Source organism: Nonomuraea sp. NPDC003709, from assembly GCF_040610775.1.
Taxonomy (GTDB): Bacteria; Actinomycetota; Actinomycetes; order Streptosporangiales; family Streptosporangiaceae; genus Nonomuraea; species Nonomuraea angiospora_A.
The window spans coordinates 57,672-99,194 of the sequence record NZ_JBEXMW010000038.1; the positions used below are offsets into that span (position 1 = coordinate 57,672).

The following is a 41,523-nucleotide window of genomic DNA, read 5'->3' on the forward strand; positions in this document are numbered from 1 at the left end:
GACGCGGCCGAGCCGATCGTGCGGCGCGCGGTCGAGGCCGGTGTGACGTTCTTCGACACCGCCGACATGTACTCCGACGGCGTGAGCGAGGAGATCACCGGGCGGCTGCTCGGCAAGCTCTTCGCCCGCCGCGACGACTACGTTCTCGCCACGAAGGTCTACTTCCCGACGGGGCCGGGCCCGAACGACCGAGGGCTGTCCCGCAAGCACGTGCTGTCCGCCATCGACGCCTCGCTGACCAGGCTCGGAACCGACTATGTCGATCTGTACCAGATCCACCGCTGGGACGACGAGACGCCGATCGAGGAGACCATGGAGGCCCTGCACGACGTGGTGCGGGCCGGCAAGGCGCGTTACATCGGCGCCTCCAGCATGTACGCCTGGCAGTTCGCCAAGGCACAACACACCGCTCAGGCGGCCGGCTGGACCAAATTCGCGTCGATGCAGAACCACTACAACCTCGTGTACCGGGAGGAGGAGCGAGAGATGCTCCCGCTCTGCCTGGACCAGGGAGTGGGCGCCATCCCGTGGAGCCCGCTGGCACGCGGACTGCTCACCGGCAGCCGCCACCGCGACGGCCGGCGGCGCACGGTCCGATCCGGCAGCGACCCGCTGGCCGACAGCATGTACGAGGACGCGGACTTCGACGTCGTCGACGTGTTGCGCGCGGTCGCTGACGAACGAGGACTGCCTCCGGCGCAGCTTGCGCTCGCATGGCTGCTCGGGAGACCTGGTGTGAGCGCGCCGATCGTCGGGGCGAGCAAGGTGGGCCATCTGGACGACGCGATCGCGGCGGTGGAGGTGTCCCTGAGCGAAGAGGAGGCGGCCCGCCTGGAGGCCCCGTACCGGCCACATCGAATCATCGGGCACTCCTGAAAGCCGGTCGCCGCCACTCCGCCTGCCTCGAGGGATCTGCGGCACTCGCTCCGCCCCCGGCGCGGCAGTGTTGATCTGGCGGGGCCGGCGCGGTCCTCTAGTTCCCTCTCCCGTTCTGCGCTGCCCGGTCCGATTCGGGCAGCTGCCAGTCGGCCGTCCACAGCCGCGTTCCCGAGCGGCGGTCGAGGCGGCGCAGGAACGACAGGACGCCCGCGGTGCCGGTGCTCCAGGTGTAGGCCGCCTTGTCGAGGTCGTTGCCGGGGAAGACCGGCTGCGCCGGCTCGCCGCCGGCCCGTACCAGCATCTGCTCGGCGATGTTCTCGGCGTGGCGCCAGTAGTCGTCATCGCCCGTGACCATCGCCAGGTCGATCAGCGCTTCGCCGATGCCGGCCAGGCCGCAGCACTGAGAGACCACCCAGGCTTGCGGGGCGACGACCAGGCACGCCCGCGCGCCCCGCTCGGCCAGCTCCAGGTAGCGGTCCTCGCCGTACGCGCGGGCCGCGCGGGCCAGCGTGCCGGTGATGCCCGACATGCCCTGGCACCAGGAGGCCCCCATGGCTCGGGCATCCGGGCCGTGCAATTCGCCGATCAGCGCATCGGCCTGGACGGCCAGCGCCGCCAGCCGCTCCCGGGCCGCCTCGCCCGCCGCTCGGTCGCCAGTGGCCGCGTGGTAGGAGAGCAGGAAGTCCGCGCAGCCCGCGTCGCCGTGGGCGTACGCCGTGTCGACCGACACGCCGGAGCCGGGCTGGGCGGGTGCCACGGCGTCCTGCGACCGCGTGACCTCACCGGCGATCAGCAGCCGGGCGCACTCGGCGGCGATCCGCAGATGCCGGGCATCGCCGGGATCGATGGCGGCCAGGGCCAAATGGCCCGAGCCGATGCCTGCCACGCCGTGTGCCTGGTCGGCCCGCTGCGGGCCGTCGATGGTGACGGGGGCCGGCGCCGCCAGATCCGGCGCGGCGCTCAGACGGGCCGCGGTCAGGAACAGCGCGGTTCCGGTACGGCCGAAGTACAGCGAGGGCGGGAGCTTGGCGGGCGGCATCACGCGGGCCGTCCACCGGGCCAGGTCGGCGGCCACGGCCTTGGCCTCCGGGTGGTGCAGCAGTTCCATGCCGACTCCGGCACTGCCGCCGTACACGTTGGTCACCGGCGGGCTCTCCCGGCGGGCGTCCTCGGGCGCGGCCATCAGCTGCTCGGCGAAGGCCGCGCACTCGCGCACGGTGTGGTCGAGCGCCTTGGTCAGCAGTTCTCCGGTGAGCCTGGGCGGGGAGGGCGGCTTCCACCGTCCCGCCTGCGCCTGTTCGGTGGCGGGCCGCCTTTCGCCGAAGCCGGTCACGGCCGGTACGGGGCGTGGCCGGTCGGCAGGAGCCGGTCCGTGGGCGGGTCTGAGCTCGGCGGCGGCGGCGGTGCGGTCGGCGGGGTCGAGGCTCAGCAGGCCGGGCAGCAGGCCGAGGACGCCCGTCGTGACGTCCGGGAACATCCCCGCCAGGCACATGAGCGTGCGCTCGACGTTGCGGACCGGGTCCGGGCCGATCATGATCGGGTTCATCCCGGTGGCCGCGAAGAACAGGGTGGCGCCCAGCGAGAAGTAGTCGTCGGCGGGCACGGAGGCACGGTCGGTGTGCTGGTCGGGAACGCTGTAGCCGCGGCTCCAGCCGGGCAGCTGCAGCCCGTCGTACCTGCTGTTGCCGAAGTCGATCAGGGTGCAGCGGCCGTCCTCGCCGAGCACGACGTTCTTGGGCGACAGGTCGCGAATGACGACGCCGTGCGCGTGCACCGCGTCGATCACCTCCAGCAGCCGGACGGCGAGTGTGCCGAGGCCGCGCTCGCCGGTGGCGGGCTCCTCGGTGAACAGGCCGTTCTCCGCGACGAATCGGTTGAGGTCGCGGCTGCCCGCGTCGGTCATGACGAGGAACTCGTCCTCGCCGTGCCGGAAGTGGTCGATCGGCTCCGGAACGCCTGCCAGGCCCGTGAGCGCCTGGAGGACGCGCAGCTCGTTGCGGAGGTACATCCGCAGGTCCCAGCCCTCGACGTTCTCCCCGACGTACGCGCGGGCCTCCTTGACCACGACCCGCCGCCCGGCGGCGTCGGTGGCGCGGTAGACGTTTCCGCGCGGGCCACGCACGACGCCGGACGTCACGCGGTACCGGCCGCCGATGAGCCGCCCGCTGCCTCCGTCGGCGGCCTGCCCGGTTGTCTGCGCGGGCGGCAGTGTTCCCAGCGTTCCCAGCGTTCCCGGCGTTCCCGGCGACGGCCGTTCGTCAGGCTCCGACGGGCCGGCCCCGGCAGGCTCCGTGGGACGGAACGGGTCGGTGGCCCAGGGCGGGCAGGTGAACTCGGGGCCGGCCGCGCCCGGCAGTTGCTCGCCGTCCGGCCCGATCACGATCAGCTCGAAGTCGCCGTTCTCGTCCACGCGGTACTGCGGGGCGAACGGGGCATACCTGTAGTACACCGGAGCGTCGGGGCGGACCCGCCGATCGCTGACGATGCGCGGGGCCGACAGCCCGGACAGGGCGTCGGCGAGGGCGTGGCCCAGTTCGACCACCGCATCCTGCTCCGGGTAGACCGTCATGGCCTTGCCCACGGCTCCCGGGTCGACGTCGCCGGAGTTGAGCTCCATGAGCCTGTGGGTGGACCGGGCGACCTTGAAGGCGCAGCCGGTGCCGGCCAGGATCGGCAACGCGCGGTCAAGGGTGTCGTTGAGGGTGCCGGGACGTGCGGAAATGTGGATTTTCCAGCCCTGCAACGGAATGTCGTGGTGAGGGTCGTGAACGCTGATCCACGTGTCGTCCTCGTATATTTCCCTACCATTCGACTCTGCAAATTGGGTAAGGCGGTCGAGCACATTAAAGTCCACGGTCATCCCTCGATAACGGAGCGCATCGGCCTGATATGAGAAAAAGGCCATCAGAGCACCGCCGACGGCCTTTCCCCAGCACCTCACGTCACCACGCTTGACCGCGTGGGATCAGGTGCTTCACACGATGGACGGGCAGCACGGGAAGCTGCTGCAGACCGTACGCTTGCAGGTGTTGACGCAGGCCTGGGGGCCGTGGAGCAGCTTGTTCAGCTCGCCTTCGAAGTCGACGGCGAGGTCTTCGTACTCCAGGACTCCGGCGTCGCGGGGCTCCAGGGCGAGGACCGACATAAGGGCTCCTTCCTTGGCCACCTTTGGGCGGCCGACGTAGGGATCCGAGCCTCGGGATGGCGCCGGTAGGCACCTTTCCCGCGCTCCGCCTGCGACCAGGAACCGGCTAGATGTTCCCGCGTCGCAAGCAAACGGACGCATTATGTGCATATATCCGGAAGCATGTCCAGAGGTAGCCGTAACAGCCAAAAATGTGTTTACATGCGCCTTTACAGTGGGAGTTGGATCTTCTAGATTGACGTGCGTGATGGGGGGATCTCTGGCGCGCCGGTTTCCGAACGGCGCCCTCGCGTGAGGCTCTGGCGTCGCCGACGCAGGACGAGCGTCCCGGACGACCGTTCGGGGCTCGTGGTCGCGTACTGGGAGAGCCACGACGAGCACCTGCTGACCGCCACCCTCGGTACGATCGCCCGCAGGCTGCCGTCCTTGGTGGCCGCCGCGTTGCGGATGGCGTGGGAGGCCAGTCCCCGCGACACGGTCGTGGCCCTGGCGGGCAACCTCGCGGCCGGCGTCTTCACGGTCTTCGGCCTGGTGGCCACCTCCGACGTGCTGGCCTCGCTGCTGGCCGGCGGTCCCACACCCGATCGGGTATGGACCGCGCTGCCCTCGCTGCTGCTCGTGGCCGCCGCCACCGGGTTGCGCGGAGCGCTGCTGGCCGGTGCCGGATGGGCGCAGGCCAGGCTCAAACCGCTGGTCGAACGGCTGGCCGAGACCCGCCTGTTCGAGCTGACCACCCGGGTGGAGCTGGCCGCGTTCGACGACCACGACTTCCACAACGCGATGCGCCGGGCCCGCGACAGCGGCGTGCCCGACACCGCCACCGTGGTGGAGACGACGATCGCCGCGGTCACCGGCGCGGTGGGCGTGCTGGCCTCGGCCGTGGCGCTCGGCCTGCTGCACCCGGTCCTCATGCCGTTGCTGCTGGTCGCCGCCGTGCCGGCGGGATGGGCCGCGGTACGCATGGCGCGGCTGGGCTACCAGGCGTTCTACCGGCTGTCCGCCGCGCGGCGGCGCAAGTTCATGCTGTCGGACCTGATGGCCGAACGGCAGCCCGCCGCCGAAGTGCGGGCGTTCACGCTCCGGGACTTCCTGCTCGGCCAGTACGCCAAGGTCGCCGACCTGGAACAGGACGTTCAACTCGACGTGGCACGGCGGCGGGCCGCGACCAAGGCGGGCGGCGACCTGCTGAGCGGCCTGGCCACAGCCGGCGTGTACGTGGTGCTCGGCGCGCTGCTGGCCATCGGCGTGATCCCGCTGTCAGTGGCCGGCGCGGCCGTGCTGGCGATCAGGACTGGGCAGGTGTCGCTCACCGCCCTGATCCAGACCATGAACCGGCTCTACGAGGCAGGCCTCTACTTCGGCGACTACCTGGCCTTCTGCGAGATCGCCCGGGAGCGCGTCCCCCCGCGGCCGGCAACCCCTGCCGAGCCGGCGCCGTTCAGCCTGCTGACGGCCGAGAACGTCACGTTCACCTACCCCGGAGCCGACCGGCCCGCACTGTCGGGCGTCAGCGTGACGGTCGGCCAGGGCGAGGTCATCGCCCTGGTCGGCGAGAACGGCTCCGGCAAGACGACCTTGGCCAAGCTGCTGGCCGGGCTGTACCAGCCGCAGGAGGGCACGATCCGCTGGGACGGCGTGGACCTCGACGCGTTCGACGGTGACGCGTTGCGGCGGCGGATCTCCGTGATCGCCCAGGATCACACGCGCTGGCCGCTCACCGTCCGCGAGAACATCGTCATGGGGCACCCCCTGGAGGAGGATCGGCTTGCCGCCGCCTCCGCCGCGGCGGGTGCCGACGAGGTGGTGGCACGGCTGTCCGACGGCTACGACGCGCTGCTCGACCGCCGCTTCCGGGGTGGCCACGACCTGTCGGGCGGCCAGTGGCAGCGCATCGCCGTGGCACGCGGTTTCTACCGCGACGATGCCGCGCTGGTCATCTTCGACGAGCCGACCTCGGCCCTGGACGCCCGTGCCGAGCACGCCCTGTTCGAGCGGATCCGCGGCCACGCCGCCGGCCGCACCGTCGTGCTCATCACCCACCGGCTGGCCAACGTCCGCTACGCCGACCGCATCTACGTGCTGAACGGCGGTGCGATCGCCGAGCAGGGCACGCACGCCGAGCTGATGGAACGCGACGGCCAGTACGCCGGCCTGTACGAGCTGCAGGCCTCGGCCTACCACCAGACGGTGCCATGATCGTCGCCGAGTCGGCGTACCTCGCCGTGACCGCGGTGCTGCTGGTCGCGGCGCTGGTCAAGCTGCGGGACGTGCCCGGCTTCGCCCGGTCGGTGGCCGGCTACCAGGTGCTGCCGGGCAGCCTGGCCAGGCCGGCCGCGGTGGGCGTGCTCGTGGCCGAGCTGGCCGCCGGCGGGCTGCTGCTCGCTCCAGGCGGCCGGCGGTGGGGCGCCGTGGTGGCGGCAGTCCTGTTCGCCGCGTTCCTGGCGGCCATGGCCTCCGTGATGCGGCGCCGGATGGCCGTGGACTGCGGGTGCTTCGGCGGCCGCGACCTCGTCGGGGCCGGCACGCTGGTGCGTACCGGTCTGCTGCTGGTCCTCGCGGTGACGGCGGCTCTGACCGGGCCGGTCGCGTTCGCGCCCGTTCAGCTTCCGGTGGCGGCGGTCCTGCTCGGGCTGTCCTTCCTGCCCGCGCGGCTGCTACGTGCGGAGAGAGCCTCGTACGGGCCGCGTCCCGGCACGCACTTCGCGCTCAACGGCAGGCCGGAGCCGGCAGGCGACCGGACGATGTACGCGTTGGTCTCGCCGGCGTGCGGGTTGTGCAAGGCGATGCTGCCGGAGTTCGTCGCGACAGCCGACCGCCTGGATGTCGCGCTGGTCAGCGCGGTGGAGGGATACGGTGGCGCCGGGCTGCCCGTGATCGTGGACCCGGATGTCTTCGACCGCAACGACATCCCGTGGCCGCCGTATGTGGTGGTGACCGACCGCACCGGCACCGTCCTGTCGGCGGGCGGCGCGGCCGATCCAGCACAACTGGAGCAGGTACTGTCTCGCGCCGAAGCGGTCGCTCTCCGAGACGGGCGATGACACCCGGGACGCCTGTTCGTGCGCCGGGTGTCGATCTCGCGGCGTCCCGGGTATCGTGATCGACCGGCTGATCGCCCGTCGGCCTCAGGCTTTGAGGGCTCGGTCGATGAGATCTCGCATCCGGTGTTCCTCCTCCGAATCGTCGCGGGGCTCGGGCTTGAGCCGGAGCTTGTCCTTGAGCACTTGGGCGAAGGGCTTCATCGACCAGCTGGGGAGGACCTCCACCGCGCGACGCAGCGCCGCCAGGGCGACGGTCGCGTCGGGCTCTTCCATGCCGGGGGTCGTGAAATCCGCTATCGCCTGCCCACACAGGACCCTGAGGGCGTCGGGATCGAGGGATTTCACGCCTGTCAGATTCGTCATCGCGATCAGCTCGCCGGCGAGATAGCGCCGGGTCTCGATCGAGACGCCGGTCGTCGGCGTCGCGAAGAACGCGATGAGCATCGGCAGCACGTCCGGCTTGTACAGCACGTTCTGGCACGCGAACGCGCAGTACGAGGCCATGATGCTGTCCCGGTACCGCGCGATGTCGGCATCGTCCTCGTCTTTGACGCGGCCCAGCGCTTTCCAGTGGTCCTTCACGCCCTTCAGGGTCAGGCTGGCCTCCGTCGTCGGCTTCTTCTCGCCAGGGGGCATACCGGTCGCCAGGTGGCCGAGCGCGTAGAAGTACTCGACCATCGCCTGCTTCGACTCGTGGCCGGTGTTGATGCGCGTGTACCAGTCCTCTTGCTGACCTTCTGTCGGTTTTCCCCACGGCCCCGGGATCAGGTCGACGAAGGACGTCCGCAGGAACGAGAAGCTGCCGCGCCAGTCGACCAGGGCGAGCTTCTGGAACAGCGCGGCGATCTCGCCCTCGGGCTTCGAGCGCAGGAGCAGGGGGATGCCGTCCACGTACGGAGACCCCAGGTCCGTATGCGTGACCGGCCAGCAGAACCTGTTCACGAACTCGGCGTTACCGGAGGCGCTGCGCATCAGCGCCTGCTCGTCCTGGTTGCCGTGCTTGAGCATGTGTATCACGAGCTGTCCCTCGTCATGCCGGGCGAGATCGAGGTCGAGCTCCTGCAGCCGCGCCTCTGCCTGCGTGCGCTGGGATGCGTAGCCGTCCTGCTTCGACAACACCGTGAGGTCGCCGGCGGCGACCTTGCCGGTGCCGAAGGAGGCGTACTTCTGGAAGCTCTTGCACAGGAAGACCTCGAGGCTGCCGTCGGCGATGGCGTCCTTCAGGCCGTTGAGCACCTCGTCGAGCCGGGTCCGGCCGGTGGACGGGTCGAGCCCGTCCTCGACGGTGGTGTCGAGTATCAGCGCGAACGGCGGGTCATCCCGCTTGCGTGTCTTCAGGCTCTTGAACACGCCATCCACGAGGGTCTTCGCCGGTGACGACTCGAAGGGCGTGCTCGGGTTCAGCGCCGCGACCATGACATCCTCGCGCGGCTTCGCTATCTCCCCCTTCTTGAGGTTGCCGAGCAGCATCCCGGTCTCGAAGTAGTCGATGCCCTCGGTGGGCCGCGAGACCTGGTCGGTGCGCCGCCCCGACAGCGCGATGTACAGCGCCGTCCCGAGCGCGTCCATGCCGCTGGTCATGAGGTGGCTGCTGAGCTCGATCTCCCTGCCGACGTACGGCGCGATGCTCGGCGCCCGCTTCAGCAGGACGTCCTGCATCGTCTTCCAATAGTCGACACGTCCGTAGTTCTTGGCAGCGGCGAGCACGACGGCGATCTCGTCCATCATGAGGTCGACCGCGCGCAACGCCGTCGACGGGTTCGGCTCCTCGACGACGATGTCGAGGAGCCGGCCCAGCGAGCGCAGGGCGTCGGCGGTCAGCGCGTCGCGGCGGTCCGGGCCGAGCTTGTCGGTGAGGCCGAGCAGGAGGTGCTCGACCATGGCGCACACCGGCGCCAGCTCGCCCTTGCCGCGCGCGGTGTCCTGCAGACGGGAGAACGCGCTGGAAGTGATGAGCTGCGCGAGGTCGGCGTGCGTGTCGACGGTGAAGTTCGGCGGAAGCGAGGGTTTGCCCGCGTCCATGAGCTCGTAGAGCTGGTACGCCGACGGCGTCGCGCCGATCCCCTCCAGGATCTCCTTCCACTTCAAGGAGGGGTCGCTGGCGCCCCTCAGCACGCTGATGCCCGTATCCCCCTTGAGCGGCCGGATCTCGAGCTTGGCCAGCACCTTCGGGTCCAGCACCATCTCGAGCTTGCGCAGCACGCGCGGGCTGTTGACCAGGATGTCGCCCTCTTGCAGCTTGTGGTCCACCTGCAGCTTCTCCGCGAAGTCGTCCAGGGCTTCGCCGAAGGACGTGCGCCAGTAGCTGGACTCGACGTCGTGCTGGGTCGTCAGGTTACTCTGGCCGGTGCGCTTGCTGCCCGCCGTACGGAAGCCCACCTGCTTGACGATGTGCTCCTGCGCGGGGGCCGCCACCTTCCTGAGTGCCGTGCGGCGCAGCTCCGAGTACGGCTCCTCGCCGCTGCTGATCAAGGTGATGTCAGCCAACGCCTTTTTGAGGTAGGCGATCGACGAGGCGTCGTCCGCGTCGTCGGTCCGCTTCGCGAGCTCGACCAGGTCGACGGTGCTCTTGACCGGCGTGGCGAGGTCGAGCGCCTCGAACGATTCGTTGCGGCCCGGCGCGCGATCGCCCTCAGGCTGCTTCTGCGGCGTCTTGGGCTTGACGAGACGAACCCCGGCGGTCGCCTTCAGGAAGTCGAGGGCGAGGTTGCCTCTGAGTTGCGTCGCGATGAGCCGCGACATCGTGCTGCGCTCATGCGCCGAGCGCTGGGCCAGCATCTCGGCCATGCGCTGCGCGGAGAACGTTTTGTCCTGCAGCGCCTTCGCCACCACCTTGGCGGTGGCCGGGTCGGGCTTCTCGGTGAACTTCTGCCAGCCCGGCGGCGTCGATGTGGAGATCGGTGCGGAGGCGACGGACACGTCACGCTTCGTGATAGGCAAGTCAGACATGTCGGATATGCCAGGCGTGATCTTTTCTGGTCCGCCGATCGTACGCCTGCGCTGACGCTTGTTCTTGGTCGCGCCGATGGTCGGTTTCTTTTTCATGACCCCCCAGCCATTCTGCTCAAGGCTCCCCCCGCCTGATGACCGATCGATCGTCCACCTTCTGGCCGAGCGTGCAAAGGTTCCCTGTCCGCCACATTCGTGGCGCGCTTGTCTGAGTTGCGGCTCCCTGATGCTCAGAGCGCCTACGACACCGGCTCCTGAAGTGCCCGGTCGACGATCGCGCGCAGCCTCATCGCGTCCGGTGACTTGTCGGCGCTCGCGAGCTTGGCCTTGAGCTTGCCGGCGATGGCCTTGAACTCCCAGGCCGGGAGCACCGCGGCCGCGCGAACCAGCGACGGGAGGAGACGCGCGTCGAGGATCGTTCCCGTCATCGAGAGCAGTTCGCCGGCGAGATAGCGCTGGGTCTCGATCGTGACGTCTGGCGCCGGGCTCGCGAAGAAGTCTCTGAGCAGCGGCAGCGCACTGGCCTTGGGCCGCAGGTTCTGGGCCGCGAACGCGCAGTACGAGGCCCTGATGCTGTTCCGGTACTGCGCGGTGTCGGTACCGTCCGGAGCGAGGGCCAGCGCCTCCAGGTGCTTGTGCACCATCTTGATGTCCAGCTGGTCGAGGTCGACCTTGCCGTCTGACCTCTTCTCGCCAGGGAGCGTGTCGCTCTCCAGATGGCCGAACGCGTAGAAGTTCTCGACCATGGCCTGCTTCGACTCGTGGCCGGTGTTGATGCGCACGTACCACCTCTCCTCAGCCTTGTCCGCACCGTACGGCCCGGGGATGCCGCCGACGTACGACGTCCGCAGGAACGAGAAGCTGTCGCGCTGATCGATCGTGACGAGCTTCTTGAACAGGTCGTCGGCCTTGATCGGCGCGCGCAGGAGCAGGGGGATGCCGTCCACGTACGTGGACCCGCGCGTGCGGTCCTGCCCGTTGATCGGCCAGCAGAACTCGTCCACGAACTTGGCGTTGTCGGCGGCGGTGCGGATCAGCTCCAGCTCGTCTCGATGTCCGTGCTTGAACATGTGCACCACGAGCTGCGTCTCGTCGCTGCGGGCGAGATCGAGGGCGCGGTCCTGCAGCAGCGTCTCGGCCCGCGCGGACGCGGAGTCGAGGTTGCCCCTCTTGGACAGCATCGTGAGATCGCCGGCGGCGACCTTGCCGGTGCCGAACGAGGCGTACTTCTGGAAGCTCTTGCACAGGAAGACCTCCAGCGTGCCGTCGGCGATGGCGCCCTTGAGGCCGTCGAGCACGACGTCGAGCTGGGTCCTGCCGCCGGGCGACTTGGGCGCGACCTCGATGGTGCTGTCGAGTATCAGCGCGAACGGCGGGTCACCCTTCTTGCGCGCCTTCAGAGCATCGCGCACGTCGGCCACGAGTTTGTCCGCTGATGGAGCGTCGAAGGGCGTGCTCGGATTCAGCGCCGCGACCAGGACGTCGTTGCGCGGACGCACCGCCTCGCCCTTCTTGAGCTTGGTGAGCAGCAGATCGGTCTCGAAGTAGTCGATGTCCTTGGTGGAACGCGTGACCTGATCGTGGTCCCGCGACGACAGCGCGATCGACAGCGCCGTCCCGAGCGCGTCCATGCCGCTCGTCATGAGGTGGCTGTCGAGCTGGACCTCCTGCCTGTCCACCAGCGGTGCGATGCCCGGCGCCCGCTCCAGCAGGACCTGGCGCATCGTGTCCTGATAGTCGACCCGCGTGTAGTTCTTGGCCACGGCGACCACGATGCCGATCTCGTCCATCATGAGGTCGACCGCGCGCATCGCCACCGACGGGTTGCGCTCGTTCTGCACGACGATGCCGAGGAGCCGGCTCAGCGAGTTCAGGGCGTTGGCGGTCAGCCCGTCGTAGCGAGAGGGGCCGAGCTCGTCGGTGAGGCCCAGCACGAGGTGCTCGATCATGGCGCACACCGGCGCCAGCTCGCTCTTGCCGCGCGCGATCTCCTGCAGGCGGGAGAACGGGCCGGAGGTGATGAGCTCCGCGAGGTCGGCCCGCGTGTCGACCTTGAAGTCGGTCGGGGGCGACTCCTTGCCCGCGTCCATGAGCTCGTAGAGCTGGTACGCCGACGGCGTCGCGCCGAGCTCCTGCAGGATGCTGTTCCAGTCGATGGCGTACTTGCCGGTGCCGCTCAGCACGCTGATGCCCGACGCCCCGGCGAGCGGCTCGATCTTGAGCCCGGCCACCACGTCGGGGCCCACCATCATCTCGAGCTTGCGCAGCACGCGCGGGCTGTTGACCAGGAGGTCGCCCGGACCCAGCTTCCCCTTCTCCTGCAGATCCTTCAGCAGGCCCTGCAGGTTATCGCGGAAGTTCGTGCGCCAGTAGGAGGCCGCCAGCTGGTTCTGGGGCGACAGGCCGCTCTTGTCGGTGCGCTGGGTCTTGGCCGCGCGGAAGCCGATCTGCTCGACGAGGTGCGCCTGTGTCGTGTCCGTCAGATCGAGCTTTTTCTTGATCTCGGCGCGGCGCCTGTCCGAGTAGCCCGTCGTGCCGCCGAGGGAGTTGACGAGCTTCAACGCCTCCGTGAGGTTGCCCATGGCCGAGATGTCGCGCACCTCGTCGATACGCTGCTCGAACCCGGCCAGGTCGGCGGTGATCTTGTCCGACGCGAGGTCGAGCGCCTCGATCTGCTGCCGGTCGCGGCCGTGCGAGGTCTTGACGGGCAGTTCCCCGAGCGTCTTCGGCGGCAGGAGGTCGAGGCCGTGGAGCAGGTTCTCGTGCTGCGGCGCCGGCTGCTCCTCGGGCGGCTGCGGCGTTTTCGGCGTCTCCATCGCCGGGCGGGTGAGACGTACGGCGGCGGTCGCCTTCAGGAAGCCGCGGAGGGCGTCGCCGTCGAGCCGGGAGGCGATGAGCCGGGACATGGCGCTGCGCTCGAGCGCAGGGCGATCGGCCAGCGTCTCGGCGATGGACTGCACGGACGCGAGCGCGAGGCGCGGGCTCATCTTCTCCAGCGCCTTCGCCACCGCTTTGGCGGTGGCGTCGTCGGGTTTCGCGGCGAACGCCTGCCAGTCCTTCCGCAGCGGCTCGGACGCGACGGACACGTCATGCTTGGTCAAGGTGAACGTGGAAGTATCCGTGCCGCCGGCCCGGAAGCGCTTCTTCGCGGTGGTCGCGCGCCTGCTGTTGCGTGCGCCTTGACGGTGATTCCGCATGATCGTGATCCCCCACCCGTCCTCCGGAGACTGCCCCCGTCCGAGGAACGATGGTCCACCGCTGAGCCGGGTGAGCACAGGTGGCTTTGCCGCCATATTCGTGGCGCGGTTTCTGCGCTTGTATCTGTGAGGGCGCGGGCCGCTCTGTGGAGTCGGTCCGGACTACACAGGCTTCTCTGAGGGGGGACGCATGGCGGGCAACGAGCCGATCCCGAGCTACGAGGAACTGTTCGACGACACGAATCTCGATCATCGGCAGGAGGACGAGGCCAGGACGGTCTACTCGCCGGGGGCCTATCTCGCGGATCTCCTGGGGCTGCTCGAGACCGTTCTGGAGCAGCCGTCGCTGCTCGGCGACGACCGGCGCGCCGACCTGAAGAGGGTCCTGCTGGACGGGGAGAACACCTTCGGCGAGGCTCCCTACCTGGACATCGTCATCGAACTGCTGGAGAGGCTCGCCGGGGACCAGCCGTACGAGCGGATGCGGCAGCGGCTGAAGTACCCGTTCGGGATGCCGTTCTCGCTGGACGAGGAGCGCTTCAAGACCTACCTCCGGCACCTCAGGACCGGACCGGACGAGCTCTACCGGATCTTCGCTCCGGTGGCCGACGCCGACACGGTGGCCCGGCTGTTCCTGGGATTGTCCGCGGAGGCCGTCACGCATCTGACATCACCGGCGGACGAGGCGGGGATCAAGGCGTTCTACGGGCTCGCACCGCAGGATCCGCTGACCTCGCTCGCGGATGTGGAACGATTCAAGCAGGTGACCGGCCTGTCGGCGCTGCAGTTGCGGGAGCTGCTCGGCGAGCCGGACGACCTCGTGCGCCCGCCCAAGGACTCGTACGTCAACCAGGGCAGCGAGCCGGTCGCCATGTCGCCGGACGGCACGCGGCTGGAGGGGGCCACCTCCGGCTGGTACGACCGGATCAGCCGGATCGTCCGGCTGGCCAGGTGGACCGGGCTCGGCCTCGGCGACCTCGATCGCGTCCTGACCACGTGCTGCGGGGGCACGCTCGACGCGGCCGCGCTGCGGATCACCGCGCTCGCCGTGCACCTGCGGCAGGGCTACGACCTCACCGTCGACGCGGTGTGCGGGCTGGTGGCGGAGGTCGAGCCGGTGCCCGAGGAGCTGCCCGCCATGTCGGGCGACATCCTCGGCCCGCACAACAAGGAGTACCGCCGCAAGCTGGCCATCGGGATCGGGACCTCCGAGAGCGACATCGTGGAGACCGTGCGGCGCTACCGCGACCGCTACAGCGCCCTGGAGCCGAGCCCCTTCGACCGTGGTCCGATCGGGTCGTCACAGATCGCGCTGCTGCGGCGGACCGGCAGGCTGACCTCGGCGCTCGGCATGTCCGCCGGGGAGCTGTTCGACCTGCTGGGGGTGCTGGAGAGCGACCCGTCGCTGTGGCGGTACTCCACGTTCTCCCTCCTGGGCGGGGTCGAGCCGACGACGCAGGACTGCTACCGCATCCTGGAGGGCGGCGACCCCGCCTCCGGCCTGTGGCTGGCCCAGACGCTGCTCGCGGTCGCCCGGTGGATGCAGGACGGCGGCTTCGGCGCCCAGGAACTGGCCGAGATCCTGGGGAGCGGGTCCAGCGGGTCCAGCGGGTCCAGCGGGTCCAGCGGGTCCAGCGGGTCCAGCGGGTCCAGCGGGTCCAGTGCGTCCGGTGGGTCCAGCGGGTCCGGCGCGTCCGGCGGGGATGACCGGCTCGCGGTGCTGGAGGGCCTCGACCAGCGGTTCCAGGCGGTGGCCATGGAGCCGGCCATGTTCGAGGGCGAGCGCTTCGGGCCGCGGGCCGCGCAGGCCGTACACGACGTGCTGGCGACCCACACCGGCGCGGTGGTGTCGGAACGCGACGCCCGGCTGCTGCGCCTCGACCCGGACACGGTGGCCGTGGCCGCGCACGAGGCGGTCACCTCCCTCGGCATGATCGTCGATGACGACCTCATCGGACTGGGGCTCGGTGAGCGGCTGGCCGGCAAGATCCGTGCGCAGCTCGTCTTCAGCGGACGGCTGCGTGCCGACGGCACGCTCGTCACCGAGGGCATGCCCGAGACCGACTACGCCCTGAACCTGGAGCGGGACTTCGCGTCGTTCAAGGAGGCGCTGTTCAAGCTGATCAACAGCGTCGGCAACGGCACCTCGTCCTTCTACCCCTCCGATCTGGCCACGGTCGGCAACCTGTCCCAGGGCCAGCTCGACGAGCTGTACGACAACCTGATCTACCACGGGTACGTCGACGAGGAGGGTGCCGTCCAGGATCCGGCGTTCTTCGCCGACGAGGAGAACGTCGAGGCGTTCCGCGTCAACGCCGGCCTGTCCGACGTCGCCCCCGAGGTGCTCACCCTGCTGCGCCGGCGCATCGACGCCTTCCGCGCCGAGCCGCTCGTCCTCGACCCCGGGCTCCTCGCGGGGCTGCGGCTCAGCGAGGCGCGGCTGGCCCGGCTGATGGACGGGCTGCGCTTCAACGGCTACATCGACGAGAACGGCCGCTATCTGAACAAGCAGGCGCTGGCCGCGCTCCGGCCCGCCGACTTCGCGCTGCCGCCCGAATTCCACCCCCACCGGAACGCCGTGCTCGACGCCGCGAAACGGCAGATCGGCGAGCTGGCGGCCGAGCTCTACACCTTCACCCCCGAGGACTTCACCGAGGTCGCGGACCTGGCGATGGCGCAGCGGGCGATGGCCGCGATGGAGGGCATCTATCTGAGCGACGGCTGGCCGGTCGCCGAGGTGGAGACGCTCGGCGACGGGTTCACCGCGGCCGAGACCGGCATCGTGGCCCGGCGGGTCGCCGAGTGCGCGCAGGACGAGCGGCCGTACCGGATCCACCTGGAGGCGCTGGGCGAGCTCGGCTTCGACGACGAGCAGCAGGGCCTGGTCGTCGAGAAGCTGATCGCGCAGGGACACCTCACCGACGGCCTGTCCGTGCCGCGCGAGGCGGTCCCCTTCTTCGCCAACCCGGCGAACGTCGTCAGCTTCGCCCTGCAGGGGCTGGAGGACTTCGAGCGGGACGTGTTCTTCCTGCTGCACGCGGTCGCCGTGGCGCTCGCCGAGGCGGTCGAGGAGGTGACCGCCACGCTGGAGAGCCGCGCCGGGCAGCAGCAGGAGGCGCTGACCTCCGCGCTTGCCGACGCGTTCGGCGTGCCTCAGGAGAGCGCCGCGGCGATCTGCGCGGGCGTCGCCGGCGGGCTGCCCGAGGCGATGGAGATCCTCATCCCGCCGGTCATCGCCGTTCCCCGGCGGCTGTCCGATCCGCACTTCCAGGCCGCCTACGAGCGCATCCGCCGCTTCGCGCTGCTGGCCGGCAAGCTCGGCATGGACGAGACCGAGGTCGCCGTCGCCTTCCACGACCAGGACCTGACCGGCAAATACCCCGAGCCCCTGGCCCTGCCGCCGGGCGTCGACGTCGTGGACGCGGTGCTGCGCAGCTCCGACGGCCATATCTACGTGTTCGCCGGCGACGTCTACTGGGCCTACTCCGCCGACACGTACGCCCTGCTCGACCCCAGGTCCAAGGCGCTGACCGAGCTGTCGCCCCGGTTCACCGGGCTGACCCGGGTCGACGCCGCCTTCGCCTTCCCCCACGGCGCCGAGTGGATCGTCGGCCGCGCCGTCGAGCGGAACGAGGGTGACGAGGTCTCCGAACGGGAGGTGTCGCGGCTGTTCGTCAAGGAGCCGGGCAGCATCCGCTGGGCCCCCCGTGACCAGCTGTGGGGCAAGGTCAGGAACAACTTCGAGGCCCCGCGCCGGATCGACAGCGCGTACGTGGACGAGAACGGCAAGACCTACCTGTTCTGCGCCGACCAGTACATCCGGTACTCGAACCCCGATTTCACGACAGTCGACGAGGGCTACCCGCGCGGCGTCGCCGAATGGTGGCAGGCCGAGGGACACGACACCCCGCTGCCCGAGGCGTTCACCGGGGCGCTCGACGCGGCCTTCCAGGACGTGGACGGGCATGTCCACCTGTTCGCGGGCGGCCGCTACTTCGAGATCGGCGGGCAGGAGCAGCCGATCTCCGCCCGGTGGGGCCGCATCCGCAACGCCTTCGACGGCGCGCAGAGCCTCGACTGCGCGTTCACCGGCCCCGACGGCAGGACGTACCTGTTCCGCGGCAACCAGGTGGTCCGTTACACCGACAGCCTGGAGAACGACGGCGTGCGGGTGGACGACGGCTATCCGCGGCGTATCGAGACCGAGTTCGCCCGTCTGCCCGGCGAGTTCCACACCGGCGTCGAGGCGGCCTTCACCGAGCCCGTCTCGGGGATGGTGCACCTGTTCAAGGACGGCAGGACGGTCTCCTTCGCCGCCTCCGGCGGCGGCGTGCCGCAGCCGACGGCCGAGCGCTGGGGCAGGGTCGCCGACGTGCTGGCCGGCGGCGCCGTGGACGCCGGGCTCGTGGGCATGGACGGCAAGACCTACCTGTTCAGCGGCGAGAGGTACATCCGCTACTCCGGCGCCGACTACGCCGTCGTCGACCTCGGCTACCCGCGCAGGATCGCCGGCGACTGGGGAGGGCTGCGCAAGGTCGGCGCCGCCTTCGTGATGGACGGAAAGACGTACCTGTTCGGCCAGGGCGGCCACCTGTTCGACGTGCCGCTCGCCCAGGAGCCGGAGCTGAACGAGGGCCGCCTGTCGCCCGCGTTGCGCCGCCACTTCCTGGAGCACGGCCTGACCCTGGCCGAGAAGGCCACCGTCACCTCCGAGGGCACGGACGAGTACCGGACGTGGCACGTCGGCACCGAACAGGGCATCGCGCTGACGCTCCGCAGGAACCCGCTGCACATCCAGGTGCACGCCGACGGCGGCGACTTCCACGTCCGCTACTCCACCAGGGACTACGCCACCCCGGACGCCGGCTACCCCAAGCCGGTCTCCGACAACTGGTGGAACCTGCCCGCCTCGCTGGCCGCCGACCCCCGCTTCGCGGTCATCGACGCGGTCTTCACCGACGGCACCGGCCGCACGTACCTCTTCGCCGAGGACAGCTTCGTGGTGTCCGACGCCCGGCACCGCTGGTGGTCGGAGCCGCGCACGATCGGTGGCCACTGGGACAGCCTGCTGCCCTTCACCAGGGTGGACGCCGCCTTCGTCGGCAAGGACGGCCGGACCTACGTCTTCTCCGGCGACCGGTACACCCGCTTCTCCGGTGGCGACTACACCAGGGCCGACGACCGCTACCCGGCCTCCGTCCCGGCGTACTGGGGCAACGTGGTCAACAGGATCGCCCGGACAGGCCTGGTGGACGCCGCGCTGACCAGGACCGTGACGGAGGAGATCGACGGCAGGAAGGTGGACAACCACTACACCTACCTGTTCTCCGGCGACCAGTACGTGCGTTACCTGGGCACGGAGCTCGACCACGTGCAGGACGGCTATCCGGCCGCGCTGTCCGCGCTGTCGCGGGAGCCCGGGATGGCGGCCCTGGACGTCACGCTCGACGGCGTGGACGCCGCCTTCGCCGACCGCCGCAACGTCCACCTCTTCCGCGCCGGCCGCTGCCACATCGTGTCGGACGGCCTCTACCGCCGCTACGACGACGCCTCGTTGAGCGGGCTGAGCTGCGCCTTCCTGGAGGACGGCAAGCTGCTGGCGGAGGACGGGAACGGCTGGCGCCATCGCGCGGGGATTGAGGCCGTCGAGGGCTTCGGGTTCGCGCAGGAGACCGGTACGCCGCGGTCGCTGCGCGCGGCGCCGGAGGAGTTCCGGAGCGGGCTCGACGCCGTGCTGCGCGGCGCCGACGGCACCACGTACCTGTTCAAGGGGCCGAACTGCGTCAACACGCGGCTGAACAGGCCGTACCTCCTCGCCGAGGAGTGGGGCAAGCCACGTAACACGATTTATCAGGACAACAAGGTGGACGCGGCGTTCGTCGGCCGGGACGGCAGGACGTACCTGTTCAGCGGCGACCAGTTCGTCGCCTACGCCGACCCCGGCCCCGCCGACACCGCCGCCCCCAACCCCGGCCTCACCATCGACGGCGAGCCACGGCTCATCTCCGAGCACTGGGGCGGCCTGGACGACGTCGCGCTCGCGTACGTGCGCGGCACGAAGACGTACGTCTTCGAGTCGCCCGACGAGGAAGGCCGCATGCGCTACCTCGTCTACTCCGGCACGGACTACACCGAGCCCGACGGCGAGCCGCAGCTCGCCGACGAGAGCTTCTGGCAGGTGCCCGAGCAGTACCGCATACCCGGACACCCCGTGCCCGACGCGGTGCTGTTCGCGGGCGACACCATGCTCCTGCTGCTCGGCGAGCACTGCGTGCAGTACGACGAGCGGGCCGGCGCCTGGTCCTACCCGCGCCCGATCGAGCGGCTCTGGCCCGGTTTCGAGCGCACCCTCGAATCCAGCAGGGAAGACGGTGACGCGCTGCGCACGGCGTTCACCGCGCCGGACGGCTCGACGTACTTCTTCCTCTCCGAGCAGTACTCCCGCCATGACGGGCACGACTTCGCCCCGCTCGCGGTCATCCGCGACCGGTGGGGCAGGTCGCCCAACCCGTTCGTGCCCGACGACGCGACCGCCAGGATCGACGCCGCCTGCGTCTTCGGCGACGACACGACGTTCCTGTTCTCCGGCGACCGCTACGTCCGCTACACCGGCTCCGAATACCGCTACATCGATCCCGGCTACCCGAAGAAGATCGTCGGCAACCTGCGCCGGGAGGCGGCCTTCGCCAACCTGCCGGAGTCGTTCGACGACGCGGTCACCGGCCGCACGATCGACGCCGCCATCGCCAACGGCCGCACCGCCTACCTCTTCGCGGGCGGCTCCTGCCACGTCGTCTCCCGCGCCGCGATCGCCACCCGTGACCTCGCCGTCCTCGGCCGCGTCCGGAACAACCTCGTGGAGAGGGAGAAGGTGGACGCGACGATCGTCACCGGCGCGCACACCTACCTGTTCTCCGGCGACCAGTACGTCCGCTACACCGGCACCGAGTACGCGTACGCCGACGACGGCTATCCCCGCGCGATCCTCCCCGGCCTCGCCTTCGATCTGCGCATGCAGGACCCGCCCGCGGACTTCGCCGACGGCCTCGACGCGGCCTTCCGCACCCCGGGCCCCGCCGGCGTCGTCCACCTGATCAAGGGCGACCGCTGTCTGCGGGTCGGCGAACCGGCCGCGCAGCCTGTCAACTCCCTGTTCGGCAAGGTGCGCAACGCCTTCGCCGACGCCGGCCACCGGCTGATCGACGCCGCCTTCGCCGCGCCCACCGGCGAGCTGTACGCCTTCAAGGGCGAGCAGTACGTCCGTTACCGTCCGGGCGCGCTGGAGTTCGTGGAGGAAGGCCACCCCCGTACCGTCCGGGACGACTGGGGCGACCTGCCGGGCCGCTTCGAGTCCGGCGTCGACGGCGCCTTCGTCTTCGAGGACCGCACGTACCTGTGCAAGGGCGACGAATACGTACGCTACTCCCGCGGCTATCACGAGGTGGACCGCACCTACCCGCAGCGGTTCCGCTACCGCTGGGGCGGCACGGCCGACTACCGGCTGAGCGACGTGCACACGATCTCCAGGTTCATCGACCTCGCCCGCCGGCACCCGGACGGCCTGCCCGCCTTCCTGCTGGACCCGCCGGCCGTGGTGCAGGACCCGTACGCGTACCTGGGAGACCTGTTCGGCTGGGACGTCGACGAGATCAGGTGGGCCAAGCGCAACGCCGCGCTCCTGACCGCCGAACCCGAGGCCATCGCGGCCGCGGCGGTGAGCGCCGCACCGGTGCGGCGGGAGGAGGACCGCTTCGAGGTCGAGTTCCTGCTCCGCCTGGTCGAGCTGTTCACGCTCACCGACCGGATGGGGGAGGCCCCGTCCACGCTCTACACCGACGTGTGGCAGCCCGCCTTCGGCGACTCGCCCGCCCTGGCGACCGCGAACACCGCCCTCTACGGGATCATGGAGCGCCTGTACACCGGCGAGTGGGAGGCGCTGTCGGCCGCCGTCCACGACGAGATCAACGTGCTCAAGCGCGACGCCCTCGTCTCGATCGCCCCAGGCACCCCGGGAGAGCTGTACGACCTGCTGCTGGCCGACGTCGAGATGGGCGGCCAGGGCCGCACCTCACGGGTGCGCGAGGCCATCGCGGCCGCCCAGCTCTACGTGCACCGCTACCTGCTCGACCTGGAGCGGGTGACGGTCCCGGGCGGGCGGGACCCGGAGGAGACCAGGCGGCGGATCAGGACCTGGTGGGCCTGGCTGAAGAACTACCGCCTGTGGGAGGCCAACAGGAAGGTCTTCCTCTACCCGGAGAACTACCTGCGCCCCGAGCTGCGCGGCTCCAAGACGCCCGCCTTCCGCGCCCTGGAGGACGACCTGCTGCAGGGCGAGATCACCCAGGAGAAGGTGGAGCAGGCCTACAAGCGCTACCTCGACGAGTACACCGAGGTCTCCAGGCTCTCGATCGCCGGCGGTTACGTCTATCGCGCGGACGGCGCCGAGGCGGGCGTCCGGCGGCTGGTGCTGTTCGGCCGGACCAGGACCGAGCCGAGGCGCTACTACTGCCGCGAGGCGGAGTTCAGGGACGACGGGCGCCTGTCGGCCACCTGGGAGCCGTGGCTGAAGGTCGACGCGCAGGTCGAGGCCGAGATCGTCTACCCGGTGCACGCCTTCGGCCGCATCTTCGTCTTCTGGCCCACGGCCGAGGCGGTCGCGCCCGAGCCCGGCGCCCAGACCACGCTCACCGAGCAGCAGAGCGGCGACAACCGTACGCTCACCCCGCCGCCGCCCAAGTACCGCGTGCGCGTCAACTACTCCTTCCGCAACCTCAACGGCGAATGGGTGCCCTCGCAGGTCCTGCCCCTGGAGGACGTGCTGGACGCGCCCGTCGACGCCGTCAGCCTGTACGTCCAGGCGTCCGCCACCGTGCCGGTGCCGGACGGCGGCACGCACGACACCATCCTGATCACCTGCACCTACACGGTCGCCAAGCCGGAGGGCCCGCAGAAGGTGCAGTCGGCGTTCGCGCTGACCCCCGAGCTGTACGCCATCCGCGCCGAGGGGGTGCCCGAGCCGGTGCGGCCGTCCCGGCTGGAGCAGATCTTCGGCGAGCCCATCGAGGAGTCCAAGGTCGTCCAGCTGACTCTGCCGGCCGGGGCCGAGAGCGACCCGTGGATGAGCGTCGACCACAAGGGCGGCAGCTTCCTGTGCCGGCCGATCGCCCCGGAGGGCAGCGGCGAGGAGCCGCGGCAGCTGAGCGGCAATCCTGACAAGCTGCCGGTGTGGTCCCCGATCCACGCCGCGGTCGAGCTGCCCGGCGGCGTCAGGTACTTCTTCAACAACACCGGCGAGAGCGGCTCCGGTCCCTACTACGTGGAGGTCTCCGCGACCCGGACGACCGCCACCCGCCTCAGCAAGCCGCTGACGGCCGAACGCTGGGGACACGTTCCCACCCCCCTGTACAACGACAAGGCCGGGGTCGACGCTGCCATCGTCAAGGACGGGTTCCTCTACCTGTTCTCCGGCGCGTACTACTACCGCTACTCCGGTGCCCCCTTCGGCAGGATCGACGTGGGCTATCCGAAGCTGATCAACGGCAACGAAGAGGGTTTCCCGCAGTGGGACAAGGTGGACGCCGCCGCCGTCGACGCGAACGGCGTGGAGTACTACCACTCGGCCGGACAGCACGTGTGGATGCGCCGCACCAGTCCCGGCAACCCCCTGGAGACCTTCCAGCCGCCGTGGGCGATCGGCAACACGCCGGTGGGGGCGCTCCTGATCCGCGGCGACGACGTCTTCCTCGTGAACGGCGACTCCTACCGGCGCGGGGACAGCCAGAACGAGCGCGCGATCCCGCTGCGGGGCAACAAGGACGGCCTGCCGCAGTCCGGCCCCGTCAGCGCCCCCTTCCGCCACGGCGAGAGCGTCTACTTCTTCAACAACGACACCCACACCTACCTGTCCATCACCCGCGAGGAACCCGGCAAGGGCCGGGGACAATCCGGCAACGGTTCCAGGGAATACGTCCAGAGCGAGCCGTCCCCCATCAAGCCCCTGGGCGTGGCCAGGACGGCCGTCACCGACGAGGGCGTCGACGCGGCCTACGTCGTCCCCGGCACCGGCGGCAAGGACGCCACGTTGTTCCTCGCCAGGAACCTCGAGTACGTCCGCTACACGCTCAAGGGCGGCGAGGTGGCCGCTCTGGCCGACCCCGGCTATCCCAAGCCCATGAGCCGCCGCGTCCGGGCCGTCTTCCAGCGCTCGGGCCTGCGCTACGTCTTCAGCGACCAGGACTACACGGTGCTGCGGACCGGCGAAGAGCTGGCGTCCATGAAGGAGTTCTCCCAGGTCAGCGGCAACTGGGGCGGCCTGCCCGACGGCTGGGAGACGGGGCTGGACGGCGTGCTCGACAGCACCGACCTCTACCTGTTCCTCGGCTCCACGTACGTCACCTACCCCTCGTCGGTGAAGGTCCAGCGGCCGTACGAGATCGCCGCGCTGCCGCACGAGGTCATCAGGCTCACCTCCAGCACGGCGTACAGGCTGAACAAGGCGCTGCTGGAGGGCGGTGTGCCCGCGCTGCTCGCGCCGGAGATCCAGGAGCTCGACGAGCTGCCGGCCTTCAGCACGCGGGTCTCCGACGCCACCACGATCAAGGTCACCGAGTCGACCGCGGAGCAGGGTGTGCCGGCCGGCACGCACCTGGACTTCAACAGCGGCAACGGCATCTACTACTGGGAGGTCTTCTTCCACGCCCCCACGCTCATCGCCCAGGCGCTCAACGCCGCCCAGCGCTTCGACGACGCCCGCACCTGGTACGAGTACGTCTTCGACCCCACCGTGCCGCGATACTGGCGCTTCCTGCCGTTCCTGGCGGCGGACGTCGAGGCGCTGGTCCAGAGCTGCCGCCACGACCTGGCCGAGCTCGCCGGCCGAGGGGCCGACGTGAGCAAGCCGGCCGCCGACCTGGAGGCGATCCTGGTCAGGGTGGAGCCGATGGCCCCCGCCTTCCAGCACCAGCGCGAGCTGAGCCAGGCCGAGAAGGACTACCTCGCCGAGCTGCCGTCCGGCGGGCCGTCGACCGCCGGGGTGCCGCCGATCGAGGAGGCGCTCAACGCGCTGGAGGCGCCGCCGGGGGCCGGGCCGGCGCTGAAGGGCCTGCTGGAACGCATCGCCCTGCTCGGCCGGCTGCGCCAGCAGTACGACCTCATGGGCGACCGGGCCGCGCTGCTGAAGGCGTACCTGGAGGATCCCTTCGACCCGCACGCCATCGCCGAGCTGCGTCCGCCGGCCTACCGGCGCGCGGTCGTGATGGCGTACGTCGACAACCTGCTCGACTGGGGTGACCTGCTCTTCAGGCAGTACACCGCCGAGAGCGTCGACGAGGCCAGGATGCTCTACATCTTCGCCTACGACCTGCTCGGCGAGCGGCCGCCCGAGGACCTCGGCCCGCGGGCCCTCACGCCCGCGCTCACCTACGAGGAGCTGCGCCGGGCGCCCGAGGACGATGGGCTCCCCGAGCTCACCGCGGGCGGCGCGATGCTGGAGAAGGCGGGCGAGGTGCACGCCAGCGTCGCGGGACCGTACTTCCACGTCCCCGCCAACGGCGTCTTCCTGGAGTACTGGGACCGCGTCGAGGACCGGCTGCGCAAGATCCGGGCCTCGCTCGACATCATGGGCGTCAGCCGGCCGTTGCCGCTGTTCGAGCCGCCGGCCGACGTGATGGCGCTGGTGCGCGGGGCGGCGGCGGGAGCCTCGCTCGACCGGCTCGCCGCCGCCGCGACCCTGCCGGTGCCGCACTACCGCTTCTCCTCCGTCTTCCGCAAGGCGCAGGAGCTGGTGGACAAGCTGCGGCAGTTCGGCGGCGACCTGCTCAGCGTGCTGGAGCGCCGCGACTCCGAGGAGCTGGCGCTGCTCAACAACCGGCACGAGGGCACGATCCTGGCCCTCACCCGCGCCGTGCGCGAGGCGGAGGTGGAGATCGCCGCCCAGGGCCTGAGCGAGGTGCAGGTCAGCGAGCAGGGCGCGCAGAACCGCGTCGACCACTACGAGGGGCTGATCGCCGCCGGGCTGACGCCGCTGGAGCAGGCGCAGCTCGGCATGATGTCCGCGGCGGTGGTCGCCCACGTCGTCGCGACCGGTTTCCAGGCCGGCGCGGCCATCGCCTCGGGCCTGCCGGACGTCCTGCTGGGCCTGTTCATCATGGGCACCAAGCTGGGCCGCGAGCAGGTGACGGAGGCCCTGGAGCACGGCGGCGAGGCCTCGTCGTCGGCGGCCGAGGCGCTGAACGTCATCGGCGAGCTGCTCGGCATCCGCGCCGAGCAGGAGCGGATGGCGGGCGACTGGGCCTTCCAGCTCGCCGTCGCCCGCAACGACGTGGAGCAGCTCGGCCACCAGGTGAAGGCAGCCGAGTTCCGCCTCAAGGCCGCCCAGCGCGAACTGCAGATCCTGGATCAGCAGATCGCCAACCAGGAGGCCGTCGGCGCCTTCATGACCGGCAAGTTCACCAACCTCCAGCTGTACCAGTGGATGTCGGGGCGGCTGGCCGGGCTGTACTTCCAGACCTACTCGATGGCGTACGACATGGCGCGCTCCGCGCAACGGTCCTTCCAGTACGAGCGGGGCGTCCCCGAGGGGGAGGCCGACTACATCCAGCCGCTCTACTGGGAGAGCCGGCGCAACGGCCTGCTCGCCGCGGAAAGCCTGGGGCTGGACCTGGAGCGGCTGGGCAGGGCGTGGCTCGAGAGCGACCGCCGTGGCCTGGAGATCATCAAGAAGGTGTCGCTGCTGGCGCTGGACCCGGTGGCCGCGCTCGGCCTCCGCACCACCGGCCGCTGCGAGTTCGCCCTGACCGAGGCCCTCTTCGACCGCGACTTCCCCGGCCACTACCGCCGGCGCGTCAAGACGGTGTCGGTCACCTTCACCGGCCCGGAGGGGCCGATCGCTCTCAACGCCGTGCTGACCCAGCTGGACAGCAGGACGGTGCTCGCGGCCGATCCCAAGGCCGTCAAGTACCTCCTCGACCCCAAGGGCCCGATGCCGGCGACGTTGCGCGCCGACTGGCGCGGCGGCCAGCAGATCGCACTGTCGGACCTGGAGGAGTACAAGGACAACAACGGCCTCTTCGACCTTCGCTACGACGACGAGCGTTACCTTCCCTTCGAGGGCACCGGCGCGGTCTCCCGGTGGCGCCTGGAGCTGCCCTCCGGCGGCGCCCCGCAACTCCTGGACGTCACCGTCACCGTGAAGTACTCCGCCGAACAGGGCGGTGAGCTCTTCGCCGGCGCGGTCAAGGGCATGCTCAAGCCCTATGCCACGGCTCGCTATTGCGACATCCCGGCGGAGTTCCCCGAAGAGTGGTCGACGTTCGTCGACGGCTCCGACGACACGCTGACCCTCCCGTTCACCCCGGACATGTTCCCCGGCATGACCGGCCGCGCCATCACCGGCGTGTACGCCCTGTACTCGCCGGCCGGCGACGGATCGGTCCGCTTCCTCCTCAACGGCGAACGACGCCTGACCCTCAACGAGGGCAAGCTCCTGCCGACCCCCGGCCTCACCGCCGGGACCTGGCGTCTGGTCCTGGAAGGCGACAAGTCCGCTCTCGAGGGTCTCGGCCTGATCCTGTCCTACCGCGCCCGCTAGCGGGCTCTCCCGTGCCCCCGGCCAGTCCTGGTCGGGGGCACGGGCCGCACCGCGTCCCGGCGCCGCGCCCCCGGCACGTCCGGACCGAGAAACCCGACCGGCCGCATGGGCACACTCACTGCACCACGTCGTCGGGCTCGGATGCGGCAGACCCGTCGAGCCATCGGCTGAGCGCGGTTGCGGCCTCGGTGATGTCGTCGGCGCCCATCCTCCAGCACAGAGCGGTTCCTCCCCGCTCTCGGAAGGCGGCGCAGTTGTTCGCTGAGTCATCAATGAGCAGCGCGTCTTGGAAGGACATGCCGTGCCGGCTCAGCCAAGGTCCGAAGAAGCGGACGATACCTTCGCTCTTGAGCACTGCGACATCGCTGGAACAGATCATGTCGTCGCAGACGAAGGCCCACTCGGCCAACGTTGCCGGACGGTGGCCAGCCGGGCGCTGGATCTTGCGTACCCGCCTGAAAGTGTCGGCGAAGCAGTCCGGGTTGTCGGTGGACACGACGATCGAGGCACTCGTCTTGAGCTCGCGGAGCATTTCGAACAACGGAACGTTGACCCGCATCCGGGCGCAGTCGGCCAGTAGCCGGCGCTGGAGGAAGTCGTCGCGGAACCGGCGGTCCAGCTTGATGCCCATGCCTGCGATCACCTGAGCGGAGGACACCTGGCCCTTCATCCAGGCGTGGGCCCCTTCGCCGGTGAAGATCAGCGCAAGGCTCTCCACGAGTTGCGAGTGAAGCGGATGCCGGGCGTTGTCTCGGATGGACGCCCAGAAGGGGTCGCAGGAAAGCACGCCGTGCCAGTCAACGAATACCACTCGGTCGGGGTGTGGCACCTGCTTCATCCCTTGGTTCCTCCCGTTGGTGAGCATGTTGCGGCGACTTCAGTGAGTCTGAACGCCGTGCGCTCGAAGCCGCGAGATGATCAGCTCCCGGAGTTCGTGTTCTTGCGCGGCTGTGTCGTGACGCCCGGTGCGATCGGCGGCTGCGGCCCAGCGTTCGAGGACGTCGCTCGTGAGAAGCCATTGAGCGATCGTGAGCTTGGGTTTCACGATCTCGTCCGGCGGCGGCCACGAACCGGAGCCCGGAACGCCCGGCGTCCAGTGGGCGAGCTGATCCCAACCGGCCCTTCGGATGCTGCGCGCGAGGTCGGCCCGGCGGCGGTTGCCGTTCACCGTTTCGACGCTGGCGTCGTTGTCCATGGATGCGTCGATGAGTCCCCACTGGCGGAGAGGCATCGCGATGATCAGGCCAGCACTCATGCCGGCATGGTGCCGAGATCACGAAGGTGTTGATTGAGCCGGTCAGGATCTGCGCCATGCCGCCGTCTGGGGAAGGTCGGGTCGATGTCGGTGAGGTATGCGCCGTCGACCGCGTAGGCAAGGCGGTGCCGGGCGGCGTAATCATGTCGCATTACCGCCACCGCCTGTCCGCCGTCGCGGGAAAGAGGGCAGAGGGCCTCCATGTGCGAGGCCCGCCAGCCGCAGTCCTCGATGGCGATCGTCCAGTCCTCGATTCGTCTCACGGTGATGATCTCCGGCCCTTCCGGCTGAGAGTAGTCCTCGTCCGTGATGAGCCGAATGTCGTCGTCTGTGGCCCCGATCCGGCGAAGCACCTCATGCTCGTCGAGCCCGCGGACGAAGACGATGGCGTAGATGTCGCCGAGCCCGCTGCCCTTTTCCCACCCGTAATCTTCTGGCGACGCGCCGGGAGTTCTCGCGGTGGCGCGGACCATCTCGAACGTGCTCGCCTGCTCGAGGATCTCGGGATGGGCGGCGAAGAAGGCCTCGGTGATTTCTGGAGCTATCCGGCCACGCTCACTGATCGGATAGCCGTTCGCTCTCGCCCAGTCCCGGATCTGGGTGCGGCCGAGCTTGGGCGTCCGGTAGGTGACGCGGAGGGGGGTGAAGTCGGCATCGGACATGATCAGAAACTACCGATAGGTTTGATGCCCTGTCTGCCTTGTGCTTCTCCCGGCGGGCCCGACCTGGGGAGAGGTAACCCTCTCCCAGGGGCGTAGTCCTTCGCCGGCCAGGAGCAGCGCTGCCTCGGGCAAGTCCAGGTCTTGGACGGTCTCAGGCGGGTGCAGCTGATGAGGCGCGCCTGGTTCCCAGAGGGCAAGCGGTTTGAGCAGTGCCGGGTCGACGGTTCTCATCTTGAGGTGGTTGAGGACCCGGCTGGTGGCCGCGGTGGGGTGATAGTCGTCGCAGTATTCGTGCCAGAGGGTGCCGGCCCAGGGGTCGAAGCGGCGTTGGTCCATGAAGAAGCGCAGCGCGTCCAGCAGGCTGCCGCCAAGGCGGATCTCGTCGACGATGAGCATTGCAGCGGCGCTGAGCAGCGGCCCAGCAGCCCCGCCCGTCGCATCATTCTTCGGTCCCTTCAGCCGCCGAGCACACCAGCGAACGATCCGACAGCGGACGCGACAGATCGACTCCGAGCTGACGGTGCTCCGCCACCACCGCAGACCGCCACCCGACCGCCCACGCCGCCTCCCGCGCCGCGGCGAAGGCGACGTCATCCCGATCTCGGATCAACGAAGCGGGCCGGACGTCGAACAGCCATGCTGATCCGTCTCGCAGCACCGCCAAGAAATCCGGGACATGCTCGCCGAAGCCGTTGTCGGCCTCGAACCGCAGCCGAAACGGCTGCGGCAGGACCTCGATCACGGCGCCGGCGAAGTCCAGCGCCAGCAGCAGTTTCTGCTCCTCCAGCGACTCGAACCCGTGCATCCGGCCGGTCGACACCATGAATCGCAGGCCTGGGCGGTGGCGCAGGACTCCGACCGCACCTCCTGGGCGTCGCGTACTGTCAGCACTCAACCACAGCACTCCCGAAGCAGACGTACCACCGAGTCCGTCAAAACCAGGACCGGTGAAGGGGCCTTCCCTGCTGTGACTGAGCGCTTCAGCTGCGGGAATCGTCCGCTGAAACGCTCAGTCACCACGATTGATCGTTACGAGGCGCCTAGCGGGCTTCGAGAACGAAGAACAAGAAGCACAGGAACCTCGTGCGGGTGGGCTCGATCTCGCGGAGCTCCTCGGGGAACAGTTCGCGGGCTTCCGGCACGAACGGCGGTTCGCTGATGACGCTGATGCGAAAGCCCGCCGCGGTGAAGGCTTCGGTCATCGCGTGCAGCGGCCGGTTCCAGAACCTCATCTGGACGGTCTGCCCGCCCATGGTCCATTCTTCGGTCCGGCTGCGGGTCTCGAAGTACTTGGGCTTTTCCCCCGCCATGTGCTGAAAGAGAGCGATGGAGAAAGGATGGTCGACCGAGACGAGGAGTCTGCCACCAGGCTTCAGCACGCGTCTCAGCTCGGCCAGTGTCGGTCCCCAGTCTTCCAGGTAGTGCAGCACCAGGGACGCGGTGACGTCGTCAAACGCCTCGTCGGGGAAGGGCAGTGGGTCGGCCAGGTCGGCGACCTGCAGATCCGCGTCGGCGCCCAGTCGCTGCCGGGCCTGTTCCAGCATCCCGGCACTCGCGTCGATGCCGGTGACGATGGCGCCTCGATCGCGCAGCGCGGCGAACAGGGGGCCCGAGCCGCAGCCGGCGTCGAGGATGCGCCGGCCGGTCACGTCCCCGGCGAGCTCCAGCATCGCGGGCCGCTCGTAGTACGCGTTCAGGAGGCTCGTCTCGTTCTCGGCCGTGTACCCCTCAGCCATCCTGTCGTAGTCGTTGATGGGGGAGGGCTGTGCGGTCTCAACGTGATCTTCGGGCATGGTAGACATGCGGGCCATTTTGGCCGAGCAGTCTCGACGGCACAGACATACGGCAGATCTGGATCAAGCACGCAAACGGCCTAACATCCCTCTCGCCAGCGAAGACAGCAGATCGAGCCGGACCGAAGCAGCCTCTCCTCGCTCCTCGTATGCGCGGAACTCGCTAACTCAAGTGCACATCCGCCAACTGAAGCGCCCAGTCAGACCTGCCTGGCGGAAACGCGGGGCCACCTATCACCCCCATGGGCCGACTAGCGCCCCCAACGTCAATCCCCGATGGCCCACTGCCAAGTCCACTGACAACTCGTGTGCCGTACTGACATCTGCAAGGGCCCCAGACAGCCCCTGTCTGGCGTCACTGAACATGACACCGGAACCTGTGGCCGACCTGGACACTGTTATTGAGAACAGCACCTGATCAGGCCGTCCGAACGACATTCAAGATGACAGTGTGGACCGAATATTGTTCGGTAGTTGGTTGGGGTTGTCCGTCAATCGCCCTGCTCCGAAAGATCGCTGAACTGGATCATTCATCTCTTCCCGCCAGGCGCATGATCATGGAATTCCACGTCGGCGGAGCCGGAGGCGGTGTCATGCCGATGCATCCATGATCCTAGAGAGAATCCAGTGAACGAATCGCTTGACCTCGCGTGAGTCGAACTCGGTAGCGGGTAGGCATCGCTGGCGATCAAGGGCCGACTGGACCAACTCATGGCCCGTTGTCGACACGCGGTGGAGCGCCCACTGGCCACCGTCGATTTTGGACACGAGTGTGCCATCCGTTGCGAACCGCCAGGCACGACATGCATTGAGTACTGCGTATTCACCGGGTGCGTGTTCGGCAGCCCAGCGCAACTCGGCCACCAATTGGGCCATGACCAAATCATGGGCGACTGGAGCGAATACCTCGGCCGGGGCTCGGCCGGGCCCGACCAGGCGACCAGCCTGGTGGCATACGGCAAAGTGCAACACCAAGTCGGGGTCTCCCCCGTGCCCGTGACCGTCGACGACCTTGGTGTCGTCGGGCGCTGTAGTGACATGGAGCTCGAATGGCGGCTGTGTCTTGGGGCGCAGGGTGACCGGGAGGGTTACGACGCTCAGTTCCAGCCCGTGAGCAGGGCAAGGTAGGCGATCGTTGCTTAGCCGTCCTGCAGCGGCTGCCTGTTCATCTGCCGTCATGGGATGCGCACAGACGACAAGGACGTCGATGTCGCTGCGTCGCGCGTCGAAGCCACCGAGCACTGCGGAGCCATGTAGGTAGACGCCCACCAGGCGCGAACCAAGCACCGCGGCCATCGCGGATGCGACGTCTCTGACGTAGTGGTCTGACAGAGAATCCATGATCGCGACTATAGGAAGATCGTAAAACTACCGACAAGTTCGACGTCACGTCTGCTCGTCCAGGCCGTGAGCCTCTCGCTGCATGGCGGCCCGAAACGGTGTAACAGCTTCCCAGGGCCGTAGTCCTTCGCCGGCCAAGCAGCTGCATCGGCCGGCCGGAGAAGCCGCTCACCTCAGGCTCGAAGTCCAGCAGCGTCATCCGGACGCTCTCCGCGAGCGGACATCGCTGGTTTGCACACGCACGTCCAGCCCCAAAGACCCGACGAGCGTCCACGGCGGGCGTCCGTTCCGCACCGCCATCCGATCAACCCAAGAGGCGAACGACTCACCCGACTGCGGCTCAACCACCAACGCCAAACGCGAGGGATACGGCCAGCTGCCACGGTGAGGCTGTGAACGATAGATGGACGTTGGGAGCGATAGGTGGCCACGATGAGCGAGGCCATCGCCCAGTCACCGCGATCCCCAGCTATAGGTGGCGCGCATGGGGTTGCAACGGCGACAGTATCGTCGCTTGGTTCCTTGCCGCTTTCACGTGACCTTCGGCGATTTCTACGGACCACCCAGTCGCCTGGTGACCGTGTCGAGTGTCGGCCAAGGAGGACCCTTGCGCAGTGAGCGCAAGAATTCCTCTCCGAATCGCCGCCCGTTCGGAAACTGGTCGCCAGGTTCCCAGCGCCAGGCTGCGACCATCGCGAGAACGAGCTGCCGGCACTCGTCCAGCAGTCCTTGGTCAACGTTCGGATAGTGCTCGCAGACCACCTCGGGGACATGGGCGAGATCGAACTCGACGGGTCCACGGCAGCATGTCTCAAGGTCGATGAACAGCGGGCCGTCCTTTGTGCCGAGCACATTGCCTGGATGCGGCTCGCCGTGCAGCAACTGCTCTACGGCGCCGCGGTCCTCGATCGCCCGTCGCAGGCTTCCCAGTCTGCTGCTGAGAAACGCGCGGTCCGCGTCGGCTAGCTCTGGCGAAAGATTCGGGTTGGCAACGACGTCTTCCGCCTCCGCGATTCGATCCGTGAACCGCGGGCTCGGCACGTCAACCTTGCGCATGCCGGCGTGCAGTTGCTCCAGCGCCTTGGCGTAGTCGACTGGTGAGGTGGGAGGTGTCACGGGTTCGTAGTAGGTCCACAGCGTCACCCTGAAGCCATCGCGCGTGTACACAAGTGGGTCCGCCCGAGGGTCCAAGAGGCCCGTCGGGCATCCGACCTGGGCGAGCCGTTGAGCGAGCTCGACTTCAAACTGTGCAGCCTCATGTCGCACGGGGGCGACCCGGGCAAGGACATCGCACGGCGTCAGCCGCAGCGCCAGCCTGTTCGAGTTGTGGAGAACGATTGCGTCGTTGGTCGGCAGGTTGAGCGATGCGGCGACCGAAGTCGCAGCCGCGATCGCGCGCGTGATGTCGGTCATCTCCACCCCTCGAATCTTGGCATAGATGACCGAGGACGGTGCCAACCGGCCTGGCCAGGTGCGACCCCCATCTATAGATGGCGGCAGGGGGCGGACCGACCGGCGAGGTAGTCCGGTCTCACACTGGCCATCTACCGCTCACACGCTCACACGGGCTGAACCTCTTGCGGTACACGCGTCTACTGCCATCCCCGATGGCCCACTGCCAAGTCCACTGACAACTCGTGTGCCGTACTGACATCTGCAAAAGCCCCAGACAGCCCCGAAGTGGTCCGGCGGGCGTGCTTGACGTATCAAATGAACAATCTTTAAATTCACTCATGGGTCGCATCGCGGGCGTCACGGCCGCCGAGACGCGTGAGCGGTTGCTGAAGGCGGCCGCCGAGGTGTTCGCCGCACGCGGGTACGACGGCACGCGCGTCGCCGACATCGCCGCCGCCGCCGGGGTGAGTAACGGCGCGCTGTACGCGCACTTCGGTTCCAAGGCGGAGCTGCTCGTCGCCGCGCTGCGCGCCCACGGGCGGCGGATCCTGGCGGGCCTGTTCGCCGCCGACCCCGATCGGTCGGCCGCGGAGCTGCTCCTGGTTCTCGGGCGACGGCTGCCGCGGCCCCGTGAGGCTCCCGGTTACCTCGTCGTGGAGGCGCTGGTCGCGGCCAGGCGGGACGAGGACGTCGCCCGGCCGATGCGTGACTACGTGGGGGAGCGGGCCGACTGGATCGCCGAGCTGGTACGCACGGGCCAGGGAGACGGAGAGCTGGACCCCGGGTTGTCGCCGGACGCGCTGGCCCACTTCTGCCTGCTGCTGGCGATGGGCAGCGCGCTCATCACGCCGGACCTGCACGCCGTCGACGACGCCGAGTGGTCGGCGCTGCTGACCCGCGTCGTTGCCGCCATCGCCCCACCGGACGGAGTGGAGAACCCGCCCAACACCCCACCGGACGGAGTGGAGAACCCGCCCAACACCCCACCGGACAGAGTGGAGAACCCGCCCAACACCCCACCGGACAGAGCGGAAGACCCGCCCATCGCCCCACCAGAGAGAGCGGAGAAGCCGCAGTGAAAGTACAGATCGATCCCGGGCGCTGCCAGGGACACGGCCGCTGCTACGACCTGGCCCCGGGCCTGTTCGGCGAGGACGGCGAGGGCTACGGGCAGGTGGTTGGCGACGGCGTGGTGCCGCCGGGGGAGGAGCCGGCGGCGCGCCTGGCGGTGGCCAACTGCCCGGAGCGGGCGATCGACCTCGAGGAGGAGGCGTGAGATGACCGTTGACGACCGTTTCAGCCAGGACTTCCGGGGCACGGGAGACGACCCGCCCCTCGGCACGCGCAACGAGATCGTCACCGGCCCGGTGTCCGACTGGGCGACCGACTTCTCCCACCTGGAGCCCGAGTGGGCCGCGGACCCGTACCCCATCCAGGACGAGCTGCGACAGCGCTGCCCGATCGCGCACACCGACCGCTTCGGCGGCGGCTGGCTGCCGACGCGGCACGAGGACGTGGCGGCCATCGCGTACGACACCGAGCGCTTCTCCTCGCGCTCGATCATCATGAGCAACTTCCGGCCGCCCCGCGAGGTCGCGCCGATCGGCGGCTCGCCGCCGATCTCCTCCGACCCGCCGTTCCACCACGACGCGCGCAGGCTGCTGCTGCCGGCGTTCACCAAGACCGCCGTCGCCAGGCGGGAGGCGTCGACGCGGGCGCTCTGCCATGAGCTCATCGACGGATTAGCCGGCCAGGACGTGGTGGACGCGGCCCGCGACTACGCCCAGCACATCCCGATGCGGGTCATCGCCGACATGCTCGGCTTCCCGCCCGAGGACGGGCCCCGCTTCCGCGAGTTCATCGAGAACGCGCTCGAAGGCGTGAACCGGCCGGCGGAGAAGCGCATGGAGGGGATGGAGCAGCTGTTCGACTACCTGCTCGTCCAGATCCGCGACCACGTGGACCACCCGCGCGACGACCTGACGACCTACCTCGTCGACGCCGAGCTGTACGGGCGGAAGCTGGAGTCCTCGCACGTGGCGGGGACGATGGCGCTGCTGCTGATCGCCGGGATCGACACCACGTGGAGCGCGATCGGGGCGTCGCTGTGGCATCTGGCCAAGACGCCGCGCGACCGCGAGCGGCTGGTGGCCGAGCCCGAGCTGCTGCCGGCCGCGATGGAGGAGTTCCTGCGGGCCTACGCGCCGGTCACCATGGCGCGGCTGGTCAAGGAGGACATGCGCTGGAACGGCGTCGACATGAAGGCCGACGACTGGGTCCTGCTGTCGTTCCCGGCGGCCAACCGCGACCCGGAGCAGTTCGACCGGGCCGGAGAGGTCGTCATCGACCGCGAGGTCAACCGGCACGCCGCCTTCGGCCTGGGCATCCACCGCTGCGTTGGGTCGCACCTGGCCCGCATGGAGCTGCGGATCGCCCTGGAGGTGTGGCTGGAGCGCATCCCGGTCTTCGGCCTCGACGACCCGGCGGCGGTCACCTGGGCCACAGGCCAGGTCCGCGGCCCGCGTACGCTCCCGCTCCGCATCGGCTGAGCACCGATACTTGATCATCTTCGGGGTGGCTCGCTAGGGTTGGGCGCCTTTGCCCGGTCCGAACCGCCCCCCGAGGAGGTCCCGTGCGCCGCTACCGTTTCGGCCGGATCGCCGCGCCGCTCGCCCTCGCCTACGCGGTGCTGGTCGTCGCGCTCGGCGTCGTCGCGCTGGTCACCCGCGACCCCGCGCTGCTGCGGCGGCTGGTCGTGGGGGAGTGGGACCCGCGCGAGGTTCCGTTCGTCTGGTGGGCGGAGCTCCTGGTCGTGGCGGCCGGGCTGCTGCAGGGCTGGGCCTACTGGCAGGCGCTGCGCGGGCGCGCCGCCGGAGCGCTGACCGGCAGGGGCAGGCGGGTCGCGCTGCTCCGCGCGGCCCTGTACGCCGGCCTCGCCCTGACGCTGGTCGTCCGGCTCCCGATCCCGTACGCATGGTGGACGGGGGTGCTCGGCGGCCTGCTCCAGCTGGTTGTCGTCTGGGTGTATCCGCTGGTCCTCGCCCCGGTGCTGTCCCGGGGATGGCGGCTCCTCGCGCTCGTGGCGGGCACGCTCAGCGCCGTCTCGCTGATCGCCACCAGCATCGCCTTCTGGTTCGACCTGGCTGCCCTCGTGAGCATCGGCTCGTTCGGCGGGCTGGACGAATTCATCTGGGTCCTGTGGGTGGTGCCGATCCTGGTGGGCCAGGCCAGGGATCCGCGCTGGAGCCGGACCACGGTGTGGACGGGCGCGATCTCGGGGGCGATGTCGTTCGTGTCGCCGTCGTCGTACTCGTACATGATGCTGTACGACGAGATCAACTATTCCCTGCTGTACCACAGCCTCCTGGGCGCGGTGAGCGTCTTCGGCATGGTGTGGGACGCCCGCTCCGCCCACGAGTTGGCCAACCCGATCCCGCACTCGCCCCTGGTCCGGCCCGCGCCCGAGCGGGCGGCGGCGCGGCCCTGGCAGCTCGCGGCCGTGGCCGTCGCGCTCCCGCTCGTCCCCGCGGCCGTCAATCTCGCGCAGGGCTCGGTGCTGTGGATCGGCCCCAGGGGCGTGATCGAGAGGTTCCTGCGCGAGGAGACGGGCGCCGGCGCGATCGTGACGTGGTTCGCCTTCGACGTGCTCGTCGGCGTGGGCGCGCCCGCCGCGCTGATCCTGGTCGCGGTCGTCCGCAGGACCCGGCCGCTGCTGCGCGCCACGGTCAACGCCCTGGCGCTCGCCGCCGTGATCGGCGCCGTCTCCTTCCTCACGTACGAACCAGACCCGGGCGAGGAGTCCCTCTCCCACGGGATGCTGATCTACCCGGAAGCGCTGCTGAGCAGGGGCGAGGACGGCGGGTTCCGGTTCGGGGTCTCGCCGCTGTGGTACGGCGCCGCGCTCGGCGCGTCCGCCCTCCTCCTGATCCTCCTGTACGGCGCTGCCCCGAAGCGCCGCCCCCTGCACCACCTGCTGGCCGTGGCCGCGGCGTTGTGCGTCGTCCCGGCCGCCGACCTGGCGCGCGGTCCCGTCACCACGGCCGAGGACTGCTCGCCGGGCGACTCCTGGGAGTACGACGAGGAGCCCCCGCCGCCGACGGGCGAGCGGGCGTTCGTGTGCGCGATACGCGCCGGCCGTACGTTCGCCGCCACCACCCCCGACCAGGTGCTGCTCGCCCACGGCCGCCGCCTGTGCGACGCCTACACCCGCGACGACCGGAGGGAGCTGGCCCGCCTGCGGGTGAACGCCGAGAGCCTGGTCTCGACGCTCGCCGGGATCTGCCCGCGCGCCGACGCGACGATCAAGGCCGCACGCGCCGCCGCGGACCGGGAGTTCGAGGAATGGGAGGCGGAGGAACAGCGCAAATGCGACGCGGCCCCGCGCCACCGCCCCCTCGTCCCGCCCGCCCGATCCTCCGTCCTCAAGAAGCCCGAGTGGCCCGAGGGAAGTCTGGAGATGTACGACGAGACGGACGACGGCGAGGACCCGGCGGAGGTCTACGCCGAAGCCGCGGACAACGGACTGGTCGGGAGCGGCCCCGGCCACCTGGCCGTGGTGACCCACTCCGACGCCCACGTCTGCGTCACCCTGGAGACTTACACCCGCCGCCCGCCCGTGGAGACCAAGGGCTGGGACCAGGTGGTGGAGGTCGGTTACCTGAGCTCGTCCGGGCAGATGGTGCTGTCGGACGGCCTCAGCGGCACCGAACTGCCCGACCTGTCCCTCTACGGCCGCAAGGGCCACTACCGCATCCGGGTGCACTTCGCCTGGGTCCCCTGGAAGGGCGACAAGTACGGCACCCAGCGGCTGCTGATCATGGCCTACCCGGCGAACGGCGACAAGGTCGTCTCCTATCGCAAGCCAGGCGGAAGCTCAACGGATACCCGACATCCGCGTGGCTAGCCTCCAGGCACAGCGCCCGAAGGGGGAGGAACTGGAGCAGCACGGGCCGGTGGCGGTAGACCCCGCCACCAGCCCGGCATCGAGGGTCACATCGTCGTGGTGAACGTGTGGGTCCCGGCGCCCACCTCCTGCGGGATGGCCCCCGGCAGGTCCACCTCGGCGACCGTCCCCGGGGGCACGGTCGCCGTGACCGTGAGCGTCTCGCCGTCCCGCTCCCACGAGACGGACGCCAGGCCGTACGGGGTGTCGAGGCGGGCCGAGGCGTGCGTGAGGTCGCCGCCCGGCCGGGGGGCGACGCGCAGGCGGCGGTAGCCGGGGGCGGCCGGGGCGAGCCCGGCCACGGTGCGGTGCATCCAGTCGGCCACCGCGCCGAGCGCGTAGTGGTTGAACGAGGTCATCTCACCGGGGTTGACCGAGCCGTCGGGCAGCAGGCTGTCCCAGCGCTCCCAGATCGTCGTGGCGCCCATCGTCACCGGGTACAGCCAGGACGGGCAGTTGCGCTGGAGCAGCAGCCGGTACGCCGTGTCGTACGCCCCGACCGAGCAGAGCGCGTCGCAGATGAGCGGCGTGCCGACGAACCCGGTGCCGATGCGGTGATCGTCCTGGCCGACCAGCTCGACCAGGCGCCGCCCGGCCCGCTCCCGCTGCTCGGCCCCGTCCAGCAGGTCGAAGGTCAGGGCCAGCGCGTAGGCGGTCTGAGTGTCGCAGGCCAGCCGCCCCGACGGGGTGACGAACTCCCGGCGGAACGCCTCGCGCACCTCCCGCGCCAGGGCCGCGTAGTGCCCGGCGTCGGAGTCGTGACCCAGCAGCGCCGCCGTCTCGGCCAGGACCGCGGCGGTGTGGGCGTGGTAGGCGGTGGCGACGAGCGCGTGGTCGGTACGGGCCCTGCCGGGGTCGTCCGGCGGCGCGGCCGGGTCCAGCCAGTCGCCGAACTGGAAGCCCTCGTTCCACAGGTGGTCGTCGCCGGCCAGCCCGTCCACCTGGTCCACCCACGCCTTCATGCTGGCGTACTGCCGGCGCAGCAGCCCGAGGTCGCCGAAGCGCTGGTAGAGCGTCCACGGCACGAGCACCGCGGCATCGCCCCACGCGGCGGTCGGCGAGTTGCCGAACAGCAGCGGCACCCACGGCACGTAATGCGGCACGGTGCCCTCCTGGACCTGCTCGACGGCCAGGTCGGCGAGCCAGGACGCCAGCGGGCCCGAGCAGTCGTAGAGGAACGCGGCGGCCGGTGCGAAGACCTGGATGTCGCCGGTCCAGCCGAGCCGCTCGTCGCGCTGGGGGCAGTCGGTGGGCAGGTCGACGTAGTTGCCGCGCATGCTCCACACGACGTTGTCGTGCAGCCGGGACAGCAGCGGGTCCGAGCAGGTGAAGTCGCCGGTCCTGCGCATGTCGGTGTGGCAGACCACGGCCACGACGTCGGAGGCCGGGTCCAGCTCGCCGGGCCAGCCGTCGATCTGCGCGTAGCGGAAGCCGTGCGTGGTGAAGCGCGGCTCCCACTCCTCCGGCCCGTCGTCGCCGCGCAGCGTGTACTGGTCGAGCGCGGCGGCGTCGCGCAGCGGGCGGATGGCCAGCCCGCCGTTCTCCAGGACCTCGGCGTGCCGGAGCGTGACCGTGTGCCCGGCCGGGCCCTGGACGCGGATGCGCAGGCGGCCGGCGATGTTCTGGCCGAAGTCGAGGATCGTCTCCCCGTCCGGCCCGGTCAGCGTCTCCACCGGCGCCAGCGTCTCGATGCGCCGGACCGGCGGGCCCGTCGGTGCGACGAGCAGGGCCGGGTCGTGCGGGAGGGAGTCGGCGGGCAGCCAGGCCGCGTCGTCGAAGCCGGGGCCCGACCAGCCGGACGGCAGCAGGCGGGCGTCGCACTTCTCGCCGTCGTACAGGCTGGCGGCGGTGACGGGCCCGGTCGCGCAGCGCCAGCTCCCGTCGGTGGCCAGCACGTCGGTGGTGCCGTCGGCGTAGGCGATCTCGAGCTGGGCGATGAGCGCGGTACGGTCGCCGTACAGGTCGCTCTTGCCGCCCCGGAAGCCGATCCGGCCTCGATACCAGCCGTCGGCGAGGGTGGCGCCGATGGCGTTGGCGCCCTCGGTCAGCAGGTCGGTGACGTCGTGGGTGCGGTAGCGTAGGCGGTGGCCGTAGCTGGTCCAGCCGGGCGCGAGCACATCGTCGCCCACGACGCGGCCGTTGATCTCGGTCTCGTGGACGCCGTGGGCGGTGACGTACAGGCGGGCCCGCTCGATCGGGCCGCGGACGGTGAAGTCGCGGCGCAGCAGCAGCGCGGGCCCGTCGGGGAGGCCCAGCAGCTCCAGCGGCGGCGCCGCCGCGCCCGCCGTCCAGTCGGCCGGCTCCAGCAGCCCGGCCTCCGCCCACGACCAGGGGCTCCAGTCGCTGACCGAGCCGTCGCGGCCGTGTACGCGCACCCGGGCGCCGCGCCGTTCGCGCGAGCCGAGTTCGCCGCCCGGCCAGGGCACGAGCACCGACTCCGCCGACTCGACCCGGCCGGTGGCCGTGCCGTCGCTGATCTCGATCTCGTACGCCTGCTGCCGCCAGCCGGGGAGTTCGGTGGCGACGGTCCACGACAGACGCGGAGCGCTTTCGCCGATGCCGATGGGGTCGTGGTGGTGTTCGAAGACGGGCGCTTCGACATGCACGAGGGTCACGGGTCTCCTAGCCCTTGATGGCGCCGGCGGTCATGCCGGCGACGATCTTGCGGTTGAAGAAGATGAAGAGCAGCAGCGGTGGGATCGTGATCAGGACGATGTCCATGAACAGCAGGTTCCACTGGGTGTTGTACTGGCTCTGGAAGTTGTAGAGGGTCACCTGCACGGTGGCGTTGTCGTCGCCGGGGGTGAAGTAGAGCGGGTTGACGAAGTCGTTGAAGATGGCCACCGAGGTGGTCAGGACCACGGTGATGGTGACCGGCTTGAGCAGGGGGAAGACCACCCGGAAGAAGAGCGCGAGCCCGGTGCAGCCGTCGATCTGGGCGGCCTCGTCCAGTTCGCGCGGGATGGCCGCGATGAACGCCCGGAACAGCAGCACCGAGTACGCCATGTGGAAGGCCACCTCGATGAGGATCAGCCCCGGCAGGGTCTTGAACAGGCCGAGCGCCTGCAGCAGCCAGATGGTGGGCACGATCGCGGGCGGGATGATCAGCCCGGTCAGCACCAGGAAGTTGGCCACCGAGCCGAGCTTGCCCGTGCGGCGCTGCAGCACGAACGCGGCCATGGAGGCGAACACGACGATCAGCACGACCGACGCGACGGTCAGGACGGTGCTGTTGACGTAGGCGCGCAGCAGCACGTAGTCGCGGGCCTCGATCACGTCCACGAAGTTCTGCACGATCGGCCAGTTGGCCGGCCAGGCGAAGTCCAGGTCGGTGGC

At 69.8% G+C, this 41,523-nt stretch carries 22 protein-coding genes (1 of these 22 cut by a window edge); 8 read left to right on the forward strand and 14 right to left on the reverse strand.

Annotated elements, in window-relative coordinates; all coding sequences use genetic code 11:
* Window positions 1-876, forward strand: the 3' portion of a protein-coding gene (locus ABZX61_RS59350) for an aldo/keto reductase (protein WP_355210397.1). Its footprint begins 105 nt before the window's first position; the window shows 876 of its 981 coding nt (coding positions 106-981); its start codon lies off the left edge, out of view; it ends in the stop codon at window positions 874-876.
* Window positions 877-973: 97 nt separating this feature from the next.
* Here the strand turns inward: ABZX61_RS59350 and lanL are convergent, their stop codons facing one another.
* Together lanL and ABZX61_RS59360 are read right to left on the reverse strand one after the other, a co-directional pair.
* The gene (gene lanL / locus ABZX61_RS59355) at window positions 974-3,784 is read right to left on the reverse strand and encodes a class IV lanthionine synthetase LanL (RefSeq protein ID WP_355210400.1); all 2,811 of its coding nucleotides are present in this window, start codon (window positions 3,782-3,784) and stop codon (window positions 974-976) included.
* Between the two features lie 69 nt (window positions 3,785-3,853).
* Entirely contained in the window at window positions 3,854-4,024 is a 171-nt protein-coding gene (locus ABZX61_RS59360; protein ID WP_165974944.1) for an SflA family class IV lanthipeptide, read from the reverse strand.
* Window positions 4,025-4,315: 291 nt separating this feature from the next.
* Between ABZX61_RS59360 and ABZX61_RS59365 the strand changes: the two genes are divergently transcribed.
* Together ABZX61_RS59365 and ABZX61_RS59370 are read left to right on the forward strand one after the other, a co-directional pair.
* Window positions 4,316-6,220, forward strand: a complete 1,905-nt coding sequence (locus ABZX61_RS59365; protein ID WP_355210403.1) for an ABC transporter ATP-binding protein — start codon at window positions 4,316-4,318, stop codon at window positions 6,218-6,220.
* Window positions 6,217-7,065: a MauE/DoxX family redox-associated membrane protein gene (locus tag ABZX61_RS59370; protein WP_355210406.1), complete on the forward strand. Its 849-nt coding sequence runs from the start codon at window positions 6,217-6,219 to the stop codon at window positions 7,063-7,065. The genes ABZX61_RS59365 and ABZX61_RS59370 overlap by 4 nt, the downstream gene beginning before the upstream one ends.
* Window positions 7,066-7,149: 84 nt before the next feature.
* On the opposite strand, the gene ABZX61_RS59375 is transcribed toward ABZX61_RS59370, so the two are convergent.
* Window positions 7,150-10,014, reverse strand: coding sequence for a hypothetical protein (locus ABZX61_RS59375; protein ID WP_355210408.1), 2,865 nt, complete (start codon window positions 10,012-10,014; stop codon window positions 7,150-7,152).
* 239 nt (window positions 10,015-10,253) lie between these two features.
* Window positions 10,254-13,211: a hypothetical protein gene (locus ABZX61_RS59380; protein ID WP_355210410.1), complete on the reverse strand. Its 2,958-nt coding sequence runs from the start codon at window positions 13,209-13,211 to the stop codon at window positions 10,254-10,256.
* Window positions 13,212-13,401: 190 nt separating this feature from the next.
* Here ABZX61_RS59380 and ABZX61_RS59385 point away from each other — a divergent pair, with 190 nt between their 5' ends.
* Window positions 13,402-26,799 (forward strand): hemopexin repeat-containing protein, encoded by a 13,398-nt coding sequence (locus ABZX61_RS59385; RefSeq protein WP_355210413.1) that lies wholly within the window; start codon window positions 13,402-13,404, stop codon window positions 26,797-26,799.
* 115 nt (window positions 26,800-26,914) lie between these two features.
* Here the strand turns inward: ABZX61_RS59385 and ABZX61_RS59390 are convergent, their stop codons facing one another.
* From ABZX61_RS59390 to ABZX61_RS59425, 8 genes are all read right to left on the reverse strand, one after another.
* On the reverse strand, window positions 26,915-27,637 hold the full coding sequence (locus tag ABZX61_RS59390; RefSeq protein WP_355210416.1) for a hypothetical protein: 723 nt from the start codon (window positions 27,635-27,637) through the stop codon (window positions 26,915-26,917).
* A 39-nt stretch (window positions 27,638-27,676) separates the two neighbouring features.
* A complete protein-coding gene (locus ABZX61_RS59395) occupies window positions 27,677-28,054 on the reverse strand; it encodes a hypothetical protein (RefSeq protein ID WP_355210419.1) in 378 nt (125 codons plus the stop codon).
* Window positions 28,051-28,716 (reverse strand): histone-like nucleoid-structuring protein Lsr2, encoded by a 666-nt coding sequence (locus ABZX61_RS59400; RefSeq protein WP_355210422.1) that lies wholly within the window; start codon window positions 28,714-28,716, stop codon window positions 28,051-28,053. Before ABZX61_RS59400 ends, ABZX61_RS59395 begins: the two co-directional genes overlap by 4 nt.
* A 9-nt stretch (window positions 28,717-28,725) precedes the next feature.
* Window positions 28,726-29,112, reverse strand: a complete 387-nt coding sequence (locus ABZX61_RS59405) for a hypothetical protein (RefSeq protein ID WP_355210425.1) — start codon at window positions 29,110-29,112, stop codon at window positions 28,726-28,728.
* Window positions 29,113-29,155: 43 nt separating this feature from the next.
* Entirely contained in the window at window positions 29,156-29,539 is a 384-nt protein-coding gene (locus ABZX61_RS59410; protein WP_355210428.1) for a hypothetical protein, read from the reverse strand.
* Window positions 29,540-29,756: 217 nt separating this feature from the next.
* A complete protein-coding gene (locus ABZX61_RS59415; protein ID WP_355210431.1) occupies window positions 29,757-30,527 on the reverse strand; it encodes a class I SAM-dependent methyltransferase in 771 nt (256 codons plus the stop codon).
* 573 nt (window positions 30,528-31,100) lie between these two features.
* The gene (locus ABZX61_RS59420; RefSeq protein ID WP_355210434.1) at window positions 31,101-31,850 is read right to left on the reverse strand and encodes an aminoglycoside adenylyltransferase domain-containing protein; all 750 of its coding nucleotides are present in this window, start codon (window positions 31,848-31,850) and stop codon (window positions 31,101-31,103) included.
* A 552-nt stretch (window positions 31,851-32,402) separates the two neighbouring features.
* The gene (locus ABZX61_RS59425) at window positions 32,403-33,263 is read right to left on the reverse strand and encodes an aminoglycoside phosphotransferase family protein (protein WP_355210437.1); all 861 of its coding nucleotides are present in this window, start codon (window positions 33,261-33,263) and stop codon (window positions 32,403-32,405) included.
* Between the two features lie 320 nt (window positions 33,264-33,583).
* Here ABZX61_RS59425 and ABZX61_RS59430 point away from each other — a divergent pair, with 320 nt between their 5' ends.
* The 4 genes from ABZX61_RS59430 (at window position 33,584) to ABZX61_RS59445 (ending at window position 38,148) form a co-directional block, all read left to right on the forward strand.
* Entirely contained in the window at window positions 33,584-34,324 is a 741-nt protein-coding gene (locus ABZX61_RS59430) for a TetR/AcrR family transcriptional regulator (RefSeq protein ID WP_355210440.1), read from the forward strand.
* Window positions 34,321-34,521 (forward strand): ferredoxin, encoded by a 201-nt coding sequence (locus tag ABZX61_RS59435; RefSeq protein WP_355210443.1) that lies wholly within the window; start codon window positions 34,321-34,323, stop codon window positions 34,519-34,521. The genes ABZX61_RS59430 and ABZX61_RS59435 overlap by 4 nt, the downstream gene beginning before the upstream one ends.
* A gap of 1 nt (window position 34,522) precedes the next feature.
* On the forward strand, window positions 34,523-35,794 hold the full coding sequence (locus ABZX61_RS59440; RefSeq protein ID WP_355210446.1) for a cytochrome P450: 1,272 nt from the start codon (window positions 34,523-34,525) through the stop codon (window positions 35,792-35,794).
* Between the two features lie 83 nt (window positions 35,795-35,877).
* Window positions 35,878-38,148: a hypothetical protein gene (locus ABZX61_RS59445; protein WP_355210449.1), complete on the forward strand. Its 2,271-nt coding sequence runs from the start codon at window positions 35,878-35,880 to the stop codon at window positions 38,146-38,148.
* Window positions 38,149-38,234: 86 nt separating this feature from the next.
* On the opposite strand, the gene ABZX61_RS59450 is transcribed toward ABZX61_RS59445, so the two are convergent.
* Entirely contained in the window at window positions 38,235-40,802 is a 2,568-nt protein-coding gene (locus ABZX61_RS59450; RefSeq protein WP_355210452.1) for a family 78 glycoside hydrolase catalytic domain, read from the reverse strand.
* A 7-nt stretch (window positions 40,803-40,809) separates the two neighbouring features.
* The coding region (locus ABZX61_RS59455; protein WP_355210455.1) for a carbohydrate ABC transporter permease at window positions 40,810-41,523 on the reverse strand (714 nt) is incomplete at its 5' end.

Bases quoted from the DNA above. Each gene is read 5' to 3' on its own strand.
- lanL (WP_355210400.1), bottom strand. From the start codon at position 3,784: ATGGCCTTTTTCTCATATCAGGCCGATGCGCTCCGTTATCGAGGGATG.
- ABZX61_RS59360 (WP_165974944.1), bottom strand. From the start codon at position 4,024: ATGTCGGTCCTCGCCCTGGAGCCCCGCGACGCCGGAGTCCTGGAGTAC.
- ABZX61_RS59370 (WP_355210406.1), top strand. From the start codon at position 6,217: ATGATCGTCGCCGAGTCGGCGTACCTCGCCGTGACCGCGGTGCTGCTG.
- ABZX61_RS59375 (WP_355210408.1), bottom strand. From the start codon at position 10,014: ATGTCTGACTTGCCTATCACGAAGCGTGACGTGTCCGTCGCCTCCGCA.
- ABZX61_RS59380 (WP_355210410.1), bottom strand. From the start codon at position 13,211: ATGCGGAATCACCGTCAAGGCGCACGCAACAGCAGGCGCGCGACCACC.
- ABZX61_RS59385 (WP_355210413.1), top strand. From the start codon at position 13,402: ATGGCGGGCAACGAGCCGATCCCGAGCTACGAGGAACTGTTCGACGAC.
- ABZX61_RS59390 (WP_355210416.1), bottom strand. From the start codon at position 27,637: ATGAAGCAGGTGCCACACCCCGACCGAGTGGTATTCGTTGACTGGCAC.
- ABZX61_RS59395 (WP_355210419.1), bottom strand. From the start codon at position 28,054: ATGAGTGCTGGCCTGATCATCGCGATGCCTCTCCGCCAGTGGGGACTC.
- ABZX61_RS59400 (WP_355210422.1), bottom strand. From the start codon at position 28,716: ATGTCCGATGCCGACTTCACCCCCCTCCGCGTCACCTACCGGACGCCC.
- ABZX61_RS59405 (WP_355210425.1), bottom strand. From the start codon at position 29,112: ATGCTCATCGTCGACGAGATCCGCCTTGGCGGCAGCCTGCTGGACGCG.
- ABZX61_RS59410 (WP_355210428.1), bottom strand. From the start codon at position 29,539: ATGGTGTCGACCGGCCGGATGCACGGGTTCGAGTCGCTGGAGGAGCAG.
- ABZX61_RS59415 (WP_355210431.1), bottom strand. From the start codon at position 30,527: ATGGCCCGCATGTCTACCATGCCCGAAGATCACGTTGAGACCGCACAG.
- ABZX61_RS59420 (WP_355210434.1), bottom strand. From the start codon at position 31,850: ATGGATTCTCTGTCAGACCACTACGTCAGAGACGTCGCATCCGCGATG.
- ABZX61_RS59425 (WP_355210437.1), bottom strand. From the start codon at position 33,263: ATGACCGACATCACGCGCGCGATCGCGGCTGCGACTTCGGTCGCCGCA.
- ABZX61_RS59430 (WP_355210440.1), top strand. From the start codon at position 33,584: ATGGGTCGCATCGCGGGCGTCACGGCCGCCGAGACGCGTGAGCGGTTG.
- ABZX61_RS59440 (WP_355210446.1), top strand. From the start codon at position 34,523: ATGACCGTTGACGACCGTTTCAGCCAGGACTTCCGGGGCACGGGAGAC.